Below are 57,671 nucleotides of genomic sequence, written 5' to 3'. Positions count from 1 at the left end.
ATACATCTCAATTCGTCTTTTCAAATCAGCCGATAGAGATGAATTAAATAAAAATAGTGGCGAAAAACTATTTGTATCAAAACCAAAATCCAAGAAACATAGAAAAAGGAGGATGAAACCACGACAGAAAAAATAGAAGAAGTTCCTAGAAGAGGACGTAAAGCAGAAATCGAAAGTAAAAGATCTAATGACGTTTACGATGATTCAAAACAAACAGTATGTCCTGAATGTGGTTCTGAAGAATTAATTGGAGACTATGAAAGAGCAGAAGTAGTATGTGCTCGCTGTGGATTAGTTATTGATGAAAATCTAGTGGATATGGGTCCTGAATGGAGAGCATTTGACCACGAACAAAGAGATAAACGTACAAGGGTTGGAGCTCCAATTACTTATACTATTCACGATAAAGGTCTAAGTACCATGATTGACTGGAGAAATAAAGACATCTATGGTCGTGACATTCCAGCAAGGAATAGAGCTCAATGGTACAGACTAAGAAAATGGCAAAGAAAAATCAGAATTTCAGGTGCTACTGAAAGAAACCTTGCATTTGCACTAAGTGAACTTGACCGTGACTCTTCAAGGTTAGGTCTTCCAAGAAGCGTAAGGGAAGCTGCAAGTGTTGTTTACAGAAGTGCTGTAGATAATAAATTAATTAGAGGAAGAAGTATCGAAGGAGTAGTTGCCGCATCATTATATGCCGCATGCAGACGTTGTAACGTGCCTCGTACTTTGGATGAAATTGCTGAAGTTTCTCGTGTAACCAAAAAAGAAGTTGGAAGAACTTACAGGTTCCTCACTCGTGAGTTAAATATAAAATTGCCGCCAACTTCCCCAGTTGACTATGTGCCAAGATTCGCATCAGAACTTGGTTTATCTGGAGAAGCACAATCCAAGGCTATTGAAATCATTGAAAAAGCAATGGAGAAAGGATTGACTTCTGGAAGAGGACCTACTGGTGTGGCAGCAGCTGCATTATACATTGCATCCGTTTTACTCGGTGAGAGAAAAACACAAAGGGATGTTGCAGACATTGCTGGTGTAACTGAAGTTACAATACGTAACAGGTACAAAGAATTAACTGAACAATTAGAAATGGGCGTAACTTTATAGTTATGCTTTATTTTTTATCTTTTTTTAAAATAAGTAAAAATTAATTTTTAGAATATTTATCAATTCTATAAATCAATTCTTTTATTATTCCATCATTACTTGTCTTTTTAACTTTGGATAATTTCTCTTGATATTTCGGGAGCCTATTCAAGAATTTTTCAAGTCTGTTGACACTCATTTTATCATGATATTCTCCAAATCCGAGTTTTTGGACATAATATCCGTTAAGCAATTGTTCAAAGTTTCCTCTGGCTGGAACGGAATATATAGGCTTTTTAAGGGTTATGGCTTCTGTAATGAATGTGAATCCTCCGTTACAGATAACCGCCTTGGCACTGGCCAGGTCATCATAGAACTCGTCCTCGTTGAATTGTTTATATGTTAAGTTACCGTCAATTTCATCTTTGTTAAAACCATAAACGATAAATTTTTCATTTTTTAATTCTTTTAGGCGTTTTATAAGTTTTACACTTTCTTTACTGGTTTGGTAAACGACAATGTGGTCTTTGGTTGTTGGTTGTAAATTCAAGATATCCTCACGGATGATTGGAGGATATATGACTGCATTTTTGTTTGATCTAATTTTTGGATAAAAGAAACTGGTGATAATGTGAACTTTTGGCTTGACGACATATGTTTTGATTACTGCCTTTGCCTTAAGCATTTCAAGTCTCTGATTTTGAGGGTATGATATCTCAGCTTGTGTGATTATATGCATATTGTCTAAGCTTATGAGAGGAATGTTCAATAGTTTGGACACATATGTTGAGTACATTTCAAAATCAGTTACAATGACGTCAGGGGATAACTCTCTAGCTTTCTTGTATAATTCGTCATAATTTGATTTTAGATTATGAGGGTTTCTCTTCAATGCGCTGACAAGAGTTCTCACGTTGTCAACCTTGTTGTTGATATATACAGTATTGAATCCGCCGATTTCATAGACATTGTCAAATTTGGAACTCAAGTAGTCAAATGCATTTCCATGTGTGAAAATGTACACGTCATAAATTTCCTGAAGTTTGTTGACGATTACTCCTGTACGGATTGAATGTCCCATTCCTTCGCCACATACACAGTAAAAAACAACTTTTTTGCTTCTAATTTGTGGGCTTTTGAGCTGGTTTTGAGATCTTTTAACTATCTTCATGGATTTATCGTATTGTTCCTTAATCTTATTGATGCTTTCAGCCCTTTTGATAAGTGAATCCAATCTTGAAGGAGTCATCTTGTTTGCTCCATGGTCAAAAGTGTAATTCAAATCTTCAGCACTGGTCCTTTTTCCTAAAAAGTCATTCACAGTACTTTTTCCGTATTGTCTGATTAAAGTGACAAGACCCTCTTCTTCCAGTCTTCTGGTTGAAACGCCAATCTTTGCGTTTCTTATGACTCTGAAGCGTTCTTTTTGAGCTAATCTTTCAATATAATCTGTATCTTCACCGAAAGTTAGGGATTCATCAAAACCGCCTAATTCTTCATGCAGTGATCTTTTGGCAATCATACCGTAGCATCCTGCACCGTGAGGCTTGATTTTTTCCACTCCTATCATGAAATAATTTGCAAAGTCATGGAATAACTTGTCTGTAGTTTTATCTGATAATGGCAACATTTGAGTTATTGCAATTCCCAGATGTTCCATTCTAAATTCATATATGACATTTCTCAAATAATCATCAGTTAGCACTAAATCGGAATCTAGGAATAATAAGTATTCTCCTTTTGCAACACGAGCACCATTATTCCTACCCACTCCTGGAAGCCCTCCATCAACTACAATGCACCCATAGCTTTCAGCAATCTCTCTGGTTTTATCTGTTGAGTTGGCATCGGCCACAATTATTTCATAGTCGTCAAAGCTTTGGCTTTTAATACTGTCAAGTAATTTTGGGAGGTATTCTTCTTCATTGTAGGTGGGTATAATAATGCTTAGAATCATATGTAAAGGTTTGTTTTTAAAATAAATAAATTTTTGTAAATTATGCACTTTTGTGTAAATTGATTAGATTTAAATAATTTTCTTGAATTTTATTTTATTACTGGAGATGAAAAAATTCACGTTAAATTCAATTTTTTTTAAAATTATTATTTCATCGTGGTCTAATCTTAAATTTTTTCATTTGCTCAAATTTCATTTTTATGATTTTTTATTCCATCAGTAATAGTTTTTTCATGTTTATATTAAATTTGGCTAGATTTTGGCCATTTACTGTATGAAAATCTTTTCCGAGTAAGTCCATATTTTTAACACAATTTTATTATATCATGATTATTTATATTGCTTTTTAATTTTGGGCTTAAAATTACTTTAATTTTTAAAATTAGATTTATTTTCTCTTATTTTTTAATTTAAAGCATTTACAGTTGAAATACACCTCTCTTAGATGTAATTAATTTTTTACTTTATCAGTTCTGCTCAACCTCATCATTGCAATTATTGTTAGGATGAATCCACAAAACATAAAAATTGTCGGAACCTCGGAGTATATCAAAAATCCGAAAATCAATGCTGCCAATGGCTCTGCGCCAGACATGAATATTGATGAAGTTCCTGAGTCTATATAGTTTAAACTCAAAGTTGAAAAGATATATGGTAGTGCAAATGAAAATGTGGAGTGCACAATCAAAAACAACACTGTTAATGTTGGGTTGATGTTGACAAAATTGTTGATTTGTCCGAAATCGGTAAACGGCAACAGTGCGATTGAGATGAAAATTATTGAATAGATTAGTATTGTGTAAGTGTGATTTCCATTTTCGATGGATTTTTTGGATGCCATGAGGTAAACCGCCCAAAACAGCCCTGCACCTATTCCGCAGAGGATTCCTAACAATGGTATGTTGGACAGGTCGTTTTCTAAAATGCCAGTCATCAAGATGCATCCAAATATTGCAAGCAACATGCAGATTATCTTTTTTGAGGTTATCTTTTCTCTGAATAGAATGTATGCGAGAATTAACACATAACTTGGAGCTATGGACAGCAATACTGCCGCAAGGGATAGTGGAACAGTGTTCATTGACTCATTGTAACATAAGTTAAGCCCCACGATGCACATCGCACAAATCAGAATTAATGGAATGTCCTTTAGATTTATTTTCAGCAGTTTCTTATCAGTTAAAAGAATTGCAATCATCAATGGAATTATCGCTATTGAAAACCTCAAGAACAGCAATGTGGTTGGATCGATTCCGTTTTGGGTTAATGTACGAACAAAAATTCCGCTTGATCCGAACATGAATCCGGCTAGGATTGGCAAAATCAAATAGATTTTTTTCATATAATCACTCTAAATAAGAATAGATGTTCCATGAAACCGTATAATACTCACATGAGTTGTTTAACGGAATTTTCAAGTCATTAATCAGCTGCATCTCATTGTAGCTTGAATCTACATGGTAAGTTGTGTTGTTGATATGAGTAATTGGAATGTCTCCAAAATCAACGTCATCAGAGATGTCTACTATTTCAACAGTGTAATAATCAGGTTCGGCACCTGCAAATGCTATTGTGAACCTTAGCAGTATGACTAAACCCACTAGCATATAAATTCCGAGCCTGTTGAATATGTATCTTATGTGTCCTAAATCTTGTTTGCGGTAAATGGGAGGGTTTAACTCATTGCATTCAAGCAATTTTTTATCATTTAACAATATGCCTAGAATGTAATTTAGGTAATAACCATTTCTGTAAACTAAATAAAGTCCGAATATTCCAACGTATGAAGGTGTTGCAAACATTCCTCCATCTATTATCCCTATGATTAAGCAGCTTGAAAAGAATGCTATCAGGAAATTTGTAAACCAAGGGCGATTTTGTGATGCGAGAACAATTGTTGCAAAAAGTATTGGAATCAGTAAAATCACTAAAAATGCAAAACTTGGAAGATATGCATATAGGCCAACGCCAGTGTTGATTCCACTTTGAACAAATGGTCCCATTATTTTGGATAGGACTGCTCCTAAAATGGACTTTAACAGATGAGTATGTAAAATGCTTGTGGAACTCATGCCGTTAGTCATAGAGCAAAAAACAGTGTTGAGTCCAATGCCCATTTGCATCCTGAACAATACCTCTAAAAATATGCCTGAAATTAATAAAACTGTACCTAAAACAATTGAAACCTTCAAATATTTACTCATGTCAACATCTTTTTTGATTAATTGGGACAATATTAGGAATAAACCTAAAAGGCCAAAGAATATTATGTCTTTGCCTTTGGATGACCCCATTAAAAACAGGTATGTAATTGGCCTTATGATTGGGGTAAATGCATCGGTTAGGAAAATCAAACCTGCAAATAAGATAAATATCATTCCAATTAGTATAGTTTTATTAATCCTCATCAACAATACTTTAATTGTTAATACTTTAAATAAGTGATGTTATGTTTCCAATTGAATACTACATAGGGTTAATCTTGATAGGTATCTGTGCAGGATTTGCATCAGGGCTTTTGGGTGTAGGTGGAGGATTTCTAATAGTTCCTCTCCAATACTTCTTATTGAAGTATATTGGCGTTGAGCCTGACCTTGCAATGCTAATCTCATTAGGTACAAGTTTGGCTATTATTATTCCAACATCTCTCAGTGGAGCTTATAGGCACACCAGAAAAATGGATGACATTATAAAACCAGGAATTCGTTTGGGGATTTTTGGAATAATCGGTGGTGCAATTGGAGGATTTGTAGCATCAGGGTTGCCTTCAAGAGTATTGGAAATAATCTTTGGATGTTTGTTGCTGTTTATAACTGTAAATAATGTTGTAAACATAAATAAAGAGAGGGAAGATGCTAAGATTCCATTCAATCTTTTAACAAGTGCAATAATTGGATTGCTGGTTGGTTTTTCATCAGGATTGTTGGGGGTTGGTGGAGGAGTCTTTTTGATCGCTATATTGACTGCACTTCTTGGCTTTTCAATGATTGAGGCAATAGGCACATCTTCAATTTTCATTAGTCTGACTGCTATTGGAGGATTTTTGTCTTATATTGTCTCCGGTTGGGGCGTAAGCACATTTCCATACTCAATTGGATATGTAAGTTTAATCAATCTTGCACTGATTGCATGTTTTTCAGTGCCTTTAGCATCAATTGGAGCCAAATTTGCACACAAAGTGCCTCAAAAAAAGTTAAAGATAATTTTTTCAGTATTGGTGTTATATGTGTCATTAAAAATGTTAGGAGTCCTGCCTTAAGGTGATATTATGAGTGATAATAGGAAAACTGGTCAAAATTTTGATATAGATGAAGCAAACGATATATTTGATAAATTGAGAAACGTTGAGGGAAAAATCAAACCTAAAAAAGATGATAGTCAATTAAAAAACATTTCCAATATCATGAGTGAGGCTAAATATGCAGAAGATAAGGGGAATTTGACTGAAGCGATTGAGTTATACAAACAGGTTATTTTTGCTTTGCCAGATTCTTCAAAAGCTTATGAATCATTGGCCAATATCTATCAAAAACAGGGTGACATTGAATCTGAAAAAGAAATATTAAAAAAAGCAATAAGTGGTTGCAGTAAAAATCAGGAATTTAAAGATAGGTTAAAAAAAATTAAATGAATGAATGTTAATTCATTCAAATAAATCTAATTCCTAAACCGAACACTAAAATCAAGCTTATAATGAATACTAAAATTGCAAAGTAGATTATGAAGCGTCCGTGCTTTTGGTATAATGGAGTGTCTTTTTTAAAGAATACTAAAATAGCTCCGTAAATCAATCCAAGAAGTGGAGATATTAATGCAATAATATATCCGATTATTGGAATGATGATTGTTCCTTTATTTTCCATATTTTCACCTCTATTTGAATATGCTAGTTACCTTGTCTAATACACCACTTGAAAGTATTCCAATAGCTGCTGTATAAATCATGTCTGCTTTGGATTCGTCAATTCCTAATTTTTCAGTCAATTGACTTACAATCAAGTCTTTATTTTTGTTTCCAGCTAAAAATGTATTTTCAAAAATGTCATTTGCAGCAGCTCCTTGTTCATTAGTTAATCCTGTTTGTTTAACTAATTCACTAATAAAATCTTCCTTATTCATTTATAGCCTCCTTATTAATGATCATTATCTGATATAAATTCCCATGCCCATTGCAGTTATTTGGATTTCTCCACTCATTCCTATCAGGGTGTAGTTCATGGTCAGGTCTATTATTCCATTTCCTCCATAATCTTGAATCTTGTCTGCAAGTTTGATTAGACATTCATCCTTTCCTGTCTTAATCATATTAAGCTTTTCCTGTTCAGCTATTTCAGCATCCATTGCTATTAATCTTGCATCTTTTTCAATTATCACTTCGCTTTGAAAAATTCCGAGAGTGTTGTGGGCTCTGTCTTTCATGTCTGTGCTTGTCAGAAAATAGAATCCCAGGTTGTTCAGTTTGGCATTGCTTTCATCCTCATCAAAGTAATGAATTTGACCATCATTCATTCTTTCATCTTTTGTTTCCCATGCAAATGTCTGCTGATTTTCAACACGGGTTTTTAATTTTCGTTCAAAGCTTTTAATGGACTTTGCAAAACCACTTAGGAATCCTCCAATTAAAACTAAAAGAATGTAATTGATTAAGGTCGGAAATGCTGCCTGCAAGATTACAATAATTGACCCGGCGGTAATGATATTGAATCCTAATGTGGGATTTTTCAAAATAAAACTGTAAAAAGTAGTGTCAATGAATAGGATAAATGCACTTATAGCTCCGATATCTTCTCCAATTAGCCTCTCTGCAGCTATTGTTTCAACATATCCCGCAGCCAATGGTGCAAAAATCAAACCTAAATTCCATCCATATATGTCTATATGGAAATAAAGAAATATTAAGTATACAATAAGTCCCACACCGGTACCTATTGCAATAGAAAGGATCGCCCTTCTGTTATATTGGGAACTATGTTCTTTAAATTTAAGTTTCATGTTCTATTCAAATTTAATTGCGGTACCATAAGCTGTAACTAATATAGTATTTCCCATAGTACCTCCAAGATTATCATAAGAAATCTTAAGCCCGATAATTGCATTTGCATCTAGTTTTTCCGCCTTTTCAATCATACTATTTAATGAAATGTCACGAGCTTTTTGAATTTCCTCTTCATATCTGGATGTTCTTCCACCTACGACATCACGAACACCTGAAAATAAATCCTTATAGATATTAGCACCAATTAGGGACTCTCCAGTAACTAGTCCCTTATATTCTATAATTTCTTTATTTTCCAATGTGTTTGATGAAGTTAAAATCATGGTATCCCTATTTCATGAATGTCATTATAGCCCAAATTATTAAAAATATTGCTATTACGACATATAAGATTATTTGAGATCTTTTTCTTTGTTTTAATCTAGCGTCCCAAACTTTTTGACAGTCTGGTGAGCATACAAGTTCATTTAGTGGAATTGGGGTTCCACAGATTGGGCAATGTTTATGTGGTTCTACTGCCATCTTATCATCTCCTTATATTTTAAAAAATTCTTTAGTATTTTTAGTAACTTGAATTGCTAACTCTTCAGCATCAATTCCCATGCATAATGCAATTGTCTCGAGGATGTGAGGTAAATATTTAGGTTCATTTCTATTTTTTTTAGGTTTTTTGTCAAAATTTTTTGGAATCAAGAACGGTGCATCCGTTTCAATCATTAACCTTTCAGGAGGTATCACGCTTACAGCTTCCTGGAGGTCTCTTCCTCTTTTCATATCACAGATCCATCCGGTCACTCCAATAAAGCAACCCAAATCGATGTAATTTTGCGCTTCTGCTTTGGTTCCGGTAAAACAGTGAACGACAGATTTTTCAATAACGCTGTCATGTCTTTCCAAAATGGAGTACAAATCTTTATGAGCTTCTCTCTCATGTAGGAATAACGGCATGTCAAGTCTTTCAGCTAGTTCAACCTGAGCCTCAAACCATTTCCTTTGCAGGTCTTGTGGTGAGAAGTTTCTATTGTAGTCAAGACCACATTCTCCAATAGCTACAACACTTTCATTGCTAGCTATTTTTTCAAGTTCAAACATGCTGTGTCCATTGCAGGTTTTTGCATCGTGTGGATGAACTCCTGATGTGGAAAACAATACTCCAGGATATTTTGAAGCATATTCTGCAGCCATCTGGCTTGAATGAATGTTGGTTCCTGTAATGATAAATTGATTCACTCCAACTTTATTTGCCTCTTCAATTATTTCAACTTTATCCTTTTTGAATGAAGAGTGCATTAAGTTTAAGCCAATATCTATAAGATTATCCACTGCATCACCTATTCGCTAAGAACTCTGGTTCCAACATTTTCTCCATTGACTGCTTTGATTAAGTTTTCAGGTTCAAAACCGTTTGTAATAATGGTTTCCAGGTCAGATCTTTTAATCATTTCAACCGCAGTTTTGTCAAAGAATTCATAAGTTCCAGCTTTAACCTCTTTACCGCTTAAAAATTCAAGTAAGTCAGTTGCGGTGATTTCAGGAACAAGTTCTGCATCATCAAATTTGTTAGGGTCTTTTGTGTACATTCCATCAACAGAGGTTAAGTTGATTAGTTTGTCTGCTTGAATGTATTCTGCAAGAATTGCAGAAACTGCATCTGTACTGTGTGCAGGTTCAGTTCCGCCCATAACAATTATCTTTCCAGTAGCAGAGAATTCTAATGCTTCTTGGAAGTTATGTGGTACTCTTTGGTATGCTGCATCGCCGAGTGCAGATAACATTAATTTTGCATTAATTCTTGTAACTTCAATTCCAATATCATCACATTGTGCTTCTCCAGCACCTAAGTCACGAACTACTCCAATATATTCTCTAGCCGGTTTTCCACCACCTACGACAACGAATAATTCATGTTCTTTTGCCAAATCTTTTAAAATGGCACTGTATTCTTGGAATTTTTTACAATTATATTCTTTAAGTAAAATTGATCCTCCAATTGCAACAACAATTTTCATATATTCACCTTATATATAATGTATCTTTTAGATATTATTTAAATTTTAATAGTAATGAAGTAAATAACTATTTTTGATGAATTTAAAAGAACAAATTTATGTTAGAAAATCCTGCAGGAATTATTTAGATGATGAAGTTGACATGGATTTAATTCATGATTTCATGTCAGATGTCAAACCTTTAGTCGAGGCTATTGATTACTCATACACAATCTTGCCTGCAAGTGAAGTTAACGTCCGCACCCGTTGGACTGCACCATATTACTTGGCATTGTATAGTGAGAAAAAAGAACATTACCTGGAAAACATAGGTTTTATATTCCAACAACTTTCATTATATCTTCAAAGTGTAGGCATTGGAAACTGTTGGGTTGGAATGGCTTCACCTAAGAAAAATACGGATGATTTTGTAATTACTATCTCATTCGGTAAGTCCGATAAGATGACTAGGGACATCTCTTCATTTAAACGTAAGGATTTGAATAAAATATCTGATTTTGCAGATGATAAACTGATTCCAGCACAGCTCGCTCCATCGGCGATAAACTCTCAACCATGGTATTTCAAACACGCTGATGAGGGATTTGATGTTTATCAGGTGAAACAAAATATTTTAAAACGCCAAGTCCTTAAAAGATGGAATCCAATTGATGTTGGAATTGCATTGGCTCATTTGTATGTCTCTAATGAAGATACTTTTAATTTCATTAAAAAAACTAGTTTTGAAGATATTAAGGGATATACTTATACTGGAAGTATTGAATTTTAAAAAAATAAAAAAAGAGGATTTAAGCATCCTCTGTGTTTAAACCTTTGAATAATAAACCTGCAATAACTGCACCAACGATAGGTGCTAAAATGAATACCCAAACTTGTTGTAAAGCTTGGCCACCAAGGAATAATGCAGGTGCTAAACTACGTGCAGGGTTAACGGAGGTTCCGGTTAATGGAATACCTAAGATGTGTACGAATGCAAGGGTTAAACCAATTACAATACCTGCAACAGCCCCATTTTCTGCTTTTTTAGTTACACCAAGAACGGTGAATACAAATACAAAGGTTAAGGTAATTTCTACAATGATTGCTCCTGTAACGCCAAGTCCTACGCTGGATGCGGATCCGAATCCGTTTTGACCGAGTCCGGTAGCAGCATATCCTCCGAGACTTGGAGCAGAGTTAATGATTAAAGCTAAAAGAGCAATACCAATAATTGCACCAATACATTGGAATACAATGTACATGATTAAGTCTTTTGTTTCTAATCTTCCATCAATCCACATACCGATTGAAACAGCTGGATTGACATGACATCCGGAAATGTCGCCAATTACATAAGCCATAGCAACTATAGATAAACCGAATGCCATTGCAATTCCAAGATTGCCTAAAACGGAACCTGCTATGGCTGCACTTCCACAACCAAATAGCACAAGAACCATTGTTCCTATTAATTCTGATATATACTTTTTCATAAATTTCCCTCAGATGTAATCTTAATTTGTCTTTCTATTAAAATCTTCTTATTCTTTTATATAATAGATATGCAAGGAATAATACGAATAATATTGCTACAAATGGGAAGACGTGTAGTAATATTGAATCGTTTACTTTATCGAAGTGATATTCACTTTCAAAACCCATGTGCTTAACGTCAGTATGGTTTTGTGTAATTTTTGCAAAATTATACAATAAGTCATAATATCCGATGTGTGCGCCTTCATATTCTATGGAATCTGGTGCTCTACCGTTCTGATCCATATATTCCCTAACAATTCCCGCCATTTTGAAATAATCGTAAATGGAGTAAGTGTCTTTTACTAAAAATGAAATTCCCATAGGGTTTGATGGTTCTTCGTATGATTTAGGAAAATCTAATCCATTTCCATTTAAATATGAACTTGTTTGATATAATAGTTGTGGTGCAGTGTAATTGCCATATGTTCCGGTCATTTCTTTATCGCCACTGTTTATCAATTCTTTACTTGCATTTGCCACAACTCCTGGTTTTAGGGTATTTTGTGAGACTAGATTGTCACTTAATACTTTTGTGTCGTTTCCATGGGTGTTAATGATGTCAACAATCTCTTGAGCGATTTGCTTATTCATGTCTTCATCATATCTGTCTAAAATGCCGTTATCAGTATTGCCTGGGAACTCTTTAGTCGGTTGCACATAATAAATTCCAGCATTTTTCAAGAATGTACCTGGATCTTTCAATCCTGCAAGGCTTTCATTAGAATAATTGTCATCCCATGCTCTTCTTAAAAAGTTAGTATGGTTGTCTAAATCATAATCGCCAATATTTACAAAAACAATCTGTTTGTTTGAATTTACTGTAGATGAAGCTAGTTGCAAGTAGTTTCCAGCATCTGATGCTGCCAAAGTAATACTCACATCACTAGTAACTTCGATTGCTCGCCATCCCTCTCCTGCTGCTGGAGCCTGGTTGTCTACAATTACTTGAAGTTCTCCACCGCTAATTTCCTCTATGTAACTTTTAATTGAATTTAATACTTTTAAATCTGTATCATGGTCTACAATATTGTCTGATGTAATGAAAACAGTTTTTGCAGCACTTACATCTTGAATAACTGGGGCAACTATTAATAAGACCATAATCAGTATTGCAATTTGTCTTTTCATATCTCTAACCTTAACTTTTGTTATATTTTACTTTTGTTTTTATTAATAAAATATTTTTTTACACCAATTGCAATTGTTATTTAAAAATGAATTAAAATAACTTATTCTTAATTTTGAAATATATACGTACATAATTTTAAATATTAACCAATTTAATAATTTTTTTGAGGATTTAGAATGATTATCTTTTATTTTAGGGTAAATTTTGTAATGGTTTGATAAATTTTAATTTATCTCTAAATTGATGTGATCAATAAATTTTGTCAGTTTATTTATGAAAATATTCTGTGTTAGATAATTATTTAATGATGATTACTCTATAAATTTGGAGATTATTGTTAAATTTGGATTATGTGATTAGAATTTTCAAATCAGAAACTAAAATAAAAAGTTAATTGCTAGTTAATAACTTTTTGTTAATTAATTTTAATAATCGTCCTCAAAAGGTGATTAAATGTTAAAAAATAATTTGATGTTGCATATTAACAAAAGATTCCTGTTATTCATATTTGTCATCTGTTTAATGTTTACATCAATCGGATTGGGTCTGGAGGACTCATTTGCAAGTGACATAAACAATGATACTTATGAATTAGGAGTAGAATATGATATTGATAATAAACTAGTAAATTCTCAAAATAACGAAATTCTGGAGGTGGATTCTCAAGATGATGTTTTAACAGCAACTGAACGTGCCCCTGTTGGAAATACATTTAGGGATATTCAAAATTGCATTAATGGCGCAAATCCTGGGGATGTAATTAGATTGTCAGGTAATTATTCTGCCAGTGATAACTCTTCAAGAGTGACAATAAATAAAAAAGTAACAATAACATCCTCGTCCACTGCAACACTTGATGGAAAAGGACTTTGTGGAATTTTTAATGTGAAAAGTGATGGGGTTGTAATAAGCAATCTAAAATTTATCAATGGTAAAATTACTACTGGAGGAGCTATTCGCATTTCAGCAGTTAATGTTACCATATCTGACTGTGAGTTTGAGGATAATCATGCTTACCTGTGGGGAGGAGGAGCTATTGCGACGGATTATAATAGTACAAGTTGTGAAAATTTAAAAATATTGAATTGTAATTTTACAAATAATCATGGAAATCATGATGATTTTTCAAATTATTCAGCGGCGGGAGCTGTTGCTGCCTATTCAAAAGGCACTCAAATTATAAACTGTATTTTTGATTCCAATTGGATTAAAGGAGAACTTGAAAGTTATGGTGGAGCATTACAAATTGGTTTGAATGAACCAGATAATTATTGTTTGGTTGATCAGTGCATATTTAAAAACAATCGTGTAATTGTCCCTGATGGAAACTCCCATGGTGGAGCTGGCTGTGTTAGAAATGGGGTAAGTTATACAAATTGCTTGTTTGTCAATAATACTGCAGGTCAAGGTGGTGCATTGACATTTCATGCATCAGGGAAAATAGCTAACTGTACCTTTATAAACAACACTGCAGAAATATTTGGAGGTGCAATTTCATCAAGTGACCTGTATGAAACAATGATATTAGAAATTATGGATTGTATTTTTGAAGGCAACAATGCTCCTGATGGCGGTGCAGTTCAAGCTATTGGTTGGAATGTTCATTTATTGAATTCAACATTTAATGACAATTATGCAACCAATTGTGGCGGTGCGGTCAATATTGTTGCTAAGGATGTTAATGTGGATAACTCTAATTTCTATAACAATTCAGCGGATGTTGATGGAGGTGCGATATACGTAAATGGTGAAAACACTCAAATAATGAAATCTTCATTTATTTCAAATCACGCATTTCCCGATGAGGATAAATTGGAGGATGGTTTGGGAGGAGCCATTTATGTGAATAGTACCCAAACATTAATTTTACAGAACAACTTTAAATTTAACACCGCAAGAAATGGAAGTGCAATATATTATGGTAAAATGGGTGAAAACCTAACATTGGCGGATAATGTTTTATTTGAAAACCAGGCATGGGTATATCATTTGCCTATTTTTTCCAAAGACATTTACTACGGCGAAACTGAGGAAATTAAAGTAATTCTATATGGTGGAAACAATATTGGAAAATTCAATAATCTGGCAGTGTCAAATGCGATTTATAATGCTGCGGGGGTTGATAAAATTGAGATAGATTCCGAAACTCCAATATCTGGTGCTACTGATGACGGCAGATTATATCAGGACAGTCGTGAATATAATATGGTTATATTGCTGACAGTTTCTCATGAAGACGGAACGGTTGTTTATAATGATTCATCCAATTCTAACTATTTGGGTGAAATAAATGTTGATTTGACTAACTTAAAGCCTGGAAAGTATTTTGTTTCTGCAAAACATTTCGAGGATACTTATTATAAGGGAATAACCAATGTTTCTTCTTTCAATGTTTATCCAAAAGTCGATAATAAAATTACAATATCCACTACAAACTCATCATTCAACTTTGAAGATGTTGTCATTTGGACTGTTAACCTTACAAACTTGGGTCCTAACAATTCTACCGGTGTCATTGCATACAATATTGTCCCTGAAGGTTTGATTTTATTAAACCATACATTTGGGGATAAATATGATCCAAAAACCGGAAAATTGGATATTGGTGAGTTGAATGTTGGTGAAAATCTTGTGTATACAGTAATGACAGTTGTCAATAAAACAGGCAATATTGCAAATCATGTAAACATAACCTCTAATGAGACAGATATTGATTTGTCCAATAACTTTGATGGAAAAATTATCAACATTCCATCTGCATGCGACTTGTCTGTAATGAAAACCGCATCAAATATCGCTCCCAATTATAAAGACCATCTGAATTGGACAATAACAGTTTCCAACAATGGTCCTGATACTGCACATGACGTTTATGTTGTTGATTTGCTTCCAGATTCATTAATTTATCTTGAATGTGACGGAGATTACGATGCTGAAACAGGAATGTGGAATATAGGGACATTGGAAAATGGCGAATCAGTCAAGCTAATCATTCAGTGTTTAGTCAATAAAACAGGTTTAACTCAAAACAATGTTACTGTAAATGGCTCAGATTTCGATTATGACATTACTAATAATCAGGATGAGGAATTGATTTTTGTAAATCCTGCAAGTGACTTGGCTATCGAAAAGACTGTAAACACAAGCAATGTAAATTATAGGGATACTGTAAAATGGACATTGGTTGTCACAAATGACGGTCCTGACGATGCTAATAATGTTAAAATAGTTGATGTGTTGCCTGAGGGTTTCATTTATATAAGTTCGACTCTTGAATATACCAACAATTCATTCAGCATCGATTCAGTCAATGTGGGGGATGTCATTGAAATTGAAATATTGTCATATGTGAATGCCACAGGTGAATTTGTAAATGTTGCAAATGTAACCAGTGATTGCTATGACTTTAATTTAACAAATAATGAAGATGATGAACCAATTGTGGTGAATCCTGCGTGTGACTTGTCTGTTGTAAAGGAGGTTTCAGAGTCAAATCCGAATTTTGATGATGAAATCGTTTGGACAATAACAGTCAGAAACGATGGTCCTGACGCTGCACACAATGTCACAGTTAATGATGTGCTTTCAAAGTCATTAATATGGGTTGGTGATGACAGTTCCGGAAGATATAATCACTCTACTGGAGTATTGTCTATTGATTGTCTGGAAGTTGGTGAGGAGTTTGAATTGAATATTGAATGTTTGGTAAAAGGCACAGGTTTGATTGGGAATAATGTCTCTGTCAACTGCAGTGAGCATGATTACAATTTAACCAACAATCAGGATAATGAAACAATCGATGTGGAAAAATCCGCTGATGTTTGGATTAATAAGATTGTTAACCAGACCAATCCTAATTATGGTGATTTGATTACATGGACATTGATCATTTCAAATAAGGGTCCTGATAAGGCAACAAACATATATGTTGGGGATTCTCTTCCTGAAGGATTGATTTTAGTTGACTATGTTGCAACAAAAGGATTTTACGATAATGGACTATGGGTTATGTGCTGCTTGGAAAACGGAGAGGTGCAAAGGTTGGACATAATCACAAGAGTTAATGCAACAGGTGAAATAGCCAATCTTGCGACAATCCATGCTGATGAGTATGATTCAAACACTACCAATAATCAGGATAATGAATCCATTGATGTTCCATTGGCAGTTGATGTGGGGGTTATGATTGAAGTTGATAATTCTCAGCCGTCATTTGGCGAGAGTGTTGTATGGCAGATTAAGGTTGTAAATAATGGTCCAGATAACGCAACAGATGTGGTTTTACATGAAGTTTTACCTCATGGATTGGTGTTTGTAGATTATAATTCCACTAAGGGAGTCTATTCTGATGATGAATGGAAAATAGGATCCCTGAATGTTGGGGAAACCCAATATCTGAATATTTCAACAATAACCGATGATTTGGGCGAAATAATAAACCCTGTTGATGTTGAATCAGAACAATATGATTGGAATAAGTTCAATAATAAGGATGTTTCCTACGTTAATGTCAAACCAGTTGCAGATTTGTCAGTTGAAAAATCCGTTGATAATGCAAAACCTAAATATGGTGAAATGGTAAAATGGACGATTTTGGTTTCAAATCATGGTCCGAATGTTGCAACTAATGTTATTGTCCATGATGTATTGCCTGAGGGGATGACTTTTGTAAGATCCAATGGAAAGTATTCCAATGGTGTTTGGAATGTTGGAAACATTGATGTTGGACAATCTAAAACATTGGAAATTATCTGTAAAGTGTCTTCAACAGGAAATATTGTCAATACTGTTAATGTCTCAAGTGATGAGTTGGATCCTAATTTGGATGACAATTTTGATGATGAATCCATTAGTTCTCCTCCAGCTAGCGATTTGTCAATTACTAAAATTGCGTCTAAATACAAGTATGGTGTTGGTGACGTGGTTGAATATGTCATTGAGATAGTCAATAATGGTCCAGATACTGCTCACAACATTAAAGTTAGTGAAATTTTGGATGATTTGCTAAAATTGAAATCATATAAGGTCACTATGGGTAAATTCAATAGGAATTCATTTACTTGGACAATTGAAAGTCTTGGATATGGTGAATATGCAAGGTTGTATGTCAAAGCCATTGCAATGGGTGAAGGAATTTTAAAAAATTCTGTTGTTGTAACCAGTGACACATTTGATTATGACTTGGACAATAACAATGATTATGCCATTGTCAATGTATCTAAAAATGTATTTGATAAACCTATAAAAGATATTGGGGTCATTAACAAGCATTTAAGTAAAAATTCAGATGGTATTTTGAAAAAACATGTTACAGGTAATCCATTTTTTACATTAGTGCTTGCACTTGTCTTTGCCTTAATATTTTTTGAGGGCAATATTTCAAAAAGAAGATAAATTAAAGTAGCAGCAATGCTACTTTTCTTATTTTTTTTCAAACGATTTTTCAAAATTTTTCAAGTATGCGAATTCTTAATTTCACGATTGATAATTTTATATGTTATGCCAATAACTGGCCAAATACTGCTCCATTTCTGTAAAATAATCAAAACCTTTATATAAAACTTTAAATAAATTATAAAATAGATATTGATGTAATTATAATTTTTTAGGAAAAATTACAGATTGACTCAATATTTTAAAAACTCAAAAGAGGTGTAATTATGTCTGAAGAAGAAATTATTGAAACTTCTGAAGAATTTGATGAAGATGAAGAAAAATTACCTTTCGCTAAAGCTGAAGTTGTTCGTCTCATGAAAGAAAATCTCGACGACGACAAAATGATCAGGGAAAGAGTAAAAGTAGAAATGAACAAATTCTTAGGAGATGTTTTGAAAAACGTATGTAAGCAATTAAATGATTACCCATATACTACTATTGAGTATGAAATGCTTAAAGAGTCTACTTATCCATACACAAACATTGAAAGAATTAATCAAGAAAAAGAAAGAATCTTATTGCATTTAGAAGCTATTAAAGCTGATTGTAATGCATTAGCTATGGATGTTCAAAAAACTTTAAAATTAAAAGATGTCGTTGAAGAAGATTCATTCGTGAACTTCTCTGCAAACGATGATGAAGAAGAGGAAGAAGAATAATATTCTTCCTTAAACTATTTTTTTTAACTTTTTTTATAATTGGCCTATTCTAATAATTTCATTTTTAAGTTTGCATTTATTTTGAGTGCTGTTTTTCACTATTTTTACAGGCATGAATTTTCAATAGATTTAATTTTAAATTTTATGTTTCCATATTTTAATTACACGTCCTTTAAAATTTTCTAGGTATCAGAATTATAAATGTTCCTATTAATTATTTGATAGTTTTATAGTTCAAGTATTAAAATAATTAATCTGTTATTTAAAATAATCAATACCTTTATATATGGTCTCAGGCATATATTAATATGAGTATGATGTAATCATATTGTGCGTAAATAAATTGTCTGAGGTATTAGTTATGTCTGAAAATGAAAAATTTGAAAATGCAACCGAACCAGTTTTAGAAGAACAAAAAGAAAAATTGCCTTTTGCAAAAGCGGAAGTCGTAAAATTGATGAAAAGAAATCTTGACGATGACAAGATGATTAGGGAACAAGTTAAAGTCGAGATGAATAAGTTTTTAGGTAGAATTTTAGAAAACGTATGTGCACAATTAAACGAATATCCATACACTACTGTTGATTATGAAATGCTTAAGGAATGTATCTATCCATATACCAACATTGAAAGAATAAATCAAGAAAAAGAAAGAATTTTATTGCATTTGGAAGCTATTAAAGCAGACTGTGACGCATTGTCAATGGATGTTCAAAAAACCATGAAATTGAAAGACGTAATCGAGGAAGACACTTTCGCGAACTTCTCAGCGAATGATGATGAAGATGAAGAAGAATAACTCTTCTTAATTGTCTTCAATATGAGCAAAACCTGTTTTTAACTCTCTTAATTCCTCTTCAGGAATATCAAATGTTTCAACACTGTCACTAACTACATTACTTTGTCCAAACGGATCTAAAATGATTAATGTGGCAGTTTCATTTCCTTTTTTAAGTTCTCTTATGTATTCAAGGGTAGCTTTTGCATTTTTTTGAGATTCCTCGTCCTCAAACAAGTTCAATGCCTTTATCACTGCATCCTCGAAACGTGTGAGAACTCCCTCCACATTGGTCACATAACCTTCTGATTTTGGACCAGGTTCCACTTTAACGCCCGCTTCGGGAATGATTACTGTTGCAGATTGTGACCTTACAACCCTCACTGACATTGTGTTTTTGTTTATTTCAAGAACATACTTTGCAGGGTCATTCTGTTCCAATGCTATAACGTCTGAGTGTCTGAATCCGCATGACGGACATTGGATTGTTGTTTCCATCACTTGGCCGAAATGAGGGATTTCCAATTCTTTCATGATGGACTTTGCAACCCCTTCAATTCCGCACACCGGACACTTAATAATCATTTCATTAATGGTTTCATCATTCATTTAAAACATATCCTTTATCGTTCAATTCTTTAATAATTTTATCTAGTTTTTCTTGGTTGGAAGCGCAGATTGTGGTTTCCCTATATTCTGATAGGTTATATAATTTATCTAAATACTCCTTTTTGTTTTCATCTTCATTAAGTTTTTCAATGAATTTCAATGCGGATTCGTTGTCTCCAACATTGATGTTTCTCACCAAAGGTTCCTTAAATCCCTTGATGTTGTATGTAACCTTTTCTAGGCTTCCGTTATTCTCGTTAATAATGATGTTGATGACATCTTCAAGTTCATCAACTGTATTTTTCAATTTTAGGGTTGTGCATGATTTATTTATTATTGACAATATCTTGTCCAAGGTCTTTTCAATTGATTCGGAATAAATCACATTCACGTCGTTAGCTTCAGCCTGGGACAATAGGTGATCGTGGATTATCCTGTTTTCCCTAAAGAAGTCCAGCTGTTTTCCTCCCCGGTGAATTTCAACTGCCCTTTTTACAAAACGTTCCTTATGGGATTCCTCATCCGAAGCCAAAATAAAGAAGTAAATCTCAGCATCATCTTCGAACTGCTCAATATTGACCAATCCCGGAACCAGATGGACCCCCTCAATTATGATGTCGTCATAATCTGTGACTGCCCTTTGGATGATCTTTTCAAGCCCAGGTATGACATAGGATGCATGGTCATCAAATCCTGCAGACACCAATTCGTCATAACTTTTGAATCTATTCTTGTTTCTGATGTGTTTGTATGCATCATAAGATGAGCTGTGCAGTTCTGGAGCATATTCCTTGCCGATAATACCTCTTATAACTGCTCTAATGAAATCAGTTTCAATTAAATGCTTGATGTTCAGTGATTTTGCAAGTTCAGCAGCAATTGTGGATTTTCCAATCCCTGATGCACTTCCAATCAGTATAACATAAGGTTTTCTCATGCTAATTTTCTCCTAAAATATTTTTTTAATTATTTTTAATATATGTGATTTTTTATTATAAAACATTATACTTTATAAATGTGAAAAACAATAATTAATAATATAACATTTTTTTGAAAATTTATTTTTTGAAAAATTCAATTTAATTTCGTGATTAAGTTATAAGTTATAAATTATTAGGATAGGGGTGAAATTTTTGTATTCAGTAAAATCAGTTAAAGATATTCAGGATTTAAATCCATTCATTGTAGTGGGTTGTGGAGGTGGAGGAGAAAAGTTCTCCAATCTTGATGGAATTGAAACTGTAGGATTTATAGATGATGATGTTAAAAAGCAAGGAAAACCATATTGTGGTCAAATCGTTTCAGGAAGTCTTGAAAAATGTTTAGAAGATGCGCCTGAAGCTAAATCTTTGGTTATAATGTTGCCAATAGGTGCAGAAGGATCAGCATTGAAATATGCTGTTCAGGCTATCGATGCTGGATTAAACGTTGTCACATCATTTAGATCATTGTCCATTGAAGAAAACTTATCTTTAAAGAAATTTGCTGATTCCAAAAATGTTGTTATTAAAGAGATTAGTCCTAGACTTGATGTTGTTGAGATGGTAGCTGGTATTGCCCCTGAAAAATCTTGTGAAGTTTTACCTAAAATATCTTATGAACCAAAAGCACCAGTTATATTTGTTGGAGGATCATCTCAAGAGTGTGGAAAAAGAACAACTACAAAAATGCTTGGTTTAGCAAGTGCTGAAAGAGGAATGACTCCGGCAATTATTTCTACTGATGAAATGGGTCTTGAAGAGCCGACTGATTTTAACTTTAGAGCTGGAAGTTTATCTGCTATGGATGTTCCATCAGCAGTGTTGTCTTCAATCAAATATGTTGAGGAAACCAAACAGCCTGATATCATTTTCATTGAAGGTCAATCTAGCTTAACTGAAAAAGGAAATCCTCATCCAAGAGGTTTATCTGCTGCTATTTTAATTGGAGCTAATCCTGATGCAGTTATTGTTGGACACAGACCAAATCACCCTTACAGAGAACCTAGAGGAATTGCAGAAGAAATCAAAGCTATTGAAGCTGTTGAACCAACAAAAGTCGTTGGTATTTCAATCAACCTTAAGAATGCAAATGAGGGTGAAGATATTCCTTACTTTGAATCTCAATTTGATTTACCAGTTGAAGATGTTTATAATAATGGAGCTTCTAAATTATTAGATGCGATATTGGACTATTTAAAGGAGTAATTTAAATGAGTTTTACAGATGATTTAAAAAGAAGTTTGGGTTTTGAAGAAACTGAAGACAATAACAAGCAAAGAGAAGGTCCAAGTATTACTGAAATGATTCGTAATACTGTAAACTCTCAATTGAACAATCGTGAACATAAAAGCAATCAACAACAGTATAAGCCAAACCCTCAACAACCTAGGCAAGCTCCTAGAACTGTTCCAAATCCAAGGCCTACACCAAAAGCTGAAACCTATGACGATTTTGATGATTATGTAATTATTCCGGAACAATCCTTTTATGAAATAGTTTTAATCAGACCAAAAACAATTGATGACATTAATTATGTGGTTGATCAAGTTCTTGAAGAGAAAAATCCTGTTATTTTAGACTTGTCTTTTCTAGAAAAGGAAAGTCCTCTTAATTTCAAATTGGCAGGAGATAAAATTAATCAAATGAGAACAAACTATGGTGCTCAAGCATTATTGCTTTCCCGTACTGAAGAAAAAAATCTTATAATTATTTCTCCTAAAAAGGTGAAAGTTGTTAATAAAGGATGAGTAGATTAATTTCTACTTCTTTACTCTTTTTTTAAGAATATCATATATCTAATTAATACGTAAATTACCAGTATTAATGCTATTGCTGTTTCTATTGTTAAGATTCCATTTAATATAACATTTGAACTTATTTTTGTTACAATTGCCTTTGTTGCAAGGGCACTTATCACAAATGGAAATGTAAATGCTGAAAAGCTTGGGTAAAAATCAAGGTTTCTATAGTCCATTAGCTTATAGAATGCAAATATGTAGAATATGCATGCAAGGACATATAATGTGATAAGGAATTCGTTTGATATTGTCTGTGCGGAATTCAGATAGCCCACTATTAAAATACTGAATAATGCGGTAAAAATACATATCAGGGGTTTATTCATGTCCATTTTGTTTGGATGTTTGATGTATCTGTAAAAAATCAATGGTGTTGTGATTATCATTGAAATGAATCCTAGTATGAAAAACAGGTAATCTATTTCATTGATTCCATGGGCATTGGCAGTGATTGCGCCCATGGTTATCCCAACATACACGATCCACCAACTTGGATAGACTGTATTTATATCAAAAGTACGCATGACGAAATTATATGTGAAGTAAATCATTAGCAAAATATGCAATGCAATTCCAATAATCCATATGGTATATGCAATACTTGGTGTAAATGATGTTAGGTATGTAGATAAAAGCATCAAAGCCATTGAAAAAGTACCTGAACTGCTTACAATGACTGGATTTTTAAAGTCATTTTTTATGGTTTCAGAATATAAGATAATCTTCAAAAGCATTAAAATTAGAAATATTCCTCCAATGCCTCCGAATAAATATCTTAAGCTAGGGTGAATGTCCTGGACCAAATTTCCAAGAGAAAACAGTGCAAGTATCAACCCTGAAACAGGTATTGGGAGTTTTTCAATGAAATTCATGTTATCTATAAATTAAAGAACTTTTCAGCGTTTAGACTAGCTACTCTTTTAATTTCATTATCCTGATATCCTTGTTTTTCAAGTTCACGAACAGTTTTGGGAACTGAAAGGGGATCGGATGGCTTATTGCTTATGTCACTGTTCAATAGGAATTTGTCGAATCCATATTCGTCTAAAATGGATATGGCTTCAAACTTATCCATCTTTTGAGGTTGGACGGTGAGGCCAAGCATGCATTCTCTGTCAATAACCTCATTCACAACAGATGTATTGATGTGGTCGATGACTGCTTGATTTTCACTTAAATGCTGAGGCAATATGTCTAGAATTACTTTTAGAACTTCCTTTTTATTTTTCCTTGGGGTGTGAATTATCACTTTTGACCTTGTTTCATCAGCTATGTCCAATTGCCTTTTGAAGATTTCAATTTCTGAATCTGTCAGGTCTTCAAGACCTATTTCACCAATGGCCACAATCTGTTTTGATTCTATCCATTTGTACAACTCTTCAAAAATCATTTCAGGGTTGATATTTGAATTTGTCGGATGTATTCCAAGGGCTACCTTCAAATCAAGGCCATGTTCCTTGGCTCTTGATGTGTCTAACTCTAAAATGCGGTTTAAGTGGTTTCTAAGTATGATTTCATCAGGAATTTTGTATGGGTAATAGCTGCAGGTTATTGCAGTATCGATTCCTGCTAAAAACATTTTTTCGAAGTCTTCTCCACTTCTGGCATCTGCATGCATATGTGTGTCAATCATTTCATTCACGCTGTTTTTTTTTAGTTAAAGTTATTATGTTCCTCATATTTTAAAAAAATACCTCATGTTGTCATCTCTATTAAATATTTTGCAAGTGCTACTGGACACATTTTCTCACTTCAAGAGATTTTATATTTTTAGTAATAAGAAATACTATCTAAGTAATACTACATAGGTGGTTATTTGAAAACTAAAGAGTATGTAATGCAATATGATCAAGTCTCAGAAGACGTTAAATTCATATCTAATTCAATAGTTAGGTTAAAAATTCTAAATATGTTATATGAAAATCCAAAAACTATGAAAGAATTGACTGTGGAAGCTAAAATGAATTACAGTACTGTGTCCAGTACACTTCATAGCTTGGAACTTAGGGGAATGGTATACCGTAAATCTAACAGGTATTGCCTAGACAACTATATTAAATTGCAAATGAATAATGTATTGAATCTTTCAGTTGTCGTAAATTTATTGGAGGATATTTTCAACATTATTGAGGGGCATGTAGTTGATAACATTCCCATTGAATCAGTATTGGAGTTCCATTTGCTTCATGGTGCTGAATTATTGGAATCCACTGCTGTAAATGTTGATTTGGTTATCAATTTCATTGAGGAGAAAATTGCTGAAGCAGATTGTGTGGTTTGTGTCCTGCCGGTTTATTATGAGGGATTCAATCAGAAACTAAATGAATTGATGGACAGAGATAAATTTGTTGAAATGATTGTTTCCAGAAATATCCTTGATATTTATGAAGAGAACTCCGATGTCAAATACATTTCTTCATTTTTAGGCGAAAATAACTTTTTATTGGTGTTGACTCATGAAATAATGATTTTAGGATTCTTTAAAAATGATAATAGTTTTGATAAAAATAGGATATTGGTGTCCTCAAGTCCAGATGCACTTGATTGGGCCAATAATTTGGTTAAAAATTTTAAAAAGTTAAATAAATGAGTTTAATACTCATTTATAATATTTTTCAAGGTATTCATTTAAATCAGAAATAGGAATTCTTTCCTGTTCTTCTGTATCTCTGTCTCTAACAGTGACCTGATTGTCTTCTAATGTATCAAAATCTACTGTAATTGCAAGAGGAATACCAATTTCATCTGCTCTAGCATATCTTTTACCAATGGTTCCTGTAGCATCATACTCAACAGTGAAACCTGCCATTCTTAATGTTTCGGTTAATTCTTGAGCTATTTCACGTGGACCTTCCTTGTTGACAAGAGGGAAAATTCCAAGTTGCACTGGCGCTACGGATTTGTTGAATTTGAAGTAATCTTTTTCTTCGGTTTCAGTAAATGAGTGTAGCAATACTGAATAGGTTATACGATCGATACCGAATGATGGTTCAATAACGTGAGGAATAATTTTTTCACCGGTTATTTCTTCTTCAACATCTTCAAAGATGAGTAAATCTTCAGTTACTTCGTAAACTTTATCCAATTCAACAGTGAATTTGCCATCAGCTTCAATTGCGGATTTGATTTCATCAACATCAGCATCCTCAATAGCCTGTTTGACTTTAGGTGAATCTCCTTTGAATATAGGTCCGAATTTAGATAAGTTAGGTTTAACTACAATTTTTTGAACTTTTTTAGGTTCATCATATTCCATAAATACAGTTAATTCATCATTACTGAATTTTGAGTGTGAAGATAAGTCGTAATCTCCTCTGTCTGCAATACCGATGATTTCCACCCAACCGTATTTGTCTGTTTTAACTTCAACGTCCCAACAATCAAGAGCGTAGTGTGCCATTTCTCCTTTCAAGTGTTGTCTGAATCTTAAAACATCTTCAGGAATTCCAATTTCAGTCAAGAATTTACGTGCTAGGTATAATTGGTAAATTAACATTTCATTAGCGACAATGCCTTTGTCTAGCGCTTCACGTGCAGTGATTTCTAAAGGTTCTAAGTCGTTTTCTTGAACTTCCTGTGAGTTTAAGCGTAACATCACATTTTCGATTTGTGCGAATTTAGGATGGGTTTTGTCTTTAGGGTTTAAGAAGATTTCAGCTTCTGCTTGTGTGAATTCACGAAGTCTGATTACACCTTGTCTTGGGGAAATCTCATTTCTGTATGCTTTTCCAAGTTGAACAGCTCCAAATGGCAATTTTCCTCTAAAGAATCTTTCTAATCTTTTGAATAAGATGAATATTCCTTGAGCTGTTTCAGGTCTCATGTACCCCACTTTATCCCCTTTAGCACCTATTTCGGTTTTAAACATCAGGTTGTAATTCCAAATGTTGGATAATTTGCCTCCACATTCGGGACATACTATGTTGTTGTCGATTACTATTTGGTCAAGCTCTTCATTTTCTAGGCTTTCCACATCTTCGCCGATTACTTCTTCAATGATGTGGTCTGCTCTGAAAACTTCTCCACATTCTTCACATTTGCACATTGGGTCGGTAAAGTTGTCAACGTGTCCTGATGCTTTAAGGACTTCTTTTGGCATTACAGTTGGGCCTTCAATTTCATAAAATCCTTCACCGGAGACATATTGTTTTCTCCATTTTTGCATGATGTTATTTTTAAGGCTTGCTCCAAGAGGTCCGTAATCTGTAAATCCGGATACTCCTGAGTAGATTTCAAATGAAGGCCATAAGAATCCTCTTTTAGCACTGATATTGCTCATTTTATCATGATTCATAAAAATTAACTCCTATTATTCTTTTAATTCGTAATCTAATTTAACTCTACTACTTTCTGGGCTAGTTTGTCCCATATATTTACTATTTCTATCTGGGTGTCCATATGGCAATTCAGAAGGGGTTGTCATGGTTTCAAAAACGATTTGACATACTCTTTGACCTGGATATAATGCAACTGGCATTGCGCCTATGTTGGAAATTTCCAAAGTGATTCTTCCTTCAAAACCTGGATCGATGAAACCTGCAGTAACGTGCATTGTAACACCTAAACGACCCATACTTGAACGACCTTCCACTCTTGCAACAAGATCATCAGGCAATTTAACATACTCCAATGTGGTAGCAAGGGCAAATTCGTTTGGATGTATGATGAATGCTTCGCCTTCTTCAACTGTTGTCGATTCCATGTATGATGCTATTTCATCTTCATCTTTAGGGTCGATATATGGTTTCCTAATCACTTTAAATACTTTAAACTCATCTCCCAGTCTCATATCCACTGAGGATGGTTGAATTTGTTTTTCGTCTAAAAGAGGGTCAATAGTAATTTTGCCTTCTTCTAAATATTCTCTTATAGTTTTATCACTTAATATTGCCATTTTTTCACACAAATAAATTAATAAACGTTATAATTCTCTAATTTCTAGTAAGTTATCCATTCTATTGACAACATTGTCAATGGTTTCATCAGTATAGTCAATTGTAATTGCATCAAACTTGCATGCGTTAACACAAAGGCCGCAGCCTTTACAGTTGTCATAATCAATAGAAATCTTATTGTCCTTCAATTCGATTGCCTGGAACATGCAAACTTCATTTAAACATTTTTTGCACATTTTACAATTGTCTTCATTAAGCTTTACACTGATTCCGTCAAGCTTTTCCAGTTTGTCGCTAATAGAATCATCAAGATTAGGGTACACTTTCCACAAACAGCAGCATGGGCAGCAGTGGCAAATGGTTAACAATCCTTTTCCAGGCCTGATATTCATCCAAACTGTATCGATTTTATTTCTTCCAATAATATGGCTTAATCCTGCTGCATCGGCTCTGTCAACCTGTTCCAATGCTTCTTCCACAGTTGCAAGATGACCAATATTTTTTGGAATTTTTCTGGCAGTGGGCCCAAGGAATATGCATCCGATGTCTTTAGGATAGTCTTCACAATTGTTTGAGGTTCTGCATAAACATGAATTCATGATAACAATGTCGTCGCAACGTTTGATTACGTCCTTAATTACTTGGGTAGGCAGGAATTCAGATCCTTCTGATTCAATCTTTTTGTTGACATTTATTGTATTTGGAATAACAATGATTTCATCGTCTTCAAATAGCATTTTATCAACGATTTTTTTATATGCTTTTGATTTTTTAGTGATTTCTGCTATCCAAAATCTCCAATTGAAAATATATTTTAGGACAAAAATACTAATGTCTGCGAAGCTAATACGTCTCATTGTTCACCAAGTTTATTTTTTAATCTTCTTAATATTCCTTTAAGGGTATGTGCTTCTCTGCCTGTTATGAATGCACGTGAGATGATATTGTTGAAAGTTTTCATTCCGTTTCTTTTTTTATGGTCCGGAATGTCTAAACTATCTATCAGATCTTTCATGTCCTTAAGCAGATAGTCTTTTTCCAATGAGGTACTTTCATTTAAACCTTCAGCACCAAATTCATGCTTGTTTTTGAATAGTTCATAGAATATTATTGCCGCAGCATGAGAGATGTTCATGATTGGGTAAGTTGGGTCGGTTGGAATGGATACGCAAATGTCGCAGTCTCCTATTTCCTTGTTTGAAAGCCCATCACCTTCCCTTCCGAACAATATGGCTATTTTGTTGGAAACGTTCAAAGATTTTCCAAGTTCTTCGGGTTTTATTGGAATTCTAGCTAGGTTGTAGCTTCCGCCAACAGTTCCTGTTGAAGCGACCTTGAAGTCAATTCTTTGGGATTGGTAGAATTCATCCAATGTCTTGTATATCATAGCGTTTTCCACGATGTATTTCCCATGTGTGGCTTGATAATAAGCGTCATTTGTTAATTTTGGAGGATTGATTAAAACTAAATTCTTAAGCCCGAAGTTTGCCATTGTTCTTGCAAGAAAACCTACATTTCCAGGGGTTTCACATTCCACAAAAACAACATAAATGTTTTCCTTAAAGAGAAGAATCTCTTTTTCCTCTTGCTCTCTTACAAGTTTTGCTCTAGCAGTTCCTCGGGATTGCTTTTTGGATGCTGCTTTTTTTGTTGAAGTTGCTTTCTTTTCACTTTCTTCCTTTTTTTCAGGTGAATTCATAGCGGTTGTCTCAACCACTTTCTGTTCACTTACTGCAGCATCTCCTCCTATTTTAATCAACTCCTTAATTTATTCATAAGCTTTATTCAATAATTCAAGAATGTGCATTGATTTTACATCTTCACAACCAATTGCATCTAATCCGTCTTGTAAGTTCAATTCACAGAATGGGCAGATTGTAACCACAGCATCTGCGCCTGTGTCTTTAATCATTTCTGCTTTTGATTTTGACAAGTCCATAGCGATTTCAGGCTTTCCGGATTTGATTCCTCCTCCTGCACCGCAGCATTGACAAGGATATTTCATCTCTTCAAATTCAACACCTGGAATCTTTTCAATTATGTTTCTAGGCGCATCCTTAATTCCTTGTCCTCTTCCTAAGTGGCATGGGTCGTGATATGTGACTTTCATTTTAACTTCTTTTAGCTTGTCGGTATCGAGCTTGTCTTCTAGAAACTCGCTGATGTCCATAACATTCAATTTGGAACCATATTCTGGATGATTGTTTTTCAGTGTGGATCCGCAACCTGAACAGATTGTAATGACAGTGTCATAATCCTTGAAGACTTCCTTATTTGTATCAACAAGCTTTTGGACGATGTCAGTCTGACCTGTTCTTAATAATGGGGAACCGCAACAAACCTGTCCTTCAGGTACGTCAATATCAATTCCGTTCTCTTTAAGTACTTTAACCAATGTGTGTCCGATTTCAGGGAACTTGTAGTCAACCATACATCCTGTGAAGAATGCAATTTTGGAACCTGTTTCATTGACTGCCTCATCAATGAATGGAGTTTTGTTGGTTTTAACAGATCTTCCACTCTTTTCGATGTTTTCTCTGAATGCAACGTGTTCTGGGAGAGGTCCTGAACCGTTTGCAACTGCAATAGCTCTCATTTTTTCTATTGCATCACCGAATGTGTTGATGTTTTTAGGACAAACCGCCAGACATTTTCCACAGCTGGTGCAGTTGTAAAGTCCATCATCCAATGCTTCCTTGAGTCTGTCAAAGTTGTCTCTAGGGTCAGTTTCAAATTTCCTGATGTATCTCATTAGGTAAGGTCCTCCAAACTCTTCTGTTGCAATGTTTACAACAGGACAGGTTGAAAGACATGAATAACATTCGATACAGCTTCTCACCTTTTTGGTATCGACTGTATCATCTTTGGTTATGCTTTCATCAATGCCTTCGCATTTATGGTCACATTGAAGAGATAGCTCTAAGTCTTTGACCTTGGCCTCAATGCTAGATTTGTCCACTATCAAATCTTTAATCACTGGGAAATTAAGAGGCTCAATAATCGCTCCATCCTTAATTTCTTTTTGACATGCAAGAGCTCCATTTCCTTTAAATAAAATTCCGCAAGAACCACATTGTCCTGCTCTACATGAGCTTCTAAAGCTAATGTCAGCATCATATTTGTCATTAATAGCTTGAAGTGCGTCAAGAACCTTCATTTGAGGGGTTTTTTCAATTTCATAACACTCTAAATGAGGTTCGCTGTCTGTTTCACTATTAAATCTAGACACATAAACCTTAATCATTTTCTCCTCTCCAATTTTATTAGCTTGTAAAACATTATAATATAATATTTGTATCCTAACAAATATATTATACTTACTATTAATATAGTCAAAAATAGAATTTTCATGATTTATTGGAAAATATTTTCAAGTTTTATGGGAACTTGAATCAAATGTTTTTATATTTTTTCATGTTAATTTTCACTAAAATTGGATAAATACATAATTTTAATAAGTTTAAAATAATTATATTATATATGTATTAACTAGATTTTGAGGAGAAAATAATGAATTTAAAAGAATTAGTCACAGGAGATTCTGGCGAAAAACAGTTTTTGCTAGGTAATGAGGCTGCTGTAAGAGGCGTTATAGAGGCAGGTGTTTCTATTGCAGCTACATATCCAGGAACTCCTTCATCAGAAATTGGAAATATTTTATCTGTATTGGCTAAGGATGCCAATATCTATTTTGAGTTTTCAACTAATGAGAAAGTTGCTATGGAGGTTGCAGCAACAGGTGCTGTTTCAGGATTAAGATCATTCACATTCATGAAGCATGTAGGTTTGAATGCATCTGCAGACTCTTTCATGACAACTGCGTATTCAGGCGTAAACGGTGGAATGGTTATCTTGTCCGCTGACGACCCTTCACTTTTTTCATCCCAGAACGAACAGGATACTCGTAATTATGCTAAATTGGCAAACATGCCTATTTTAGAACCGTCCAACTGTCAGGAAGTTAAGGACATGGTAAAATATGCATTCGACTTGTCAGAACAATTCAAGATACCTGTAATCGTCAGAACCACAACCCGTGTTTCACACATGAGGGGAATAGTTGAGTTCGGTGAAGTCAAGGACAACTCATCAAATTGTGACGATCACTGGAAAAGAGGTCACTTCAACAAGGATCCGTCAAAATATGTTCCTGTTCCAGCATTTGCAGGAGAAATGCACGTAAGATTATGGGATAAGATTCACAAGATTGAAGAAATCACCAACAAAACCGAATTTAACCAAGTAATTAGTTTATCTGACGAAAAGAAATACGGTATAATCTCTTCAAGCAGCGCTTACAATTATGCCCACGATGTCTGCAAGTTCAACAACTTGGACATTAACATCCTAAAACTGGGATTCTCATATCCCTTCCCTAAAGATAAGGTCGCTGAATTCTTGTCTGACTTGGATGAGGTTTTCATAGTTGAGGAAGTCGATCCAATCATAGAAAGGGACACCTTGGCTGTTGTGGGAGCTGAAAAGCTTGATGTCACCGTTCACGGTAAATTGGATGGCACTTTCCCATTGTATCATGAATTCAACTCTGATGTTGTGGCTGATGGATTGAACAAATTATTGAACTTCAAACAGGACAGTGAAGTCAACTACTCCTCAAGCTTGGAAAAATTACAGGAGGACATTCCTTCCCGTGCACCGGTATTATGTGCAGGATGTCCTCATAGGGCAATGTATTACGGTGTAAATCTCGCAATTGAGGAATTAGGATTAAAACCATCAGATGTTGTATTTGCATCAGATATTGGATGTTACACATTAGGAATAAACCCTCCTTACAATGCTGCTGATTACCTATTGTCAATGGGTTCCAGCGTAGGGGACGGATGCGGATTCTCAGTTGCTACCGACCAAAAGGTCGTGAGCTTCATTGGGGACTCAACATTCTTCCACAGTGGTGTTTCACCATTAATCAATGCGGTTCACAACAAGCACAACTTTGTATTGACTGTTCTAGACAACAGAATCACCGCAATGACTGGTGGTCAGCCAAACCCTGGAATTCCAATCGATGGAATGGGGGATGAGGCTCCTGAAGTTTCCATTCGTAAATTGGCTCTTGCTTGCGGATGTGACTATGTGCGTGTAATCAATCCGTTCAACTTGGAACAAGTAATTAAAACTTATAAAGAAGCACTAGAAAGAAACGATACTGCAGTTATCATTTCAAAAGCTCCATGTACATTAATTAAAGGTTTAACCAAAAAACCTCCTGTAAGTTTTGTTGAGAAAAACTGTAATAACTGTGACAAATGTGTAAGTGAACTTGCATGTCCTGCCATTTCAAAAATCAATGGTAAAATTACAATCGACACTGCTCAATGTGACGGATGTAATGTATGTATACAGGTATGTAAATATGGCGCTTTAGAGGCAGGTAGGTGAGAAAATGGATAATCATTATAGTATTTATATTTGCGGCGTGGGCGGTCAAGGAATCATCAAGACCTCCACAATCATCGGTGAAGCTGCAATGAATCAAGGTTTGGATGTTGTGATGAGTGAAATTCACGGAATGTCTCAAAGAGGAGGATCTGTTTCTACCGAATTGAAGATTGGAGGATACAATTCATCAATCATTCCAAAACAAGGGGCAGACATGCTGCTTTCCTTTGAACCTATTGAAACAATCAGAGGTTTGGATAAAGTAAACTCAGAAACCAAAATTGTTTACAATACTCATCCGATAGTTCCTTCATCAACAGATAAAGCTTATCCAAGTGTTGACAGCATTACAAAAACCTTAAAGGAAAATTTCAAACATGTTCTTCCTATTGATGGAACACAATTGGCTATTGAAGCTGGAAGTGTCTTGTCCTTGAACATGGTTCTTTTAGGTGCTGTGACTGCAGATGATAAGTTCCCTTTAACCAAGGAATCTGTTATTGATGCAATGAAAAATAATTTAAAACCTAAATTCCATGAAATGAATTTAAAGGCTATTGAAAGTGGGTATAAATCCATTAAAGGTTAATATTTAAATAGTATTTAAACTAAAATTTAATGTATATAAAAGAGTTGTGGTATTATGGCTTATAGAATTGACAATGCTATTGTAAAAAAGGATAGTACTGGTAAAGTAACACTAATTGACCCAGAAAACGTTTTTAAAGATGAAGATGCATTTATTGCTATTAAAAGTGATGATTTAATTACAATTCAACTTTTAATCAATGGTATTCTTAAAAATGATTTTAAAAGTTGGAGAGAATTAGGTGTTATTCCTGAAAATGAACCACTAAAAAGCCTTTTTGTACGTTTAGGATATTCAAAAGAAGATATAGCTAAATTATTAAAAGAATTCTAGCTATCTTTTTTTACTATTTTTTTATAATTTAATCTATTTAGTCTATTTTTTAAAAAAAAGTTTAGAAAAGAGGTTAATCTTTTCTATAATTCTTTGATGTCTGATTCTTCTAAGATTTTAACATTGCTGTTTTCAAGAGCTTCGATAGCCTTGTCCATGTTTTCTAATCTCATAGCAACGATTGCCTCATCACTTTTACTACTTACGAATGCGTATAAGTATTCTAAGTTGATGTCTTTTTCATCGAAAATTGCTAATGTTGAGTTTAATCCGTTAGGTTCATCAGGAACTGCTAAAACGATTACTTCATTTTCCTTTACAATGAATCCATCATTTTCAAGAGCTTCTATAGCCTTTTCATTGTTTGAAACAATCAATCTTAAAATTCCGTATTTTGTTGTGTCTGCTATGGATAATGCACGGATATTGATGTCAGCTTTTGCCAATGTGTCAATTGCTTTTTTAATTCTTCCTTCTTTGTTTTCTACAAAAATTGAAATTTGTTTAACTACCATACTACCACCTTATTCAAAGTTCCTTTCATCGATTACACGAACAGCTTTACCTTCACTTCTTGGAAGTGATTCAGGTTCACAGATTGTCACGTCAACTCTAATTCCTATTTCTGATCTGATTGATGCTTGGATTTGCTTTTCAACTTTTTCCATTTCTTTCATTTCATCGGAGAAGAGTTCTTTGGAAGCTTCCACTTTAACTTCTACTTCATCTAAAAGGTCAGGTCTTGTTACATGAATCAAGTAGTTAGGTGTTGCTTTTGCAACTTTTAACAATGCTTTTTCAATTTGAGATGGGAAAACCATTACTCCTTTGATTTTAAGCATGTCATCGCTTCTACCGGTGATTCTTGTCATTCTAACGGTGGTCCTTCCACATTCACATTTCTCATCAATGAGGGAAGTCAAGTCTTTGGTTCTGAATCTTAAAATAGGCATTCCAGTTTTGGTCAATGAGGTCAATACAAGTTCTCCTTTTTCACCGTAATCAAGGGTTTCGCCGGTTTCGGAGTTGATGATTTCAGGATAGAAATGGTCATCCTGTATGTGCATTCCGTTTTGACAGTCACATTCCTGAGCCACTCCAGGTCCCATTACCTCGGTCAATCCATAAATGTTATGGGTTTTGATTCCAAGGGATTTTTCAATTCTTTTTCTCATTTCACTGGTCCACATTTCTGCACCGTGGATTCCTGCCTTCAAGTTAATGTCTTCAAGTGAGATTCCAGCTTTTTCCCTGGATTCTCCGAGATACATTGCATAGGATGGGGTACAGGTTAAAATGTCACTTTGGAAATCTACCATGGTGTCAAGCTGTCTTTGGGTATTTCCAGCTGAAATTGGAATTGTAATTGCTCCCATTTTGTTCCCACCGTGGTGAATACCAAATCCTCCAGTGAATAATCCGTATCCGTAAGCATTTTGGATGATGTAGTCTTGTTCTGCACCAGCCATCTTAAGCCCACGAGCAATACATTCTCCCCAAATGTCCAAGTCGTTTTGTGTGTATGCTGTAACTGTTGGTTTTCCGGTTGTTCCGGAGGATGCATGCACTTCCACAATCTCTTCACGAGGAACCGCAAGTAATCCTAATGGATATGCTTCTCTTAGGTCACTTTTTGTTGTGAATGGAATTTTTTCAATGTCTTTCAAGGTCTTGATGTCTTCCGGTTTTAGTCCGGCTTCGTCGAATCGTTTTTTGTAAAATTCAACATTTTCATATGCTAATTTTACAGTTTCTTGTAGTCTTTTTAGTTGAAGTTCTTCTTTTTCTTCTTTATTCATACATTCTGCTTTCTCATTCCAAAACATAGTATCCCTATTTTAATCTAAATTTTTTTTATTATGTTTAAATATTGTTGCTTATCAATAAAAAACTTTGTTATACTGTTTAATTTACATTCATCTTGAAATAAATATTACTAAAAACGTGTTAAATTATAAATTAACATCAATAATTACTTTAAAATTGATAAAACTATTTATATGATTTTTAATTTTAATTTAATTGGTGATAAATTGAATAATCATATTGAAAATGGTAAAAATGAATTTGATAATGGAAATTATGAAAAAGCATTAGATCACTTTAAACTGGTGAATTCCAATAATGAACATTATGAGTATGCTCAATTGTTTGTAGCAAATTGCCTGATGGAATTGAAAAGGTATGATGACTCGTTGGATGTTGTAGACAAGTTAATTTCACTAAATCCTTACAATAAATTGGCATGGTTCAACAGAGCATTGTGTCAAATTTTTCTAAAAGATGAGGAAAAAGCATTAGCTACAATCGGTGAAATTATTCGTCTCATTGATTTAAGGAGCAAATATGACTTGGTTTTTGTGGCCAAATTATATAAGCTATTGAACATCTATGATGAGGCTTTGAAATTCTGTGACTTGGCTTTAGAAATTGATGAAAACTTTAAGGATGCATTGTATGAAAAGTCATTGGTTGCCATGAGATTGGATGATGATGAACTCATAAATGACGTTTCGGATAGGCTCTTGGAGCTTTCGGATGGTGGACCGTTGGGTTTCATGTCAGTTTTCATACTAAAGCTGTTTTCTAAAAATTATTCTGCTTGTATCGATTTGATTAATGGTTTGGAGGGGGATAAGTTTGATAACGATTATATGATGATGTTTAAGGCAATGGTCTATCAGCAGATATGTGAGGATTTGTGCGTTAACCTGTTGGTTGTCAATTCTGAGGACTTTCCTTTGGATGATGCATTGGATGCAATGATTGATTTTGTTGAGAATAAAACTGACAACGGCAAAATCAATGGTGTCCAATACTATATCATATAATGTACAAAAATGTACCTCAATGTATACAATAGTAATATTTATTAAGTATCCTAATTAGAAATAATATACGTAAGAATAAAAATTCTTTAGTTTAGAGGTAATTATTTATGGACGTTATGATCTTGGCAATAATATTTATTGTTTACATATTTGCTTTAGTATTCGTAGGATACTATGCATACAAAAAAACCAATTCCTCTGAAGACTTTATGATTGCAGGTAAGGATACGCATCCTTTCATCATGGCAATGAGTTATGGTGCAACATTCATTTCAACGGCAGCAATCGTAGGTTTTGGTGGAGTTGCAGGGCAATATGGGATGAGTGTATTATGGCTTGCATTTTTAAATATTATTATTGGTGTATTTATTGCATTCGTATTTTTAGGAAAAAGAACTCGTCGTATGGGACACGCTTTGGAATCCTTGACATTTCCTGAATTCTTGGGAAAACGTTTTGACTCCAAGTTCATCCATTATGTATCCGGATTGATCATTTTCTGCGCAATGCCACTTTATGCGGCGGTTGTATTGATTGGTGCTGCAAGATTCCTGGAATCTTCATTATTAATCGATTTCAGTATTGCACTGTTAATCTTATCCATCATTATCACATTCTATGTGCTTTTCGGTGGAATACGTGGAGTAATGTATACCGATGCACTTCAGGGAACCATCATGGTTGTTGCTATGCTGTTCCTTTTAGTATTCGTATACTGGTTGCTCGGTGGAGTTGACACAGCAAACACAGCACTTACCAATATGGGTCACTTATACCCTGCAGATGCCATGGCAACGGGCGGAACGGGTTGGACTTCGTTTCCGGAATTTGGAACACCGTTCTGGTGGTCACTTGTGTCATCCACATTAATCGGTGTAGGTATCGGGGTTCTCGCACAACCTTCATTGATTGTAAGATTCATGACCGTAAAATCCGATAAGGAATTGAACAGATCAGTTTTAATCGGAGGTATATTCATTGCAATCATGCCAACAACCGCCTATATCGTTGGATCACTTTCCAATGTATACTTCTTCGACAAGCTAGGAAAGATTGCGGTTGATGTGGTCGGAGGAAACATCGACAAGATTATTCCGACATTCATCACAATGGCACTGCCTGAATGGTTCGTGTACATCTTCCTATTGTCCCTGATTGCGGCAGCAATGTCAACAATCTCCTCACAATTGCACACCCAAGGTACTGCATTCGGTGTGGACATCTACGGTACAATAAGAGACAAATCCAAACAAAAGCTCGATCAGGTAAGTATTTCAAGAGTTGGTATTCTAATCGCTATCATCCTCGCATTGGTAATGGCATTCTCACTTCCTGGAAGTGTGGTTGCACTCGGAACAAGTCTGTTCTTTGAAATCTGTGCAGCAGCGTTCTTGCCAGTGTTCTTGGGAGCTCTATACTGGAAAGGAATCACAAGACTTGGTGCAATTGCAGGAATTTTGTCCGGAACATTTGTCAGTTTATTCTGGCTTATATTCGTGTTCAAAAAGACTGCAGTCGGTCTTGGATTATGTAAGTTCATTCTTGGTGTGGAGACAATCCTGCCTGCGGCTCCATGGCCGTTCATTGATGTAATGTTGATAGCAGTTCCGGTTTCAGCAATATTCACTATTGTTGTAAGCTTACTCACAAAACCTCCTGCTGATGAGGTAATTGATAAGGCATTTGAAAACATAGACAAAAAAGGAAGTGATGCATAATGGCAATTTTAGGTATTGAAGACCCACTGATCTGGGGAGTATATGTTGGAATTATCCTGTCAACACTTTTATGTATTGTTTATGGAATTGTGAACTGGAATAAGGGAGATTAAACTCTCTTATTTTTACTTTTTAAAATAAGAATTATTATTGGATAATTTAACTATCCAATATTTCTTCAAGTTCTTTAATGGATTTTCCGGTTTTTTGGGAGATTTCACTCAATGGTGTTCCGGAATTAAGAAAACTTAATATGAATTCTTTTAAAGCTTTTTTTTCTTTTCTTTCTGCATATTCGTATATTAAACTCATTCTATCACCTATAATAAATCGCATAATATTTGTCTATCTTCATTATTTTCTATGAATTTGTCTACAATTAACCATTCAATCCCATATGATAGATTTTTAATAGAGTCCGTTACATTTTTTACTTGTAATAAGTTATGGACTATTCTTTTAATATATTTTTCAATGTCTTTGCTAACTATAATGGGAATTAAAGCATACAATATTAATTCTTTTGTTTCAATTTTTAATCCTTCTTTTATTTTTGATTCGACAGTTGTCATTATGTCATCTGCATTCAAATCATTGAGACTAACAATGCGATATGTAAACACGCTATCCTTGTTGAATTTATATTTAATTGTTTTTGATTCTTCAGCAGTGCTTAAAACAATCAAATTGACTTCCTTGTCATTTTCTTTATCTCTATTAGCTACAGCAACATAAGTTAATCCTCTTTTTGAAAACTCATTGTCTGTTGGTGTGCTTTGAATTTCAATAATTAGATTTTCAAAATCCAATTCTAGTATTATGTCTGGTATGTAATCCTTTGGATCAGTAATCGTAATTCTTTAGTCCAAATCTTTACCTTGACAGTATCAACATCAAGTATGTCCAGCAATATCTTTGCATCTTCATTATTAATGTTTTTAAATATCTTATCTTCGGAGAAACTTGTCATATTAACACATTCTCGTTATTTTCGATATTAAATTATGTATTTTAATATTTAAAGCATTGTATATTTGATTTAAATCATATAAACTTATATATGATGTTTTTTTGAAGTAAATTTTACAAAATGGCATCAATTTTATAAACTAAGGACAATTCATTAAATTTTTAATATATAAATGAAACGTATATTTGGATACAAATCATACGTTAATGATTTGCATTTTTTCTAATTTTTTCATGTTAGGATTATGAAGCAATTTGGCGTTATATTGTGAAGTAAATTTTTTGAATATAAATCAATATTTCACGTTAAAAACAATTTTTAGGTCTTTATTTACTTAATAGAAATCTTAAATACTCTTAAATCTAGTATTATAATTAATCAAACTCTTGACCAAAGGGAGGTGGTATTATTTTGAACAGGATAATATTGCTGATGAAGGGATTTGAGACATCTGTTTTAATGAACTCTCCTCTTGGCAGTTTCATTCATTTAAATGGATGAATCTTTATGAGTATCCAAAGGAAGCTTTGGACCGCAATGCTCATATACACCATTATAACGTGGTGTTTGGCATTTGTCATCATGTGGATTATTTATTATTAATCCTATCTTATAATTGATTTCTCCTTTAAATTGCAGGAATCTTCAATATTATGATGATTGTTTATCGATGACCTTAACCGGTCATGTTTGGGTTTGTTTATTTGTAAGGAACACTTCCTGCAATTTATAAATTAAAAAACAATAAAGTTTATATATATATATATTCTATTTCATAATATTCATTAGAGTTTAAAGTCCATTTTCAGGGTACTTAAATTCTAAAGTTTAAATGAATGAATTTATTTGATGTCTAACTGTTCCAACATGTATTAAACATGTTGTAGACATTGAATTTTAACTTATTTTTAAACTATAATGCTAATTTTTAAGGATTGAATTTCCGGTATTTGCTTTTTTTTTTTTAAACATATTTTTGGTGAATGGATTGCTTATCTAAAATATTTGACATTTAAATAAATAATTGTTGCATATAACAACATTTTTATATTTTGAAATACTATTTTTACATAAGTGATTTTTATGAATGATGTTGTACTTTTAACCGGAGCGGGCCAGATAGGCATGGCAATCGCAAGAAGAATCGGTCATGGTAAAAAAATTGTCATTGGCGATAAAAACATTCAAAATGCTGAAAACATTTCTAAAATCATGACTGAAGCGGGATTTGACACAGAAATCAAGGAATGTGACATTTCATCAAGGGATTCAATTAAAAGCTTAATAGATTTTGCTCAAAAATTCGGTGAAATCGCATATTTCATAAATGCTGCAGGCGTTTCACCATCACAGGCACCAATAGAAACAATCTTAAAAGTGGATTTGTACGGAACTGCAGTGCTTCTTGAAGAGGTTGGAAAAGTCATAAAAGAAGGCGGCGTTGGAGTGACAATATCCTCACAGTCAGGTCACAGGATGAAGCAACTGGGTGCTGAAATCGACGAGCAGCTTGCAACAACACCAACCGAAGAATTGTTGGATTTGGAAGTTTTGCAGCCGGAAAACATTGATGATACATTGCATGCATACCAGCTGGCCAAAAGATGCAACGTTAAAAGGGTGATGTATGAGGCATGCAGATGGGGAGAAAAGGGTGCAAGAATCAACTCAATTTCTCCAGGAATCATAGTGACTCCATTGGCCATTGACGAGTTCAACGGCCCCAGGGGAAACTTCTACAAGAATATGTTTGCAAACTGTCCATCAGGAAGGCCCGGAACAGCCGATGAGGTTGCAAACGTTGCAGAATTATTGATGTCCGATAAGGGAGCATTCATCACAGGAAGTGACTTCTTGGCAGATGGGGGTGCAACAGCATCATTCTTCTACGGCAAGTTAAGACCTGAATGATAATTATTATTATTTAATTAACCAAAGTGATTATTATGAAAGATTTATTTGACAATTTTGAAAGAATTGAAAAGAACGATCCTGAATTTCATGAGATATTTGAAAACTTCGCATATGATGAGGTGCTTGAATACTCTAATTTGGATGAAAAGGAAACCGTTTTGGTGACATTGGCATCATTGATAGCTTGCCAGTCACCGAAGGCCTTCAAGAAGATTTTGCTTTCTTCAATCAATAAATACATAACTCCGGAAGAGGTAAAGGAACTTCTCTACCAGTCAGTGCCTTATGTCGGCTTTGGCCGTGCACACAACTTCTTTGGAGTTGTAATTAAGGTATTTGATAAAAAAGGTATAGATTTACCTTTGGAAGAGAGATCAAACACCACTCCTGAAAACAGACGCCAGAAAGGCCGTGAAATCCAGGACAGATATTTTGGTGTTGAAATGATTGATGCATTGTACGACAATGCCCCAGAAGGCCAAAAGCACTTCAATACATTCCTTGAAGGATACTGTTTCGGTGATTTTTACACCCGTGACGGATTGAATGACCAGCAAAGGGAACTGATAACATTCACATTCATCGCAACACTTGGGGGATGTGAAAATCAGTTGAGGGGCCACACTCAGGCCAATTTGAATGTTGGCAATGATAAGGAAAAACTGGTTTCAGCAATTACAGTCATCTTGCCGTATATCGGTTTTCCAAGGTCATTAAATGCATTGGCTATTGTAAATGAGTTTTAAATATTTAATTGAGATTCCTTAATTGGGATTTCTCTCTTTTTTGTTATTCTTAATCTATTTAAAATGAGTTGTATTGGTTATTTAAATTGGTGATGATTGGTTGGGTCTAATTTAATGTTTAATTAGTATTCAAATTCGTAAGTTTCTTCAACTTCCATCATGTTTCTGATTTCAGCTGTTGCCTTGTCGAGGAAAAAGATTCCCATTTCCCAGCCGTTTTCCTTGTATGCTTCCGCAATGTCTGGCATGAGTTCGAATGCCTTTTCAACTATTTCCTCATTTTTGCTTAAGTCTGCAACTCCATAGTATCTTAGGAAGTGTTCTCCGTCCCATGCTGCAATTTCAACATTTGGGTTTGCTTCCATCTGTTTGTAGACATCCTTGTATGTGCCCACTCCAAAGTAGATTTTGTCGCCATCCAACAGATGGAAACCTAATGGTCTTACTTTTGGTTTGTCGCCGTCAACGGTTGCAAGATAGAATGTTTCAGCTTTTGTGATTATATCGTTTACTTTTTCTATATCTGACATGATAATACCTCTAAATTCTTATTTAATCGTTGTTATATTTAAACATTTTATATGATTTTTCATTAATCTTTTAAAAGTAATATTTAATCGATATGAATGCCTTTACTTCGATATGAAAAAATTTATATATCATTTGTTATATAAATATTAATTGCATTTAAGCCGATTAAATTGAAATTAGAGATTTTCAATGAATGATATGATAAAAATTTATTACACCGAATAGAAAATAAATTCATTTTGTTTCTATCTTAATTTCTGCATTTAATTGTCTGATAGTGTGACTTATTTATAGGAGAATGGTTATGAAATCTATGAAAAAATTATTACTCGTTGCTATTGTATTGGCAGTAGTTGTTGTTAGCATAGGTTCATGTTCCGCTGGTTTTTTTGACTTTTTGAGTGGAGGAAACTCAACTGACACCAGTTTAGATGGACAAGAAGTTAATTTGGCTGCAGCAGCTAGTTTGAAAAATGTTTTTGACGATAAGTTAATCCCAATGTTTGAAAAACAATATCCTGGTGTAAAAGTAACTCCAACTTACGCTTCAAGTGGGGACTTACAAACCCAAATTGAAAACGGTTTAGAAACAGACGTATTCATGTCTGCTGCTAACAAACAGATGAACGCTTTAGTTGACAAAGGCATTATTGATAACTCTACCAACCTTCAATTCTTGGAAAACAAAGTAGTTTTAATCGTACCTGCTGATTCCAACTCCAACATCTCATCATTCGATGACTTGAAAAATGTTGAAGGAAACATCGCTATCGGTGATCCTGAATCCGTACCTGCTGGACAATACGCTAAAGAAGTGTTAAACAACACTGGCATCTGGGATGATGTGGAATCCAAATTATCATTAGGTACTGATGTAACCGCAGTATTAAATCAAGTAGCTCAAGGATCTGCTGAATGTGGTATTGTATATGCAACTGACGCTAAATCCACTGATGACGTTAAAGTGATTTGTGAAGCTCCTGAAGATGCTTTAAAAACTCCAGTTATCTATCCTGTAGCTTCAATTAAAGACACTAATGATACCGATGCTACAAAAGCATTCATGGACTTCTTGCAAACCAAAGAAGCTAAAGATGTCTTCGTAGAATACGGTTTCACTATTCATGAATAGATAATCTATTCATGATTACTTTTTTTTTTTAAATAAATTTTAATATAATATTGTTCAATTCAATAATATAGAATATTGATGGAGATAATGCATGAATGATTGGTCACCTATTTTAATTTCAATGAAAACAGCAAGCCTATCAATTCTCATAACATTCTTTGTGGGCTTGATTGTCGCTTGGGGAATCATTAAGATTAAAAACGACTCAATTAAAATCGTTCTTGACGGTATTTTCACATTGCCGATAGTGTTGCCCCCTACCGTTGTAGGGTTCTTCTTATTGTACATATTTGGTGTTAGAGGACCAATCGGAAAGTTTTTCATAGACTTTTTTGCCACAAAAATCGCTTTTTCATGGTCTGCAACCGTAATCGCTGCGGTAGTAATGTCTTTTCCTTTGATGTACCGTTCAGCCAGAGGGGCGTTCGAGCAGGTGGATTCAAATTTACTCGATGCCGGCCGTACATTGGGAATGTCTGAATGGAAAATTTTCTGGAAGGTGTTGTTTGCCAATGCACTGCCTGGAATCATAAGTGGGGGAATTCTTGCCTATGCTCGTGGTTTGGGTGAATTCGGTGCTACAGCAATGCTTGCAGGTAACATTGCAGGACAGACCAGAACACTTCCTATGGCAGTATATTCAGAAGTGGCTGCTGGAAATATGGGAACTGCATTCGATTATGTAATTGTCATTGTTTTCATATCATTCATAGCTATTTTCATCATGGATTATGTCTCTTTGCGCAAGGAAAAACAGTGGAGATAATAACGAGGAAGGATTATGTCAGGTAAATTATTGAAGGTAGATATCCACAAGAAACTTAAGGAATTCGATTTGGATGTTAATTTTGAATTGAAAAACGGATGCTTGGGCATTCTTGGTCCTTCCGGTTGCGGCAAAAGTATGACATTGAAATCAATTGCAGGAATTGTCGATCCTGACAGTGGGATTGTAAGTTTGGCCACTGGCAAAGAGCATGTCTATTTTGATTCTGACAATAAGGTCAATTTGAAACCCCAAAAGAGAAACGTGGGTTACCTATTTCAAAACTATGCGCTGTTTCCAAACATGACAGTTGAGGAAAATGTGGGCATTGGGCTTCAGAATAACGATGAAAAGGTAGTTTCCGAAATGATCAGGCGTTTTCATCTGGAAGGGTTGGAGAAAAGGTATCCTAGACAATTGTCCGGAGGCCAGCAGCAAAGGGTTGCATTGGCCCGTATCATGGCATACGGTCCGGACGTAATATTGTTGGATGAGCCTTTCAGCGCAATGGATACAGTATTAAAGGAACAATTGCGTAGAGAAATGGCTAATTTCCTTGCCAATTTCAATGGATTTTCCATTCTGGTTACTCATGACCGTGATGAGGCATTCCAGTTCTGCGATGAGCTCATTATTCTTGATAAGGGTAAAATCATTGCAAAGGGAAAAACAGTTGACCTCTTTGAAAATCCAAGAAAAGTGGAAGTTGCAAGGCTTACAGGGTGTAAAAACATCTCTAAAATCGAAATTGTCGACGATTATCATGTCAAATCCTTGGACTGGAACGTGACATTTGAAGTATCTGAAAAGGTTTCATCTGCCATTTCCCATATTGGGATAAGGGCGCATGATTTCTATCCTGCCCAAAAGGATGATGTAAATGCTGTGGCTACGGCTGATTCAACAAAACTGGAAATGCCTTTCGAATGGCAGATATCCCTGGCAAATGGTCTTTTGTGGAAACTGGACAAGCAGATGCGGGAGCATGAGTTTGCGATTCCCGAGTATCTGAAAGTGGATCCTAAAAACATCATATTGTTGGAAGAGTAGTTGGTTAATTTTGGTTTGTAAAATTGCTCTCACTTTGTAAAATTGCTGTTAAACCAAAGAAAAATTATTTAAATGAGAAAAATCTAAATAATCTTGATTGATTAAAGAAATTATTTAGTGAGGTTGTGTTAAATGGCTAAACCAATAGGTGAAACTCCAACTTTATATGGTGCAGATGCTCTTGAAGTTCTTAAAAAGATGAATGAACCTCCAACTGAAGAAGAGATTGAATTCGCTAAAAAAATTAAATCCCAAAGAAACGTACCTTTTTGAGACTTATTTTAATTTATAAATCCAACTCTAAATCTTTCAAATCATAATAAAGATAGAATGTTCGTGTTGGGTCTTGTTTTTTAATTTTATCTATTTTATTCAAAAGTTGTTCATCATTTTTGAGATTATTGAACCGATTATTTGTTACATAAAATGTGTATGCGGATGCATATCCCTCAACTATTACAAACCTGAATCCCACATTATTTTCTGCAATTTTTTTAAGGTTATATAAAACATTTCTTAAAACTTGTGAACCTAACCCATGTCGGGCATATTTTTTGTCAATTGCAAATCTTCCAATTTTAATTGTTGGGATTGTATTGTTTTCAGAAACATTTAGTTTCCCTTTGATTTTCTCTTTTTCAACTTCGTCCCGTAATAATTTAAGTTTCATTGAATCAGTTAACAAGGACACAAAGCCTATTATCTCTCCATCGCAGACTATCAGTTTTATAAGGTTCAATTTCTCATTTTGTTGCTTAAGGGCATCGGTTTTCAGAAAGTCATTCAAGTCATCGGACTCGCATTCAAAATCGCTTAAGTCATGTTCTTCGGTTAATGTTTCAAAAATATAATTATCTTTAATGTATTTAATATCCATAATAATACATTAAATAACTCAATATTTAAAATTGAGTATTTTTAATCATCAATTTTGATTTTAACTTATTAAATTTCAGTTAAACATAAATATTGCATTGTTTTCGACTTAATACTTAAAACAGTTTTCCTGATGGTTGTCGATTATTCCAATTGACTCCAGATATGAGTAGATTATTGTCGGGCCGACAAACTTCATTCCTCTTTTTTTCAAGTCCTTTGAAATATGTTTGGATAAATCTGATTCTGTCAGAAATTCCGCCTTGATGATTTCGCCATCGGTGAATCCCCAGATGTATTCGTCAAAGCTGCCAAATTCTTTCTGAATTTCAATGAATATCTGTGCGTTGTTGATTGCGGAAGCGATTTTTCCCTTGTGGCGGATGATTCCATCATTTAAGCGAAGTTCCTCGATCTTTTCATCATCATAATTTGCCACCTTTTCAATATCAAAGCCATCGAAGGCTTTTCTGAAGTTTTCACGCTTTTTTAATATGGTGATCCATGACAGTCCTGCCTGAAATGATTCCAAAACAAGCATTTCAAAGAGCTCTCTGTCGTCATGTGTCGGAACTCCCCATTCCTCGTCATGATACCTGATGTATATTTCATCGTCTCCTGCCCATGAACATCTTTCACATTTCATGAAAATACTTATCATTGACTTAATTTAAATATATTTTTAATCTATTTTGAATTATATTTGTTAATTCATATTATTGTTGGATTAATGGCAAAGTAATATATTTCATTTAATTTAGTTGATAATAGGAGATAGTATTATGACAGAATTAGGTTTCGGAATGATGAGACTTCCGTTAGTGGACGAAAACGATCAGACAAGCGTTGATATGGAACAGGTAAACAAGATGGTTGATGCATACATGGAAAGCGGATTCAATCATTTTGACACTGCTTACGTTTATCATGAGGGTGTCGGTGAAGCGGCATTCAGAAAATCCGTGGTTGAAAGGTATCCTCGCGAATCCTTTAAGATTTCAACAAAATTGCCTTTATTTATCATCACAGAGGACACACCGCTTGAGCCGATATTCGCTCAACAGCTTGAAAACTGTGGAGTTGACTACTTTGATTATTATCTGTTGCACAATGTGAGCGGTTTTACTGAAAACGCTTGGAAAAACGTTGACTTGTTTTCATTCATCCAAAAGAAAAAAGAGGAAGGATTCATCAAGCACATAGGATTGTCCACTCATGGAAATGCGGAATTCTTGGAGGAACTTCTGTTTGACCCTCCTGAACTGGAGTTTGTATTGCTTCAAATCAACTATCTCGACTGGGAAGATGAAGGAATCGAGTCACGCAAGTGTCTTGAGGTTGCAAGAAAGTATAATGTTCCCGTAATGATTATGGAACCTTTCAAGGGCGGATTTTTGGCAGACGTGCCTGAAGAGGCTGAAAAGCTCATGAAGGAATATGATTCAGACAGGTCAGTGATTTCCTGGGCAATGAGATTTGTGGCCAACCTTGAAGGTGTTAGTGTTGTCTACACCGGTGCAAGCAATATGGAACAGCTTGAAAGCAACATTGAAGAATTCAAGAATGCTGATCCATTAAATGATGAGGAGTTGGAGCTTTTAAGTGAAGTTTCTGAAATCATCAACAGTAACATCACTGTTGACTGTACAAAATGCAGGTATTGTGTCGATTCATGCACAGAAGATATTGACATTGCAAAGGTATTTGACTTATACAACAAGCATAAGCTTTTGGAAAAGGATGATTGGACACAGTTCGGTAACGCTTACTTGAATTATTCAAAGCTTGACGGTGTCGGAATCGCTTCTGATTGCATTGAATGCGAGGCATGCATTGAAGAGTGTCCTCAGCAAATCAACATTCCTGAAGTTCTAAAAGATGTCGCAAAGACATTCGAAACCGAAATATACGGTTTCACCGATTAAGTTAATTTTAATAATAATTAATGCCAAAGTTATAAATAGTTAGATTATTGAAGGTTTTTATTATGATACCTGGTATGAATAAAAAGCAAATGAAACAGATGGAAAGGCAAATGAAGAAAATGGGTATGAAAATGGAAGAGCTCGAAGGAGTTCGTGAAGTCATTATCCGTTTTGACGATAAAGAGTTAATAATCGATGAGCCTAGCGTAAGTTTGATGAATGTGATGGGACAGGAAACTTATCAAGTGGACGGTAAGGCTCGTGAAGTTGAATTAGAATACGAAATTGAAATTCCTGATGAAGATATTGAAATGGTAGCCAACACCGCTGGAGTTTCCGAGGATGAAGCAAGAGCAGCTCTTGAAGAATGTAAAGGCGATTTGGCAGAAGCTATTATGAAATTGAACCAATAGATAACATGACTTTAATTGCACATATTTCTGATTTGCATGTTTCTAAATCAGATTTTGATGAAGAAATGTTCATGACTGCAGTGACTCAAATAAATAATATGCAGCCTGACATGATAATTTTAACTGGAGATCTTACAAATAATGGATATTACACTGAATTTGAACAGGTTAAACGATATTTGGCCATGTTTGAAGCACCATTATTTGCAATTCCTGGAAATCATGATGCTCGTAATCTGGGTTATCAAACTTTTGAAGAGTTAATTGGTGAGAGAAGTTGGAAATTAACTATGGATGACCAGGTTACAGTTATCGGATTGGACAGCAGTTCTCCCGATGAAAGCAAGGGACATGTTGGGACTCCTCAACACATGTGGTTAGAACATCAGTTGGATGAATGTGTAATTAATGATAATTTTTCTATTGTTTCTTTACATCATCATGTTGTTTCCATTCCTCAAACAGGTCGAGAACGTAATGTTTTATCTGATGCAGGAGATATCTTGAAAACTTTAACAACTCATGAAGTTGATTTAGTTTTATCTGGACACAAACATGTTCCAAATATTTGGAGAATAAACAATACTTTGATTGTAAATGCAGGGTCTTTATGTTCCTATAAGCTTAGAGGAAAGAATAAAAACTCTTATAACGTTTATAATATTACAGATGATGAAATTGAAATATATCTGAATGAAGTTAAGGGTGAAAAATTTTTATTTGGAAAATATTCCCGTAACAGAATGTAAATTACATTTAAATATTTAATAAAATAAATATATTATATTGAACTAATTATTATTTTTAGGTGATATTATGAAAGTGGTCGTAGATGCTTCTAATGTGGCGTATCATGTTAAAAATGAAAATGGACAACCTCAAATGTCAAATATTCTTGCTGCTGTTAAAGCATTAGAAGAAAGTGAAGATGAATTTGTAATTATTGCCGATGCATCACTCCGTCATGACATTGATGATAAAGAAAAATTTTTAACATTGTTGGAAAATGAAAATGTAGAAGAAGTTCCAGCAGGTAACGATGCAGATCATTTTATTTTGGATATTGCTACTCGTGAAAGGGCTAAAGTTTTATCAAATGATAAATTCAGAGATTATGCTGCTGAATTTAGAAATATCTCTTCAATGAGAATTCCATTTATTATAGATAATGGCAGACTCACATTTGGAAAGCCAAAAAAACCTAAAAAAGATAAAAACATCCTTCAAAATATCTGTGATGAGATTATCAAAGAATTAAACTTCAAGAAATGGGAAATATATACTGGAAAAGAAGGTTTGGAAATTTCCCCGTTAAACATTGCAAAACAGGCCATTATTCGTATTGACAATGAGAACAATGCCGAATCCAAACTTGAAAATATTTTTGCAAAAATCCCTATGTTTAATAAGATTGTAGAAATGGTTGACGATGTTGAAATCGCCGCTCCATATGTGATTTTTGTATTAGTACATCCTAAAGATTATAAAGTCGCTGTGAAAAATGCAGGTAACATTTCCGTTACTGTTGCTGACAGGTTAGGTCTTGAGAAAAAACCTTTGATTGCAGTGCGTAATGATTTATTTACAAAACCAGGCACTTTTGAATTGAATATCTTATTGGCTGATGAAGTTACTCAGGCAGCCCCATATAACATTTTAGTTCGTGTAAGCGAACATGATGAAGTATTTATCAAAAGAAATTCCAGAAACATTGCAAGTACAATTGCTGGAAGACTTGGATCTTGGAAATTCCCATTTGTTTCTGTAAAACCAGACATGCTTTTAGAAAAACCTGGAGAATTTGAAATAGAACTTGAAAAAGGAGGTAATTTAGATGGCTAATGGTTTAACAAAGTCATTTATTAGACTCACAACAAAACTCAATCCAATTGCTGTTGGAACCAAGTTTTTTCCAACAAATTCTCTTGAAACAGAATATGTAGAATTATTTAATCAAACCCAAACAATTCTATTTGAACTTGAAAAAGCGGAAATAACTTCAGACACTATTTTGGAAAATCTTATTCGTGATGTGGGTGCTGAAAACCTTCCTAAGGACTATACATTTCATGAATTGAAACCTGCTGAAAATAGGATTGAAGAATACGCGTTGGTAAGTAATATTATTATGGGAAGTGACCGTTATTTTTACATTGAACTTCCACAACCTTCACGTTTGATTGATATTTTTGTTAAAATTATCCAATCTGAAAAAGGAGAGATTGTGGAAAAAACAGCTACTGAACTTGTTGCAAAAATGTTAAGTAAAAATGATGCAATCCGTGTAGCCATTGAATTGATAGGTATTGGATTGTCCGAAGGCGTTCAAGTAATATCTGCTGTGGGTATGACTGGTGCAGCTTCAATTGAAAGAGCTATTCATTACACTCAAAGTGTGGGAAGCTTTCCAGGAATTGCATTTACAAAACTCGGTGGGGAATATGCATTAGTATTCGATTCACCGTTTTTACTTAAGGAATCAAGGCCAGTAGATTTGGAAAATTATTTATTTATTGATTTAATCGATTCAACCAAATTCATTAATAAGAATGGTAGGAACCAATTGGTTGATTTAATGAATGGTATTAAAACATTCATCGAAACAGAGTGTGACGGTGAATTGGAAGGATACCGTGAAGGTGGGGACGATTTCATTGCAAGATTCCCATCAAAAGACTTGGCAATACGTGCAGGTCTTGATGCCGCTTGGTTTGCTCTTGATAATGGAGCTAAAATCAGAGCAGGTATTGGAAGAAGCAGAAGAGAAGCAGGTGAAAGGGCTCAAATGGTTGATGATATTGATGCTGCTGCTCCTTTGTCATTAGTTATTTTTGAATTAGCTAATGGGTTATATGCTTACAACATTCCTTCAGAATTTACAAGAACATTAATTAATTTAGTTGAAAACGAAAAACCAAAATTGATTGGAGTATTTGCATTCGTATTTATATTTGCATATCTTTTGTCAATTGTAGGTTTGGGAATGTTTAGTTTTATTGGAGTTATTTTAGCTCTTGTTTATGCATTTGTTGCTTAATTAAATTGTAAAAGAGAAAAACTATGAGACGAAAAAAAGACGATAAGAGAGTTTTAAGATCTGGAAATGGTCGTCAATCAAATTCTAGAAGATTAAAAAGTAATCGTCATTTTATTCCTAGAAGACAAAAAAATAATGTAGGTTATGGGAATCCTGGAAATCCTCGTATTCGTAGAACTAAAAGTAAACGTAGTAAGAAGCTCGTTTTAGTCATGATTATTGCATTATTGGCATTTGTTATAGGTGCGGGAATAGGCATTTCATTAAGTTTTGACAATGGGGATGCTGATGAGGGGCCTCACTATCAAAATGTCACTAAAGACATGACAAGCAATTTAAATGAAACTGAGGATGTTTATTATGACAAAACAACTGATGCTATAGATTATAATGAAAATACAACTTCTCAGTTGCAAACAACTACTGATCAAATAATTAATGAGTAATATTGTGATTATATGAATTTTATTAAAGAAATTGATGGTGGATTTTCAGTAATTGAAAATCTAAAGGTTTCTGGAGCTCGTGAAGGCAAATTTGGCGTAAGTATCATATTGTCTCCCAACAGTAACGCTTCAGCTGTTTTCACTTCAAATAAGGTTGTTGCTGCTCCGGTCAAATATACAAAAAACGTTTTAAAAAAAGGAATAGTTTCCGCTGTTTTTGTAAACAGTGGTAATGCTAACTGTTTTACGGGTGAGCAAGGATTTAAAGATTGTGAAACATTAGTCGAACTCGTTTCTAAAGATTTGAAAATACCTTCTGACGAGATTGCTATTGCTTCAACAGGAGTTATTGGTCGTGAAATGCCTATAGATGTCATTTCAAAAGTGGCATATGAATCCTTGTCCAAATTGGGTAATGGACCTGAAAATTCTCTTGCGGCTGCAAAGTCCATCATGACCACAGACACTTTTCCAAAGGAGTGTGCTGTTGAGGTTACATTGACAAATGGCAAGTCAGTTAAAATTGCAGGAATCACCAAAGGAAGTGGGATGATTGCTCCAAATATGGGTACAATGTTGTCTTTCATTGTAACTGATGCGATAGTCTCCCCTGATGAAATCAACAAAGCATTAAAGAAAGCTGCAAATATCAGTTTCAACATGATAGTTGTTGATGGTGATGAAAGTACTAACGATACATGCCTAATGATGGCTAATGGTGCATCTGGTGTTGAAGTTGTAAACGATGGACAGATGGATCCTAATTTCCGGGAAGCATTGAATTACCTATGTATCGATTTGGCTAAGAAAATGGCTCGTGATGGTGAGGGAGCTACCAAATTCATTGAAGCAAATGTCTGTGGAGCTCGTAATTTAGAAGATGCAAGACTGGCATCCAAAGCGATTATCTCTTCAAGCCTGTTCAAGTCTGCAGTGTTTGGTGGTGACCCTAACTGGGGAAGGATAGTTTCAGCTATCGGTTATTCCGGTTGTGATTTGAATCCTGATATCGTTACAATATCCATTGCGGATGATGTGGATGAGGTTGATCTTGTTAAAAAGGGTGAAATTTTAGCGTTTGAAGACACTCCATATCTTGAAAGGGCTGAAAAAATCATGCAATCCAAGAATGTCATTGTAAATATTGATATGGATTTGGGTGATGGTGAGGCTACTGCGTGGGGTTGCGATTTAACTTATGATTATGTTAAAATTAATGCGGAATACACCACTTAAAGAAAACCTTTAAATATCTTGAAAACAAATATTTTTTTGTTATAGATTTAATTCTAATTTTGTAATGATAAATTTTAAGGAGGGGAAAACATGGCAAAAGTTAAAGGAACTAACAGAAGAACCAGACAAAAAAGAAGTTATACTAAACCTGGTAGTAAAAGAGGAAGAGGAGTAAAACAAACCTGGAAAAAATAATCCTCTTATAACTTTTTTTTATTATTTTAACTATTTTTTGACTGTTATTTACTAATTTTCACATTGACAATAATTAAATACTATTTTTTAAAGATATTATCATAGGTGATAATATGATGATGCCTGAAAATGGACACAGAGCTCATGGATTTTCAAGTGCAAATTTCTTGGATTCAGATGAAATTCTTCAAGAATTGAATTTGAATGGCAATGAGACTTTTATGGATGCAGGATGTGGTGATGGCCATAATGCAATTAAAGTTTTGGAAGATTACAATCATAAGGGAACAGTTTATGCAGTAGATATCTATGATGCTTCTATTGAGGATATGGAAACCTATAAAAAAGAAAACAATGTTGAAAATTTAATCAATATCGAAGCCGACATCACTGAAGGAATTCCTGGTGTTGAAGACGCTTCAATCGATGTTGTTTTATTGGTGAATGTTTTCCATGGATTTAAAGCATCTAGAAAATTGGATGAGGCAGTTTCAGAACTTGGAAGAATTGTTTCAGATGACGGTAAAATTGCAATCATGGACTATAAGGCATGGGATGTTCCTAACGGACCTCCAACCAAGATGAGATCCTCTCCTGAAGATTTGGAAGAATTGTTCTCTAGGCATGGTCTTAAAAAGATTTACTTGAATGAAGAAATTGGTGAGGACATTCCTGAAGGTAAATCTCACTATCTAATCATGTTTAAAAAAAACTAGCTTGTTTTAACTGAGGGAATATTCATATTCCCACTTCTCTTATTTTTGGAAAATAATTATATACTATTTTTTAAAGATTATTATTTAATAATTAACTATATTCAGATTTAAGGAGTAATGAAAATGATTTTTGCAGCAATTTTGGCAGGTGGAATCGGCTCAAGAATGGGTGGGACAGACACTCCCAAGCAATTTCTAACATTGGGAAACAAACCTGTTATTATTCATACTATTGAAAAGTTTGTTATAAATGAAAATATAGATAAGATTATTGTTTTGACACCTAATAATTTCATAAACCATACCAATCACCTGATAAAGGAATACATTGGTGATAATGAGGACATCATTGTTATTGAAGGTGGGCAAACCAGAAATGATACATTAATGAACAGTATCAAATACATTGATGAGAATTTTGGCATTGATGACGATTCAATAATTCTCACTCACGATTCAGTCAGGCCATTTGTAACACATAGGATAATTGAAGACAATATTTACGCTGCAAAAAAATATGGTGCCTGTGACACTGTCATACCTGCAACTGATACAATCGTTGAAAGCGTTAATGGTGAGACTATTGAAAGTATTCCCGTGAGGGATTATTATTACCAAGGCCAAACTCCACAGAGCTTCAATATAAAGAAACTTTTTAATCTAATGAGTAGTTTAACAGAAGCTGAAACTAATATCCTAACTGATGCATGCAAAATATTTACACTTAAGGATGAAGATGTACATCTGGTTAAGGGAGAAGTTACAAATATCAAAATTACTTATCCGTATGACTTGAAATTAGCCAATACAATACTTGATGATAAAAATGATTAACATTGTTTACAGACTTAAATCTCCAAAGTTTTTTGAGGAATCAATTGACGAAATTGAATTGGACGGCGTCATTGTGAGGCCATCCCATCTCTCAATTTGTCAGGCAGACCAAAGGTACTATCAAGGTTCAAGGCCTGCTGAGGTTCTTGAAAAGAAATTGCCTATGGCATTGATTCATGAAGGTATAGGGGAAGTTGTCTTTGACAATTCAGGTGAATTCAAGTCAGGAGATAAAGTCGTAATGATACCAAACACTCCTATGGGGGAGGATGTTTGCAGAGCTAATTACTCATACAACTCCAAGTTTAGGGGAAGCGGATTTGATGGATTCACTTCAGATTTGGTAAAAATGGATTCAGATAGGCTGGTGAAACTGCCTGATGATTTCAACCCTCATGTAAGTGCTTTTATAGAACTCATATCCGTGGCATATCAGGGCATTTCCAAGTTTTCAGAAATTGCAATAACTCCAAAGGATGTTTTGGGAGTTTGGGGAGATGGAAATCTAGGTTTTATCACTGCACTTTTCCTAAAAGAAAAATTCCCTGAGTCTAAGGTGCTTGTGTTTGGAAAACATCTTGATAACCTGAACCTGTTCTCATTTGTTGACGGAACTTATCAGATACATAATGTGCCTGATGATTTGGCAATTGACCATGCATTTGAATGTGTTGGTTCAAGTGCTTCACAATCAGCAATTGATCAAATCATAGATTTAATTAATCCTCAAGGAACAATAAATCTCTTTGGAGTGAGTGAATATCCTATACCGATCAATACTCGTATGGTTTTAGAAAAAGGATTGGCCATTCAGGGAAACAGCAGGTCCGAAAGGGAAGATTTTATTGGAGTTGTTGAAACACTCGAACAAAATCCTCAACTGTTTGAACATCTGGAAAAACTTGTCACCAACATTTGTGTAATCCATTCATTAAATGACCTTAAAGAGGCATTTGACAAGGACTACATTTCACATTTCGGAAAAACTATTTTAAGATGGAATAAATGATTATTCAATCATATTGATTATCTTAATTGATTCCACTCTAAAATATGTTCTGTCTTTTTTATCGCACATTACCGGAAGCAATCTAACGGCCTCGATATCGTCATAGCTTAGGATTTCGTTTCTGCTGATTTTTTCCTTGACTTTATTGAGGATGAACCTGCATGGATCTTCCTGGCTGCAAAATAGTTTTATTGTAAAATCCGCTTCAGATTTTATGGTCTGCTCTTTTACTGTAATTTTAACGTATTTTGGACATATTAAGTAAACTGAAACATGCTTGTGGTGTTTTTCATAAAGGTCTTCTGCAAATTCGATGTATTTTGTTAACTCCTCTTCGTCAAAATCTACAAGTTGGTATTCTAAATTGATAAATTCTCCATCTTCTGTGGCGAAAATGTCTCCTCCTTGGTGAACTCCTCCATCAAGATTTAAATCATGTTGGGGAATGTGGCGTTTAATCTTTCGTGGGTCGTTGAAATCGTTTTTTATCATTTCAGTTTTAATTTTGAATTCTTTCTCATTCATGGTTTAACCTTTAAAAAATTTAATTTGCATTCTTAATATTTCATTTGATGGTTTATAAATTAGTAAGTTATTAATTCAAGCAATATTGATTGGTTAAATCAATTTTTAATGGAGGATTCAATTTTTCAATTTGAACTAATCCTATGGTTTTTCATTGATTTAGAATATTTTTAATAATTGATTTGATAAATTTAGTATTGGTGGTACTTTGGATTATGAAACAATAATTCGTGATAAATTCCCGACATGTGATGTGGAAGTAATTGCTCCAGATTTTTTCGAGATTGGACAGCTGATTGAATACATTACAGATGACATTATTGTATGTAACCCTCATTCAGTCATTGTATACGGTCATATGATAAGATTTCTGGTGAATGTTGGAGAAAGAGGTAAAATCTATTATCTTGAAAACTTTTCAGATGATGATTTGGACTTGATTCATCAGGGACTATTGAAATTCACATGGGGAAGGGATGTCAAGATCAACTTATTCAAAAATTCAAACCCTGATAAGGAAGTGTTAGGCTTATGATAATAAATTTCAATGAAATCAAGGAAGTCAGCGTTCCCCATATGAACGACGGTGACGGAGAAGTAATGGCAAAAATGGAAGTAAATG

Annotated in this window: 64 protein-coding genes (1 of these 64 running past the window's edge); 34 read left to right on the top strand and 30 right to left on the bottom strand. The window is 34.3% G+C overall.

The genetic code is table 11. The annotated features are described in order from the left end of the window. Both ILA26_RS01325 and ILA26_RS01320 read left to right on the top strand, forming a co-directional pair. Positions 1–136 carry the 3' portion of a Gar1/Naf1 family protein gene (locus ILA26_RS01325; protein WP_292893173.1) on the top strand. 152 nt of this gene lie to the left of the window's left edge, so 136 of the gene's 288 nt are visible here — the last part of the coding sequence; its start codon lies beyond the left edge, outside the window; its stop codon occupies positions 134–136. A gap of 32 nt (positions 137–168) precedes the next feature. Continuing rightward, positions 169–1,113, top strand: a complete 945-nt coding sequence (locus ILA26_RS01320; RefSeq protein WP_292893281.1) for a transcription initiation factor IIB — start codon at positions 169–171, stop codon at positions 1,111–1,113. A gap of 40 nt (positions 1,114–1,153) precedes the next feature. Here the strand turns inward: ILA26_RS01320 and ILA26_RS01315 are convergent, their stop codons facing one another. The 3 genes from ILA26_RS01315 to ILA26_RS01305 all read right to left on the bottom strand — a co-directional run bounded on the left by ILA26_RS01315 (position 1,154) and on the right by ILA26_RS01305 (position 5,457). Beyond that, a complete protein-coding gene (locus tag ILA26_RS01315) occupies positions 1,154–3,049 on the bottom strand; it encodes an MJ1255/VC2487 family glycosyltransferase (protein ID WP_292893171.1) in 1,896 nt (631 codons plus the stop codon). Between the two features lie 451 nt (positions 3,050–3,500). After that, complete coding sequence (locus tag ILA26_RS01310; protein ID WP_292893169.1) at positions 3,501–4,391, bottom strand: DMT family transporter; 891 nt, start codon at positions 4,389–4,391, stop codon at positions 3,501–3,503. Between the two features lie 4 nt (positions 4,392–4,395). Continuing rightward, on the bottom strand, positions 4,396–5,457 hold the full coding sequence (locus ILA26_RS01305; RefSeq protein WP_292893167.1) for a hypothetical protein: 1,062 nt from the start codon (positions 5,455–5,457) through the stop codon (positions 4,396–4,398). A 41-nt stretch (positions 5,458–5,498) separates the two neighbouring features. Here ILA26_RS01305 and ILA26_RS01300 point away from each other — a divergent pair, with 41 nt between their 5' ends. Together ILA26_RS01300 and ILA26_RS01295 are read left to right on the top strand one after the other, a co-directional pair. Further along, entirely contained in the window at positions 5,499–6,308 is an 810-nt protein-coding gene (locus ILA26_RS01300) for a sulfite exporter TauE/SafE family protein (RefSeq protein ID WP_292893165.1), read from the top strand. A gap of 9 nt (positions 6,309–6,317) precedes the next feature. Further along, positions 6,318–6,680: a hypothetical protein gene (locus tag ILA26_RS01295; protein WP_292893163.1), complete on the top strand. Its 363-nt coding sequence runs from the start codon at positions 6,318–6,320 to the stop codon at positions 6,678–6,680. A gap of 16 nt (positions 6,681–6,696) precedes the next feature. Here ILA26_RS01295 and ILA26_RS01290 read toward each other — a convergent pair whose 3' ends face one another. From ILA26_RS01290 to pyrH, 7 genes are read right to left on the bottom strand one after another with little or no spacing between them, the layout of a single operon-like run. Next, positions 6,697–6,912: a hypothetical protein gene (locus ILA26_RS01290; protein WP_292893162.1), complete on the bottom strand. Its 216-nt coding sequence runs from the start codon at positions 6,910–6,912 to the stop codon at positions 6,697–6,699. Between the two features lie 10 nt (positions 6,913–6,922). After that, positions 6,923–7,168, bottom strand: coding sequence for a hypothetical protein (locus ILA26_RS01285; RefSeq protein WP_292893160.1), 246 nt, complete (start codon positions 7,166–7,168; stop codon positions 6,923–6,925). A 24-nt stretch (positions 7,169–7,192) separates the two neighbouring features. Beyond that, complete coding sequence (locus ILA26_RS01280) at positions 7,193–8,041, bottom strand: hypothetical protein (RefSeq protein ID WP_292893158.1); 849 nt, start codon at positions 8,039–8,041, stop codon at positions 7,193–7,195. A gap of 3 nt (positions 8,042–8,044) precedes the next feature. Continuing rightward, positions 8,045–8,368: a YbjQ family protein gene (locus ILA26_RS01275; RefSeq protein WP_292893156.1), complete on the bottom strand. Its 324-nt coding sequence runs from the start codon at positions 8,366–8,368 to the stop codon at positions 8,045–8,047. 7 nt (positions 8,369–8,375) lie between these two features. Further along, a complete protein-coding gene (locus tag ILA26_RS01270) occupies positions 8,376–8,567 on the bottom strand; it encodes a DUF2116 family Zn-ribbon domain-containing protein (protein WP_292893154.1) in 192 nt (63 codons plus the stop codon). A gap of 12 nt (positions 8,568–8,579) precedes the next feature. Continuing rightward, positions 8,580–9,368, bottom strand: a complete 789-nt coding sequence (locus tag ILA26_RS01265; protein WP_292893152.1) for a TatD family hydrolase — start codon at positions 9,366–9,368, stop codon at positions 8,580–8,582. Between the two features lie 8 nt (positions 9,369–9,376). Continuing rightward, positions 9,377–10,054, bottom strand: a complete 678-nt coding sequence (gene pyrH, locus ILA26_RS01260; protein ID WP_292893150.1) for a UMP kinase — start codon at positions 10,052–10,054, stop codon at positions 9,377–9,379. Positions 10,055–10,130: 76 nt separating this feature from the next. Here pyrH and ILA26_RS01255 point away from each other — a divergent pair, with 76 nt between their 5' ends. After that, positions 10,131–10,823 carry a nitroreductase family protein gene (locus tag ILA26_RS01255; protein WP_292893148.1) on the top strand — a complete coding sequence of 231 codons (693 nt, stop codon included), beginning with the start codon at positions 10,131–10,133 and terminating at the stop codon, positions 10,821–10,823. Positions 10,824–10,842: 19 nt separating this feature from the next. Here ILA26_RS01255 and ILA26_RS01250 read toward each other — a convergent pair whose 3' ends face one another. Next, positions 10,843–11,526, bottom strand: coding sequence for an MIP family channel protein (locus ILA26_RS01250; RefSeq protein WP_292893146.1), 684 nt, complete (start codon positions 11,524–11,526; stop codon positions 10,843–10,845). A gap of 37 nt (positions 11,527–11,563) precedes the next feature. Next, positions 11,564–12,697, bottom strand: coding sequence for an adhesin (locus tag ILA26_RS01245; RefSeq protein WP_292893144.1), 1,134 nt, complete (start codon positions 12,695–12,697; stop codon positions 11,564–11,566). 454 nt (positions 12,698–13,151) lie between these two features. Between ILA26_RS01245 and ILA26_RS01240 the strand changes: the two genes are divergently transcribed. From ILA26_RS01240 to ILA26_RS01230, 3 genes are all read left to right on the top strand, one after another. Beyond that, on the top strand, positions 13,152–18,092 hold the full coding sequence (locus ILA26_RS01240) for a hypothetical protein (protein WP_292893142.1): 4,941 nt from the start codon (positions 13,152–13,154) through the stop codon (positions 18,090–18,092). Positions 18,093–18,358: 266 nt separating this feature from the next. Next, positions 18,359–18,793 carry a hypothetical protein gene (locus ILA26_RS01235; protein WP_292893140.1) on the top strand — a complete coding sequence of 145 codons (435 nt, stop codon included), beginning with the start codon at positions 18,359–18,361 and terminating at the stop codon, positions 18,791–18,793. 361 nt (positions 18,794–19,154) lie between these two features. Then, a complete protein-coding gene (locus ILA26_RS01230) occupies positions 19,155–19,592 on the top strand; it encodes a hypothetical protein (RefSeq protein ID WP_292893139.1) in 438 nt (145 codons plus the stop codon). A gap of 6 nt (positions 19,593–19,598) precedes the next feature. Here ILA26_RS01230 and ILA26_RS01225 read toward each other — a convergent pair whose 3' ends face one another. Then, positions 19,599–20,180, bottom strand: coding sequence for a ZPR1 zinc finger domain-containing protein (locus ILA26_RS01225; protein WP_292893137.1), 582 nt, complete (start codon positions 20,178–20,180; stop codon positions 19,599–19,601). Next, positions 20,173–21,117, bottom strand: coding sequence for a 3H domain-containing protein (locus ILA26_RS01220; protein ID WP_292893135.1), 945 nt, complete (start codon positions 21,115–21,117; stop codon positions 20,173–20,175). The genes ILA26_RS01225 and ILA26_RS01220 overlap by 8 nt, the downstream gene beginning before the upstream one ends. Before the next feature lie 196 nt (positions 21,118–21,313). Here ILA26_RS01220 and ILA26_RS01215 point away from each other — a divergent pair, with 196 nt between their 5' ends. Together ILA26_RS01215 and sepF are read left to right on the top strand one after the other, a co-directional pair. Beyond that, on the top strand, positions 21,314–22,366 hold the full coding sequence (locus ILA26_RS01215; protein ID WP_292893133.1) for a DUF1611 domain-containing protein: 1,053 nt from the start codon (positions 21,314–21,316) through the stop codon (positions 22,364–22,366). A 5-nt stretch (positions 22,367–22,371) separates the two neighbouring features. Continuing rightward, positions 22,372–22,908 (top strand): cell division protein SepF, encoded by a 537-nt coding sequence (sepF, locus tag ILA26_RS01210; protein ID WP_292893131.1) that lies wholly within the window; start codon positions 22,372–22,374, stop codon positions 22,906–22,908. A 20-nt stretch (positions 22,909–22,928) separates the two neighbouring features. On the opposite strand, the gene ILA26_RS01205 is transcribed toward sepF, so the two are convergent. Together ILA26_RS01205 and ILA26_RS01200 are read right to left on the bottom strand one after the other, a co-directional pair. Beyond that, entirely contained in the window at positions 22,929–23,831 is a 903-nt protein-coding gene (locus ILA26_RS01205) for a TDT family transporter (protein ID WP_292893129.1), read from the bottom strand. 5 nt (positions 23,832–23,836) lie between these two features. After that, positions 23,837–24,592 carry a TatD family hydrolase gene (locus ILA26_RS01200; protein WP_292893127.1) on the bottom strand — a complete coding sequence of 252 codons (756 nt, stop codon included), beginning with the start codon at positions 24,590–24,592 and terminating at the stop codon, positions 23,837–23,839. A gap of 183 nt (positions 24,593–24,775) precedes the next feature. On the opposite strand from ILA26_RS01200, the gene ILA26_RS01195 reads away from it, so the two are divergent. Then, entirely contained in the window at positions 24,776–25,549 is a 774-nt protein-coding gene (locus ILA26_RS01195) for a transcriptional regulator FilR1 domain-containing protein (protein WP_292893125.1), read from the top strand. A gap of 9 nt (positions 25,550–25,558) precedes the next feature. On the opposite strand, the gene glyS is transcribed toward ILA26_RS01195, so the two are convergent. The 5 genes from glyS to tfrB are packed head-to-tail and all read right to left on the bottom strand — an operon-like array spanning position 25,559 to position 31,098. Continuing rightward, a complete protein-coding gene (gene glyS, locus ILA26_RS01190; RefSeq protein ID WP_292893123.1) occupies positions 25,559–27,253 on the bottom strand; it encodes a glycine--tRNA ligase in 1,695 nt (564 codons plus the stop codon). 15 nt (positions 27,254–27,268) lie between these two features. Continuing rightward, positions 27,269–27,853, bottom strand: a complete 585-nt coding sequence (dcd, locus tag ILA26_RS01185; protein WP_292893122.1) for a dCTP deaminase — start codon at positions 27,851–27,853, stop codon at positions 27,269–27,271. A 27-nt stretch (positions 27,854–27,880) separates the two neighbouring features. After that, complete coding sequence (locus ILA26_RS01180; RefSeq protein ID WP_292893120.1) at positions 27,881–28,711, bottom strand: 4Fe-4S binding protein; 831 nt, start codon at positions 28,709–28,711, stop codon at positions 27,881–27,883. Further along, positions 28,708–29,613 carry a TrmJ/YjtD family RNA methyltransferase gene (locus ILA26_RS01175; RefSeq protein WP_292893119.1) on the bottom strand — a complete coding sequence of 302 codons (906 nt, stop codon included), beginning with the start codon at positions 29,611–29,613 and terminating at the stop codon, positions 28,708–28,710. The genes ILA26_RS01180 and ILA26_RS01175 overlap by 4 nt, the downstream gene beginning before the upstream one ends. Positions 29,614–29,622: 9 nt before the next feature. Further along, positions 29,623–31,098 carry a fumarate reductase (CoM/CoB) subunit TfrB gene (gene tfrB / locus ILA26_RS01170; protein WP_292893117.1) on the bottom strand — a complete coding sequence of 492 codons (1,476 nt, stop codon included), beginning with the start codon at positions 31,096–31,098 and terminating at the stop codon, positions 29,623–29,625. Between the two features lie 266 nt (positions 31,099–31,364). On the opposite strand from tfrB, the gene iorA reads away from it, so the two are divergent. Genes iorA through ILA26_RS01155 form a run of 3 tightly spaced genes read left to right on the top strand, consistent with a single transcriptional unit; the run spans position 31,365 to position 34,179 of the window. Further along, positions 31,365–33,257: an indolepyruvate ferredoxin oxidoreductase subunit alpha gene (gene iorA / locus ILA26_RS01165; RefSeq protein ID WP_292893116.1), complete on the top strand. Its 1,893-nt coding sequence runs from the start codon at positions 31,365–31,367 to the stop codon at positions 33,255–33,257. A 4-nt stretch (positions 33,258–33,261) separates the two neighbouring features. Beyond that, positions 33,262–33,846 (top strand): indolepyruvate oxidoreductase subunit beta, encoded by a 585-nt coding sequence (locus ILA26_RS01160; protein WP_292893115.1) that lies wholly within the window; start codon positions 33,262–33,264, stop codon positions 33,844–33,846. Positions 33,847–33,900: 54 nt separating this feature from the next. Further along, positions 33,901–34,179 (top strand): hypothetical protein, encoded by a 279-nt coding sequence (locus ILA26_RS01155; protein WP_292893114.1) that lies wholly within the window; start codon positions 33,901–33,903, stop codon positions 34,177–34,179. Between the two features lie 83 nt (positions 34,180–34,262). Here ILA26_RS01155 and ILA26_RS01150 read toward each other — a convergent pair whose 3' ends face one another. Continuing rightward, positions 34,263–34,694: an amino acid-binding protein gene (locus ILA26_RS01150; protein WP_292893113.1), complete on the bottom strand. Its 432-nt coding sequence runs from the start codon at positions 34,692–34,694 to the stop codon at positions 34,263–34,265. Between the two features lie 9 nt (positions 34,695–34,703). Next, a complete protein-coding gene (locus tag ILA26_RS01145) occupies positions 34,704–36,005 on the bottom strand; it encodes a phenylacetate--CoA ligase (RefSeq protein WP_292893112.1) in 1,302 nt (433 codons plus the stop codon). A 207-nt stretch (positions 36,006–36,212) separates the two neighbouring features. Between ILA26_RS01145 and ILA26_RS01140 the strand changes: the two genes are divergently transcribed. From ILA26_RS01140 to ILA26_RS10330, 3 genes are all read left to right on the top strand, one after another. After that, the gene (locus tag ILA26_RS01140) at positions 36,213–37,010 is read left to right on the top strand and encodes a tetratricopeptide repeat protein (protein ID WP_292893110.1); all 798 of its coding nucleotides are present in this window, start codon (positions 36,213–36,215) and stop codon (positions 37,008–37,010) included. 107 nt (positions 37,011–37,117) lie between these two features. After that, the gene (locus ILA26_RS01135; protein ID WP_292893108.1) at positions 37,118–38,728 is read left to right on the top strand and encodes a sodium:solute symporter family protein; all 1,611 of its coding nucleotides are present in this window, start codon (positions 37,118–37,120) and stop codon (positions 38,726–38,728) included. Then, a complete protein-coding gene (locus ILA26_RS10330; protein WP_366514870.1) occupies positions 38,728–38,841 on the top strand; it encodes a symporter small accessory protein in 114 nt (37 codons plus the stop codon). The genes ILA26_RS01135 and ILA26_RS10330 overlap by 1 nt, the downstream gene beginning before the upstream one ends. A gap of 46 nt (positions 38,842–38,887) precedes the next feature. Here ILA26_RS10330 and ILA26_RS01130 read toward each other — a convergent pair whose 3' ends face one another. From ILA26_RS01130 to ILA26_RS01120, 3 genes are read right to left on the bottom strand one after another with little or no spacing between them, the layout of a single operon-like run. Further along, positions 38,888–39,040, bottom strand: a complete 153-nt coding sequence (locus ILA26_RS01130; protein ID WP_292893106.1) for a hypothetical protein — start codon at positions 39,038–39,040, stop codon at positions 38,888–38,890. Between the two features lie 8 nt (positions 39,041–39,048). Further along, positions 39,049–39,537, bottom strand: a complete 489-nt coding sequence (locus ILA26_RS01125) for a hypothetical protein (RefSeq protein WP_292893104.1) — start codon at positions 39,535–39,537, stop codon at positions 39,049–39,051. Positions 39,538–39,545: 8 nt separating this feature from the next. Next, positions 39,546–39,698, bottom strand: coding sequence for a hypothetical protein (locus ILA26_RS01120; protein WP_292893102.1), 153 nt, complete (start codon positions 39,696–39,698; stop codon positions 39,546–39,548). 1,083 nt (positions 39,699–40,781) lie between these two features. On the opposite strand from ILA26_RS01120, the gene ILA26_RS01115 reads away from it, so the two are divergent. Beyond that, the gene (locus ILA26_RS01115; protein WP_292893100.1) at positions 40,782–41,609 is read left to right on the top strand and encodes an SDR family oxidoreductase; all 828 of its coding nucleotides are present in this window, start codon (positions 40,782–40,784) and stop codon (positions 41,607–41,609) included. A 35-nt stretch (positions 41,610–41,644) separates the two neighbouring features. Next, the gene (locus tag ILA26_RS01110) at positions 41,645–42,358 is read left to right on the top strand and encodes a carboxymuconolactone decarboxylase family protein (RefSeq protein ID WP_292893098.1); all 714 of its coding nucleotides are present in this window, start codon (positions 41,645–41,647) and stop codon (positions 42,356–42,358) included. 122 nt (positions 42,359–42,480) lie between these two features. On the opposite strand, the gene ILA26_RS01105 is transcribed toward ILA26_RS01110, so the two are convergent. Next, positions 42,481–42,888 (bottom strand): pyridoxamine 5'-phosphate oxidase family protein, encoded by a 408-nt coding sequence (locus tag ILA26_RS01105; RefSeq protein ID WP_292893097.1) that lies wholly within the window; start codon positions 42,886–42,888, stop codon positions 42,481–42,483. Between the two features lie 305 nt (positions 42,889–43,193). Between ILA26_RS01105 and modA the strand changes: the two genes are divergently transcribed. The 4 genes from modA (at position 43,194) to ILA26_RS01085 (ending at position 46,110) form a co-directional block, all read left to right on the top strand. Beyond that, a complete protein-coding gene (gene modA, locus ILA26_RS01100) occupies positions 43,194–44,021 on the top strand; it encodes a molybdate ABC transporter substrate-binding protein (RefSeq protein ID WP_292893095.1) in 828 nt (275 codons plus the stop codon). Positions 44,022–44,112: 91 nt separating this feature from the next. Further along, entirely contained in the window at positions 44,113–44,787 is a 675-nt protein-coding gene (gene modB, locus ILA26_RS01095; protein WP_292893093.1) for a molybdate ABC transporter permease subunit, read from the top strand. A 15-nt stretch (positions 44,788–44,802) separates the two neighbouring features. Further along, positions 44,803–45,837 carry an ATP-binding cassette domain-containing protein gene (locus ILA26_RS01090; RefSeq protein ID WP_292893092.1) on the top strand — a complete coding sequence of 345 codons (1,035 nt, stop codon included), beginning with the start codon at positions 44,803–44,805 and terminating at the stop codon, positions 45,835–45,837. Between the two features lie 132 nt (positions 45,838–45,969). Continuing rightward, the gene (locus ILA26_RS01085; RefSeq protein WP_292893091.1) at positions 45,970–46,110 is read left to right on the top strand and encodes a hypothetical protein; all 141 of its coding nucleotides are present in this window, start codon (positions 45,970–45,972) and stop codon (positions 46,108–46,110) included. A 13-nt stretch (positions 46,111–46,123) separates the two neighbouring features. On the opposite strand, the gene ILA26_RS01080 is transcribed toward ILA26_RS01085, so the two are convergent. Both ILA26_RS01080 and ILA26_RS01075 read right to left on the bottom strand, forming a co-directional pair. Continuing rightward, positions 46,124–46,714, bottom strand: coding sequence for a GNAT family N-acetyltransferase (locus ILA26_RS01080; protein WP_292893090.1), 591 nt, complete (start codon positions 46,712–46,714; stop codon positions 46,124–46,126). A 108-nt stretch (positions 46,715–46,822) separates the two neighbouring features. Further along, on the bottom strand, positions 46,823–47,359 hold the full coding sequence (locus ILA26_RS01075; RefSeq protein WP_292893089.1) for a DNA-3-methyladenine glycosylase I: 537 nt from the start codon (positions 47,357–47,359) through the stop codon (positions 46,823–46,825). A 136-nt stretch (positions 47,360–47,495) separates the two neighbouring features. Here ILA26_RS01075 and ILA26_RS01070 point away from each other — a divergent pair, with 136 nt between their 5' ends. From ILA26_RS01070 to ILA26_RS01025, 10 genes are all read left to right on the top strand, one after another. Then, complete coding sequence (locus ILA26_RS01070; protein WP_292893088.1) at positions 47,496–48,638, top strand: aldo/keto reductase; 1,143 nt, start codon at positions 47,496–47,498, stop codon at positions 48,636–48,638. 62 nt (positions 48,639–48,700) lie between these two features. Then, the gene (locus tag ILA26_RS01065; protein ID WP_292893086.1) at positions 48,701–49,051 is read left to right on the top strand and encodes a nascent polypeptide-associated complex protein; all 351 of its coding nucleotides are present in this window, start codon (positions 48,701–48,703) and stop codon (positions 49,049–49,051) included. Between the two features lie 5 nt (positions 49,052–49,056). Next, complete coding sequence (locus tag ILA26_RS01060) at positions 49,057–49,800, top strand: metallophosphoesterase family protein (protein ID WP_292893084.1); 744 nt, start codon at positions 49,057–49,059, stop codon at positions 49,798–49,800. Positions 49,801–49,867: 67 nt separating this feature from the next. Further along, entirely contained in the window at positions 49,868–50,893 is a 1,026-nt protein-coding gene (locus ILA26_RS01055) for a Zc3h12a-like ribonuclease (protein ID WP_292893082.1), read from the top strand. After that, on the top strand, positions 50,886–52,088 hold the full coding sequence (locus ILA26_RS01050) for a hypothetical protein (protein WP_292893080.1): 1,203 nt from the start codon (positions 50,886–50,888) through the stop codon (positions 52,086–52,088). Before ILA26_RS01055 ends, ILA26_RS01050 begins: the two co-directional genes overlap by 8 nt. Before the next feature lie 23 nt (positions 52,089–52,111). Next, positions 52,112–52,534 carry a hypothetical protein gene (locus tag ILA26_RS01045; RefSeq protein ID WP_292893078.1) on the top strand — a complete coding sequence of 141 codons (423 nt, stop codon included), beginning with the start codon at positions 52,112–52,114 and terminating at the stop codon, positions 52,532–52,534. Positions 52,535–52,546: 12 nt separating this feature from the next. After that, positions 52,547–53,770, top strand: a complete 1,224-nt coding sequence (gene argJ / locus ILA26_RS01040; RefSeq protein WP_292893076.1) for a bifunctional ornithine acetyltransferase/N-acetylglutamate synthase — start codon at positions 52,547–52,549, stop codon at positions 53,768–53,770. A 308-nt stretch (positions 53,771–54,078) separates the two neighbouring features. Then, positions 54,079–54,681 (top strand): methyltransferase domain-containing protein, encoded by a 603-nt coding sequence (locus ILA26_RS01035; RefSeq protein ID WP_292893074.1) that lies wholly within the window; start codon positions 54,079–54,081, stop codon positions 54,679–54,681. A 123-nt stretch (positions 54,682–54,804) separates the two neighbouring features. Continuing rightward, the gene (locus ILA26_RS01030) at positions 54,805–55,515 is read left to right on the top strand and encodes a 2-C-methyl-D-erythritol 4-phosphate cytidylyltransferase (protein WP_292893072.1); all 711 of its coding nucleotides are present in this window, start codon (positions 54,805–54,807) and stop codon (positions 55,513–55,515) included. Continuing rightward, positions 55,499–56,524, top strand: coding sequence for a ribitol-5-phosphate dehydrogenase (locus ILA26_RS01025; RefSeq protein ID WP_366514869.1), 1,026 nt, complete (start codon positions 55,499–55,501; stop codon positions 56,522–56,524). Before ILA26_RS01030 ends, ILA26_RS01025 begins: the two co-directional genes overlap by 17 nt. Here the strand turns inward: ILA26_RS01025 and ILA26_RS01020 are convergent, their stop codons facing one another. After that, positions 56,525–57,049 carry a hypothetical protein gene (locus ILA26_RS01020; RefSeq protein WP_292893068.1) on the bottom strand — a complete coding sequence of 175 codons (525 nt, stop codon included), beginning with the start codon at positions 57,047–57,049 and terminating at the stop codon, positions 56,525–56,527. It lies immediately after the preceding gene. Positions 57,050–57,257: 208 nt separating this feature from the next. On the opposite strand from ILA26_RS01020, the gene ILA26_RS01015 reads away from it, so the two are divergent. Then, positions 57,258–57,584, top strand: coding sequence for a hypothetical protein (locus ILA26_RS01015; protein WP_292893066.1), 327 nt, complete (start codon positions 57,258–57,260; stop codon positions 57,582–57,584). Positions 57,585–57,671 lie beyond the last annotated feature (87 nt).

This window comes from Methanobrevibacter sp. (genome assembly GCF_017940815.1).
In the GTDB taxonomy this organism is placed as follows: domain Archaea; phylum Methanobacteriota; class Methanobacteria; order Methanobacteriales; family Methanobacteriaceae; genus Methanocatella.
This window is presented reverse-complemented; position numbering and strand designations above follow the sequence as displayed.

Bases quoted from the DNA above. Each gene is read 5' to 3' on its own strand.
- ILA26_RS01085 (WP_292893091.1), top strand. From the start codon at position 45,970: ATGGCTAAACCAATAGGTGAAACTCCAACTTTATATGGTGCAGATGCT.
- iorA (WP_292893116.1), top strand. From the start codon at position 31,365: ATGAATTTAAAAGAATTAGTCACAGGAGATTCTGGCGAAAAACAGTTT.
- ILA26_RS01020 (WP_292893068.1), bottom strand. From the start codon at position 57,049: ATGAATGAGAAAGAATTCAAAATTAAAACTGAAATGATAAAAAACGAT.
- ILA26_RS01205 (WP_292893129.1), bottom strand. From the start codon at position 23,831: ATGAATTTCATTGAAAAACTCCCAATACCTGTTTCAGGGTTGATACTT.
- ILA26_RS01220 (WP_292893135.1), bottom strand. From the start codon at position 21,117: ATGAGAAAACCTTATGTTATACTGATTGGAAGTGCATCAGGGATTGGA.
- ILA26_RS01270 (WP_292893154.1), bottom strand. From the start codon at position 8,567: ATGGCAGTAGAACCACATAAACATTGCCCAATCTGTGGAACCCCAATT.
- ILA26_RS01080 (WP_292893090.1), bottom strand. From the start codon at position 46,714: ATGGATATTAAATACATTAAAGATAATTATATTTTTGAAACATTAACC.
- ILA26_RS01200 (WP_292893127.1), bottom strand. From the start codon at position 24,592: ATGATTGACACACATATGCATGCAGATGCCAGAAGTGGAGAAGACTTC.
- modB (WP_292893093.1), top strand. From the start codon at position 44,113: ATGAATGATTGGTCACCTATTTTAATTTCAATGAAAACAGCAAGCCTA.
- glyS (WP_292893123.1), bottom strand. From the start codon at position 27,253: ATGAATCATGATAAAATGAGCAATATCAGTGCTAAAAGAGGATTCTTA.
- ILA26_RS01255 (WP_292893148.1), top strand. From the start codon at position 10,131: ATGAATTTAAAAGAACAAATTTATGTTAGAAAATCCTGCAGGAATTAT.
- ILA26_RS01305 (WP_292893167.1), bottom strand. From the start codon at position 5,457: ATGAGGATTAATAAAACTATACTAATTGGAATGATATTTATCTTATTT.
- ILA26_RS01035 (WP_292893074.1), top strand. From the start codon at position 54,079: ATGATGATGCCTGAAAATGGACACAGAGCTCATGGATTTTCAAGTGCA.
- ILA26_RS01110 (WP_292893098.1), top strand. From the start codon at position 41,645: ATGAAAGATTTATTTGACAATTTTGAAAGAATTGAAAAGAACGATCCT.
- ILA26_RS01150 (WP_292893113.1), bottom strand. From the start codon at position 34,694: ATGGTAGTTAAACAAATTTCAATTTTTGTAGAAAACAAAGAAGGAAGA.
- ILA26_RS01050 (WP_292893080.1), top strand. From the start codon at position 50,886: ATGGCTAATGGTTTAACAAAGTCATTTATTAGACTCACAACAAAACTC.
- ILA26_RS01300 (WP_292893165.1), top strand. From the start codon at position 5,499: ATGTTTCCAATTGAATACTACATAGGGTTAATCTTGATAGGTATCTGT.
- ILA26_RS01250 (WP_292893146.1), bottom strand. From the start codon at position 11,526: ATGAAAAAGTATATATCAGAATTAATAGGAACAATGGTTCTTGTGCTA.
- argJ (WP_292893076.1), top strand. From the start codon at position 52,547: ATGAATTTTATTAAAGAAATTGATGGTGGATTTTCAGTAATTGAAAAT.
- ILA26_RS01235 (WP_292893140.1), top strand. From the start codon at position 18,359: ATGTCTGAAGAAGAAATTATTGAAACTTCTGAAGAATTTGATGAAGAT.
- ILA26_RS01105 (WP_292893097.1), bottom strand. From the start codon at position 42,888: ATGTCAGATATAGAAAAAGTAAACGATATAATCACAAAAGCTGAAACA.
- pyrH (WP_292893150.1), bottom strand. From the start codon at position 10,054: ATGAAAATTGTTGTTGCAATTGGAGGATCAATTTTACTTAAAGAATAT.
- ILA26_RS01285 (WP_292893160.1), bottom strand. From the start codon at position 7,168: ATGAATAAGGAAGATTTTATTAGTGAATTAGTTAAACAAACAGGATTA.
- ILA26_RS01075 (WP_292893089.1), bottom strand. From the start codon at position 47,359: ATGAAATGTGAAAGATGTTCATGGGCAGGAGACGATGAAATATACATC.
- modA (WP_292893095.1), top strand. From the start codon at position 43,194: ATGAAATCTATGAAAAAATTATTACTCGTTGCTATTGTATTGGCAGTA.
- ILA26_RS01225 (WP_292893137.1), bottom strand. From the start codon at position 20,180: ATGAATGATGAAACCATTAATGAAATGATTATTAAGTGTCCGGTGTGC.
- ILA26_RS01070 (WP_292893088.1), top strand. From the start codon at position 47,496: ATGACAGAATTAGGTTTCGGAATGATGAGACTTCCGTTAGTGGACGAA.
- ILA26_RS01065 (WP_292893086.1), top strand. From the start codon at position 48,701: ATGATACCTGGTATGAATAAAAAGCAAATGAAACAGATGGAAAGGCAA.
- ILA26_RS01275 (WP_292893156.1), bottom strand. From the start codon at position 8,368: ATGATTTTAACTTCATCAAACACATTGGAAAATAAAGAAATTATAGAA.
- ILA26_RS01145 (WP_292893112.1), bottom strand. From the start codon at position 36,005: ATGTTTTGGAATGAGAAAGCAGAATGTATGAATAAAGAAGAAAAAGAA.
- ILA26_RS01240 (WP_292893142.1), top strand. From the start codon at position 13,152: ATGTTAAAAAATAATTTGATGTTGCATATTAACAAAAGATTCCTGTTA.
- ILA26_RS01025 (WP_366514869.1), top strand. From the start codon at position 55,499: ATGATAAAAATGATTAACATTGTTTACAGACTTAAATCTCCAAAGTTT.
- ILA26_RS01030 (WP_292893072.1), top strand. From the start codon at position 54,805: ATGATTTTTGCAGCAATTTTGGCAGGTGGAATCGGCTCAAGAATGGGT.
- ILA26_RS01245 (WP_292893144.1), bottom strand. From the start codon at position 12,697: ATGAAAAGACAAATTGCAATACTGATTATGGTCTTATTAATAGTTGCC.
- ILA26_RS01120 (WP_292893102.1), bottom strand. From the start codon at position 39,698: ATGACAAGTTTCTCCGAAGATAAGATATTTAAAAACATTAATAATGAA.
- ILA26_RS01315 (WP_292893171.1), bottom strand. From the start codon at position 3,049: ATGATTCTAAGCATTATTATACCCACCTACAATGAAGAAGAATACCTC.
- ILA26_RS01055 (WP_292893082.1), top strand. From the start codon at position 49,868: ATGAAAGTGGTCGTAGATGCTTCTAATGTGGCGTATCATGTTAAAAAT.
- ILA26_RS01180 (WP_292893120.1), bottom strand. From the start codon at position 28,711: ATGAGACGTATTAGCTTCGCAGACATTAGTATTTTTGTCCTAAAATAT.
- ILA26_RS01135 (WP_292893108.1), top strand. From the start codon at position 37,118: ATGGACGTTATGATCTTGGCAATAATATTTATTGTTTACATATTTGCT.
- ILA26_RS01160 (WP_292893115.1), top strand. From the start codon at position 33,262: ATGGATAATCATTATAGTATTTATATTTGCGGCGTGGGCGGTCAAGGA.
- ILA26_RS01130 (WP_292893106.1), bottom strand. From the start codon at position 39,040: ATGAGTTTAATATACGAATATGCAGAAAGAAAAGAAAAAAAAGCTTTA.
- ILA26_RS01045 (WP_292893078.1), top strand. From the start codon at position 52,112: ATGAGACGAAAAAAAGACGATAAGAGAGTTTTAAGATCTGGAAATGGT.
- sepF (WP_292893131.1), top strand. From the start codon at position 22,372: ATGAGTTTTACAGATGATTTAAAAAGAAGTTTGGGTTTTGAAGAAACT.
- ILA26_RS01090 (WP_292893092.1), top strand. From the start codon at position 44,803: ATGTCAGGTAAATTATTGAAGGTAGATATCCACAAGAAACTTAAGGAA.
- dcd (WP_292893122.1), bottom strand. From the start codon at position 27,853: ATGGCAATATTAAGTGATAAAACTATAAGAGAATATTTAGAAGAAGGC.
- ILA26_RS01060 (WP_292893084.1), top strand. From the start codon at position 49,057: ATGACTTTAATTGCACATATTTCTGATTTGCATGTTTCTAAATCAGAT.
- ILA26_RS01280 (WP_292893158.1), bottom strand. From the start codon at position 8,041: ATGAAACTTAAATTTAAAGAACATAGTTCCCAATATAACAGAAGGGCG.
- ILA26_RS01115 (WP_292893100.1), top strand. From the start codon at position 40,782: ATGAATGATGTTGTACTTTTAACCGGAGCGGGCCAGATAGGCATGGCA.
- ILA26_RS01310 (WP_292893169.1), bottom strand. From the start codon at position 4,391: ATGAAAAAAATCTATTTGATTTTGCCAATCCTAGCCGGATTCATGTTC.
- ILA26_RS01290 (WP_292893162.1), bottom strand. From the start codon at position 6,912: ATGGAAAATAAAGGAACAATCATCATTCCAATAATCGGATATATTATT.
- ILA26_RS10330 (WP_366514870.1), top strand. From the start codon at position 38,728: ATGGCAATTTTAGGTATTGAAGACCCACTGATCTGGGGAGTATATGTT.
- tfrB (WP_292893117.1), bottom strand. From the start codon at position 31,098: ATGATTAAGGTTTATGTGTCTAGATTTAATAGTGAAACAGACAGCGAA.
- ILA26_RS01230 (WP_292893139.1), top strand. From the start codon at position 19,155: ATGTCTGAAAATGAAAAATTTGAAAATGCAACCGAACCAGTTTTAGAA.
- ILA26_RS01155 (WP_292893114.1), top strand. From the start codon at position 33,901: ATGGCTTATAGAATTGACAATGCTATTGTAAAAAAGGATAGTACTGGT.
- ILA26_RS01295 (WP_292893163.1), top strand. From the start codon at position 6,318: ATGAGTGATAATAGGAAAACTGGTCAAAATTTTGATATAGATGAAGCA.